At 40.3% G+C, this 57,671-nt stretch carries 47 protein-coding genes (2 of these 47 cut by a window edge); 37 read left to right on the forward strand and 10 right to left on the reverse strand.

Annotation, left to right across the window (positions count from 1 at the left end; genetic code table 11):
* Positions 1-941, reverse strand: partial view of a tRNA lysidine(34) synthetase TilS gene (gene tilS / locus ACPUEN_RS19955; protein WP_425637681.1) — the 5' portion only. Its footprint begins 382 nt before the window's first position; only the first 941 of its 1,323 coding nucleotides appear in the window; its start codon is at positions 939-941; its stop codon lies beyond the left edge, outside the window.
* Between the two features lie 48 nt (positions 942-989).
* Between tilS and ACPUEN_RS19960 the strand changes: the two genes are divergently transcribed.
* The 15 genes from ACPUEN_RS19960 (at position 990) to ACPUEN_RS20030 (ending at position 16,441) form a co-directional block, all read left to right on the forward strand.
* Positions 990-2,639 (forward strand): OstA-like protein, encoded by a 1,650-nt coding sequence (locus tag ACPUEN_RS19960; protein WP_425637682.1) that lies wholly within the window; start codon positions 990-992, stop codon positions 2,637-2,639.
* A 159-nt stretch (positions 2,640-2,798) separates the two neighbouring features.
* Complete coding sequence (locus ACPUEN_RS19965; protein ID WP_425637683.1) at positions 2,799-3,515, forward strand: T9SS type A sorting domain-containing protein; 717 nt, start codon at positions 2,799-2,801, stop codon at positions 3,513-3,515.
* Between the two features lie 67 nt (positions 3,516-3,582).
* Positions 3,583-4,491: an outer membrane protein assembly factor BamD gene (locus tag ACPUEN_RS19970; RefSeq protein WP_425637684.1), complete on the forward strand. Its 909-nt coding sequence runs from the start codon at positions 3,583-3,585 to the stop codon at positions 4,489-4,491.
* Between the two features lie 20 nt (positions 4,492-4,511).
* Positions 4,512-4,826, forward strand: coding sequence for a DNA-directed RNA polymerase subunit omega (locus ACPUEN_RS19975; protein WP_091698232.1), 315 nt, complete (start codon positions 4,512-4,514; stop codon positions 4,824-4,826).
* 4 nt (positions 4,827-4,830) lie between these two features.
* The gene (gene coaBC / locus ACPUEN_RS19980) at positions 4,831-6,039 is read left to right on the forward strand and encodes a bifunctional phosphopantothenoylcysteine decarboxylase/phosphopantothenate--cysteine ligase CoaBC (protein ID WP_425637685.1); all 1,209 of its coding nucleotides are present in this window, start codon (positions 4,831-4,833) and stop codon (positions 6,037-6,039) included.
* A 28-nt stretch (positions 6,040-6,067) separates the two neighbouring features.
* A complete protein-coding gene (locus tag ACPUEN_RS19985; protein ID WP_425637686.1) occupies positions 6,068-6,970 on the forward strand; it encodes a DUF4835 family protein in 903 nt (300 codons plus the stop codon).
* Positions 6,971-7,009: 39 nt separating this feature from the next.
* Positions 7,010-8,662, forward strand: a complete 1,653-nt coding sequence (gene recN, locus ACPUEN_RS19990) for a DNA repair protein RecN (RefSeq protein WP_425637687.1) — start codon at positions 7,010-7,012, stop codon at positions 8,660-8,662.
* An 86-nt stretch (positions 8,663-8,748) separates the two neighbouring features.
* Positions 8,749-9,564: an enoyl-ACP reductase FabI gene (locus tag ACPUEN_RS19995; RefSeq protein WP_111612857.1), complete on the forward strand. Its 816-nt coding sequence runs from the start codon at positions 8,749-8,751 to the stop codon at positions 9,562-9,564.
* A 132-nt stretch (positions 9,565-9,696) separates the two neighbouring features.
* Positions 9,697-11,286, forward strand: a complete 1,590-nt coding sequence (locus tag ACPUEN_RS20000; protein WP_425637688.1) for an amidohydrolase family protein — start codon at positions 9,697-9,699, stop codon at positions 11,284-11,286.
* Positions 11,287-11,361: 75 nt separating this feature from the next.
* Positions 11,362-12,162, forward strand: a complete 801-nt coding sequence (locus tag ACPUEN_RS20005) for an alpha/beta fold hydrolase (protein WP_425637689.1) — start codon at positions 11,362-11,364, stop codon at positions 12,160-12,162.
* A 159-nt stretch (positions 12,163-12,321) separates the two neighbouring features.
* Positions 12,322-12,774, forward strand: a complete 453-nt coding sequence (locus tag ACPUEN_RS20010; protein WP_425637690.1) for a MarR family winged helix-turn-helix transcriptional regulator — start codon at positions 12,322-12,324, stop codon at positions 12,772-12,774.
* 74 nt (positions 12,775-12,848) lie between these two features.
* Positions 12,849-13,403 carry a YceI family protein gene (locus ACPUEN_RS20015; RefSeq protein ID WP_425637691.1) on the forward strand — a complete coding sequence of 185 codons (555 nt, stop codon included), beginning with the start codon at positions 12,849-12,851 and terminating at the stop codon, positions 13,401-13,403.
* A 51-nt stretch (positions 13,404-13,454) separates the two neighbouring features.
* Positions 13,455-14,405: a ring-cleaving dioxygenase gene (locus tag ACPUEN_RS20020; RefSeq protein ID WP_425637692.1), complete on the forward strand. Its 951-nt coding sequence runs from the start codon at positions 13,455-13,457 to the stop codon at positions 14,403-14,405.
* A complete protein-coding gene (locus ACPUEN_RS20025) occupies positions 14,398-15,006 on the forward strand; it encodes an alpha/beta hydrolase (protein ID WP_425637693.1) in 609 nt (202 codons plus the stop codon). Before ACPUEN_RS20020 ends, ACPUEN_RS20025 begins: the two co-directional genes overlap by 8 nt.
* 238 nt (positions 15,007-15,244) lie before the next feature.
* On the forward strand, positions 15,245-16,441 hold the full coding sequence (locus tag ACPUEN_RS20030; RefSeq protein ID WP_425637694.1) for an ATP-binding protein: 1,197 nt from the start codon (positions 15,245-15,247) through the stop codon (positions 16,439-16,441).
* 271 nt (positions 16,442-16,712) lie between these two features.
* Here ACPUEN_RS20030 and ACPUEN_RS20035 read toward each other — a convergent pair whose 3' ends face one another.
* Together ACPUEN_RS20035 and ACPUEN_RS20040 are read right to left on the reverse strand one after the other, a co-directional pair.
* The gene (locus ACPUEN_RS20035; RefSeq protein ID WP_425637695.1) at positions 16,713-19,742 is read right to left on the reverse strand and encodes an SbcC/MukB-like Walker B domain-containing protein; all 3,030 of its coding nucleotides are present in this window, start codon (positions 19,740-19,742) and stop codon (positions 16,713-16,715) included.
* On the reverse strand, positions 19,739-20,968 hold the full coding sequence (locus tag ACPUEN_RS20040) for a metallophosphoesterase family protein (protein WP_425637696.1): 1,230 nt from the start codon (positions 20,966-20,968) through the stop codon (positions 19,739-19,741). The genes ACPUEN_RS20035 and ACPUEN_RS20040 overlap by 4 nt, the downstream gene beginning before the upstream one ends.
* Positions 20,969-21,048: 80 nt before the next feature.
* Between ACPUEN_RS20040 and ACPUEN_RS20045 the strand changes: the two genes are divergently transcribed.
* The 7 genes from ACPUEN_RS20045 (at position 21,049) to ACPUEN_RS20075 (ending at position 32,050) form a co-directional block, all read left to right on the forward strand.
* The gene (locus ACPUEN_RS20045) at positions 21,049-21,585 is read left to right on the forward strand and encodes a septal ring lytic transglycosylase RlpA family protein (RefSeq protein ID WP_425637697.1); all 537 of its coding nucleotides are present in this window, start codon (positions 21,049-21,051) and stop codon (positions 21,583-21,585) included.
* A gap of 82 nt (positions 21,586-21,667) precedes the next feature.
* Positions 21,668-22,870 (forward strand): 6-bladed beta-propeller, encoded by a 1,203-nt coding sequence (locus tag ACPUEN_RS20050; protein WP_425637698.1) that lies wholly within the window; start codon positions 21,668-21,670, stop codon positions 22,868-22,870.
* Between the two features lie 202 nt (positions 22,871-23,072).
* Positions 23,073-24,143: an efflux RND transporter periplasmic adaptor subunit gene (locus ACPUEN_RS20055; protein WP_425637699.1), complete on the forward strand. Its 1,071-nt coding sequence runs from the start codon at positions 23,073-23,075 to the stop codon at positions 24,141-24,143.
* Positions 24,144-24,146: 3 nt separating this feature from the next.
* Positions 24,147-27,191, forward strand: coding sequence for an efflux RND transporter permease subunit (locus ACPUEN_RS20060; RefSeq protein WP_425637700.1), 3,045 nt, complete (start codon positions 24,147-24,149; stop codon positions 27,189-27,191).
* Between the two features lies 1 nt (position 27,192).
* Positions 27,193-30,387 (forward strand): efflux RND transporter permease subunit, encoded by a 3,195-nt coding sequence (locus ACPUEN_RS20065; protein WP_425637701.1) that lies wholly within the window; start codon positions 27,193-27,195, stop codon positions 30,385-30,387.
* Positions 30,388-30,447: 60 nt separating this feature from the next.
* Complete coding sequence (locus tag ACPUEN_RS20070) at positions 30,448-31,554, forward strand: 6-bladed beta-propeller (protein ID WP_425637702.1); 1,107 nt, start codon at positions 30,448-30,450, stop codon at positions 31,552-31,554.
* Positions 31,535-32,050 carry a hypothetical protein gene (locus ACPUEN_RS20075; protein ID WP_425637703.1) on the forward strand — a complete coding sequence of 172 codons (516 nt, stop codon included), beginning with the start codon at positions 31,535-31,537 and terminating at the stop codon, positions 32,048-32,050. Before ACPUEN_RS20070 ends, ACPUEN_RS20075 begins: the two co-directional genes overlap by 20 nt.
* 281 nt (positions 32,051-32,331) lie before the next feature.
* On the opposite strand, the gene ACPUEN_RS20080 is transcribed toward ACPUEN_RS20075, so the two are convergent.
* Entirely contained in the window at positions 32,332-33,483 is a 1,152-nt protein-coding gene (locus tag ACPUEN_RS20080) for an ATP-binding protein (protein ID WP_425637704.1), read from the reverse strand.
* 114 nt (positions 33,484-33,597) lie between these two features.
* Here ACPUEN_RS20080 and ACPUEN_RS20085 point away from each other — a divergent pair, with 114 nt between their 5' ends.
* From ACPUEN_RS20085 to ACPUEN_RS20095, 3 genes are all read left to right on the forward strand, one after another.
* Positions 33,598-34,782, forward strand: a complete 1,185-nt coding sequence (locus tag ACPUEN_RS20085; RefSeq protein WP_425637705.1) for a hypothetical protein — start codon at positions 33,598-33,600, stop codon at positions 34,780-34,782.
* Between the two features lie 526 nt (positions 34,783-35,308).
* Complete coding sequence (locus tag ACPUEN_RS20090) at positions 35,309-36,463, forward strand: hypothetical protein (protein ID WP_425637706.1); 1,155 nt, start codon at positions 35,309-35,311, stop codon at positions 36,461-36,463.
* A complete protein-coding gene (locus ACPUEN_RS20095; protein ID WP_425637707.1) occupies positions 36,463-37,596 on the forward strand; it encodes a carboxypeptidase-like regulatory domain-containing protein in 1,134 nt (377 codons plus the stop codon). Before ACPUEN_RS20090 ends, ACPUEN_RS20095 begins: the two co-directional genes overlap by 1 nt.
* Before the next feature lie 8 nt (positions 37,597-37,604).
* On the opposite strand, the gene ACPUEN_RS20100 is transcribed toward ACPUEN_RS20095, so the two are convergent.
* Complete coding sequence (locus ACPUEN_RS20100; protein ID WP_425637708.1) at positions 37,605-38,300, reverse strand: hypothetical protein; 696 nt, start codon at positions 38,298-38,300, stop codon at positions 37,605-37,607.
* 147 nt (positions 38,301-38,447) lie between these two features.
* Here ACPUEN_RS20100 and ACPUEN_RS20105 point away from each other — a divergent pair, with 147 nt between their 5' ends.
* Positions 38,448-39,608: a glycoside hydrolase family 5 protein gene (locus tag ACPUEN_RS20105; RefSeq protein WP_425637709.1), complete on the forward strand. Its 1,161-nt coding sequence runs from the start codon at positions 38,448-38,450 to the stop codon at positions 39,606-39,608.
* A 136-nt stretch (positions 39,609-39,744) separates the two neighbouring features.
* On the opposite strand, the gene ACPUEN_RS20110 is transcribed toward ACPUEN_RS20105, so the two are convergent.
* Positions 39,745-41,073 (reverse strand): DUF5723 family protein, encoded by a 1,329-nt coding sequence (locus tag ACPUEN_RS20110; RefSeq protein ID WP_425637710.1) that lies wholly within the window; start codon positions 41,071-41,073, stop codon positions 39,745-39,747.
* A 220-nt stretch (positions 41,074-41,293) separates the two neighbouring features.
* The gene (locus ACPUEN_RS20115; protein WP_425637711.1) at positions 41,294-43,303 is read right to left on the reverse strand and encodes an alpha-ketoacid dehydrogenase subunit alpha/beta; all 2,010 of its coding nucleotides are present in this window, start codon (positions 43,301-43,303) and stop codon (positions 41,294-41,296) included.
* Between the two features lie 321 nt (positions 43,304-43,624).
* On the opposite strand from ACPUEN_RS20115, the gene ACPUEN_RS20120 reads away from it, so the two are divergent.
* Positions 43,625-44,719 carry a hypothetical protein gene (locus tag ACPUEN_RS20120; protein ID WP_425637712.1) on the forward strand — a complete coding sequence of 365 codons (1,095 nt, stop codon included), beginning with the start codon at positions 43,625-43,627 and terminating at the stop codon, positions 44,717-44,719.
* 124 nt (positions 44,720-44,843) lie between these two features.
* On the opposite strand, the gene ACPUEN_RS20125 is transcribed toward ACPUEN_RS20120, so the two are convergent.
* A complete protein-coding gene (locus ACPUEN_RS20125) occupies positions 44,844-45,140 on the reverse strand; it encodes a type II toxin-antitoxin system RelE/ParE family toxin (protein ID WP_425637713.1) in 297 nt (98 codons plus the stop codon).
* The gene (locus tag ACPUEN_RS20130; protein WP_425637714.1) at positions 45,127-45,384 is read right to left on the reverse strand and encodes a type II toxin-antitoxin system ParD family antitoxin; all 258 of its coding nucleotides are present in this window, start codon (positions 45,382-45,384) and stop codon (positions 45,127-45,129) included. The genes ACPUEN_RS20125 and ACPUEN_RS20130 overlap by 14 nt, the downstream gene beginning before the upstream one ends.
* 234 nt (positions 45,385-45,618) lie before the next feature.
* On the opposite strand from ACPUEN_RS20130, the gene rimO reads away from it, so the two are divergent.
* The 7 genes from rimO to ACPUEN_RS20165 all read left to right on the forward strand — a co-directional run bounded on the left by rimO (position 45,619) and on the right by ACPUEN_RS20165 (position 54,774).
* Positions 45,619-46,932, forward strand: coding sequence for a 30S ribosomal protein S12 methylthiotransferase RimO (rimO, locus tag ACPUEN_RS20135; protein WP_425637715.1), 1,314 nt, complete (start codon positions 45,619-45,621; stop codon positions 46,930-46,932).
* Between the two features lie 179 nt (positions 46,933-47,111).
* The gene (locus ACPUEN_RS20140; protein WP_425637716.1) at positions 47,112-47,657 is read left to right on the forward strand and encodes an REP-associated tyrosine transposase; all 546 of its coding nucleotides are present in this window, start codon (positions 47,112-47,114) and stop codon (positions 47,655-47,657) included.
* Positions 47,658-48,049: 392 nt separating this feature from the next.
* The gene (locus tag ACPUEN_RS20145) at positions 48,050-49,213 is read left to right on the forward strand and encodes a hypothetical protein (RefSeq protein WP_425637717.1); all 1,164 of its coding nucleotides are present in this window, start codon (positions 48,050-48,052) and stop codon (positions 49,211-49,213) included.
* Positions 49,214-49,443: 230 nt separating this feature from the next.
* Positions 49,444-50,439, forward strand: coding sequence for an adenosine kinase (locus ACPUEN_RS20150; protein WP_425637718.1), 996 nt, complete (start codon positions 49,444-49,446; stop codon positions 50,437-50,439).
* 193 nt (positions 50,440-50,632) lie between these two features.
* Positions 50,633-51,964: a M16 family metallopeptidase gene (locus ACPUEN_RS20155; protein ID WP_425640213.1), complete on the forward strand. Its 1,332-nt coding sequence runs from the start codon at positions 50,633-50,635 to the stop codon at positions 51,962-51,964.
* A 26-nt stretch (positions 51,965-51,990) separates the two neighbouring features.
* Positions 51,991-54,039: a M16 family metallopeptidase gene (locus tag ACPUEN_RS20160; protein WP_425637719.1), complete on the forward strand. Its 2,049-nt coding sequence runs from the start codon at positions 51,991-51,993 to the stop codon at positions 54,037-54,039.
* A 6-nt stretch (positions 54,040-54,045) separates the two neighbouring features.
* On the forward strand, positions 54,046-54,774 hold the full coding sequence (locus tag ACPUEN_RS20165) for a peptidase, M16 family protein (protein WP_425637720.1): 729 nt from the start codon (positions 54,046-54,048) through the stop codon (positions 54,772-54,774).
* A 55-nt stretch (positions 54,775-54,829) separates the two neighbouring features.
* Here ACPUEN_RS20165 and ACPUEN_RS20170 read toward each other — a convergent pair whose 3' ends face one another.
* Positions 54,830-56,470, reverse strand: a complete 1,641-nt coding sequence (locus ACPUEN_RS20170; protein WP_425637721.1) for a M61 family peptidase — start codon at positions 56,468-56,470, stop codon at positions 54,830-54,832.
* Positions 56,471-56,611: 141 nt separating this feature from the next.
* On the opposite strand from ACPUEN_RS20170, the gene rpmH reads away from it, so the two are divergent.
* The 3 genes in view from rpmH to ACPUEN_RS20185 are tightly spaced (at most 48 nt apart) and all read left to right on the forward strand, a layout consistent with a single transcriptional unit that may run on beyond the window.
* The gene (rpmH, locus tag ACPUEN_RS20175) at positions 56,612-56,770 is read left to right on the forward strand and encodes a 50S ribosomal protein L34 (protein ID WP_091698287.1); all 159 of its coding nucleotides are present in this window, start codon (positions 56,612-56,614) and stop codon (positions 56,768-56,770) included.
* 48 nt (positions 56,771-56,818) lie between these two features.
* The gene (rnpA, locus tag ACPUEN_RS20180; RefSeq protein WP_425637722.1) at positions 56,819-57,193 is read left to right on the forward strand and encodes a ribonuclease P protein component; all 375 of its coding nucleotides are present in this window, start codon (positions 56,819-56,821) and stop codon (positions 57,191-57,193) included.
* Between the two features lie 7 nt (positions 57,194-57,200).
* On the forward strand, positions 57,201-57,671 hold the 5' end (the start) of the coding sequence (locus tag ACPUEN_RS20185) for a S41 family peptidase (RefSeq protein WP_425637723.1). Its footprint extends 1,191 nt past the window's final position; 471 of the gene's 1,662 nt are visible here — the first part of the coding sequence; its start codon is at positions 57,201-57,203; its stop codon lies beyond the right edge, outside the window.

Genomic DNA, 57,671 nt, shown 5'->3' on the forward strand with positions numbered 1-57,671 from the left:
GGTATAGGTGCCAAAATCAATTGATCACGATCAATATTTAGCAGATGCGTGCTGCTTTCGAATAATTTTCCAGATTCAGTAGTGGATTGGCTTGTTTCCAAAATATCCTGTGCCTGATCTGAATTGAAGCCATAGGGGCGGAGCCAAAAATACAGTAGGGAAGATGCGCCTGCATGTCGTAGAAGGTTCTGTGATGAAAGAATTTGAAGATCATCAGATTCTTTGATTTTCTCAGATTTCCAATTGTCAAAGAGTGCAGTAAATGCCTTTCCAGTATCTTTTAATCTTTCAAAGCTGTTTAGCAGGTTTGATTTTGCATCATCGCCAACCTCATAAAGTGCAGGTAAACTAATATGGCGAAGTTTGTTTCTCTTATAATCAGTCTTTTCATTTGAGCTATCTTCCCTCCATTCGATTTGGTTTTCCAATATATATTCTTCAATTTCTTTTCGGCTAAATGGAAGTATGGGGCGGATCAACCAACCTCGGCGATCTGCCATTCCATAAATACCTTCTATACCAGTTCCTCGGAGTAAGTTTAGAAATATTGTTTCAATTTGATCGTCTTCGTGATGAGCAGTGATGATCCCGGCTAATTTTCTTTCCGATCTTAACTTTTCAAACCAAGCATACCGAACCTCTCTTGCCGCCATTTGCGTAGAGATATTTCTTTCTGATGCGTAAGCATAGGTGTCAGCATGATGTACATGGAAAGGTATCTCAAGCGTTTTAGCCCAATTTCTTAGAAATTCTTCGTCCTGATCACTTTCCTCACTCCTTAATTGAAAATTAACATGAGCTATTTCAAATGGAATTTCTGCTTTGGTAAGAAGATTGCCTAAGCACATGCTGTCCATTCCACCACTACTAGCTAATAGGTAGGTTTTGGTGGGATCTAAAATTGATTTGTTCCGGATATGCCGGATAAAAGCTTCAACCATTGATCAAAAATATCATTTTCTACTAATTTTGCCCACATTCGTGCAGCTATGACTTCAGCCCTCTTTCGTATTTCCTTTTTCCTTCTGACTTTTTGGGTCATATCATTTTCTTCTCAAGCCCAGGAAACATCGGTTTTGGAGATTAACGGCGCGGGTGAGTTGATCGGCAGTGACGGATATGAAAGGTTAGTAGGAGATGTAAAGATGAAGCATCAAAACTCGCTGATCTATTGCGATTCTGCACATTTCTTTAGATTGGAAAACAAAGCACGTCTATTTGGGAATGTGAGAATAGTAGATACGGAAGATCCTGTGCAGACTACCAGTAGATATGCTGAGTACGATGGGAATACTAAGCTTGCTAAGCTCCGAAATAATGTAGTTTTCACGAATCAAAAAACTACGTTGACCACTGAATACCTTGATTATGACCGTGAGGCGAACATTGCATATTATTTCAATGATGGAAAAGTAGTGGACTCTGTAAATGTTTTGACTAGTCAAAGAGGGACTTATGAAGTAAATATTGAGAAAATCACTTTCAAAAATGATGTGGTTCTAGTCAATCCTGACTACACCATGAAGACCAATGATTTGATTTATTTGACCATCCCTAAGACGGCTGAGACCAAAGGGTTGACCAACCTGATATCAACAGAAGGGAATACGCTGGATGCTCAAAATGGCAGTTTTTATGACACGCAAGGCAAGAAATTCAGGTTTTATGAAGGGGTTGTAGAAACAGAAACAAGCCGGATTAAGGCAAAAGAGCTATTTTACAGTGAGCTTGACGCCTATTATGAAGGCAAAGAAAATGTAAGCGTACTCAATAAAGAACGTCAAGTTGAAGTATTTGGAGATGTAGGAGAGTATTGGGATGAGCGAAAATATAGTTTAGTCCATGGGAATGCACTGGTAAGAAGGTATTTCGAAAAAGATACACTCTACATGGCCTCAGACTCCTTGATATCACAGGATGGAGAGGCTGATTCTATGAAATATTTACTGGCATTTAGGTCAGTTAGATTAGTAAAATCTGACATGTCCGGTGTAGCGGATTCCTTGGTTTATAATTATGCGGATTCTTCCATACAACTATTTAAAAGCCCAGTAATGTGGAATCAAAAAAGCCAAATCACCGCAGATAGTATGGTTTTTTACATTGCAAATGAAGAACTCGAGCGTGTCTTTATGAAAGATAAAGTATTCGTCATCACTCAGGACACCATAATGAACTTCAACCAGATGAAGGGTAGAACCATGGATGGGTATTTTAGAGACGGGCAAATGGAAAGGATTGATATTGAAGGCAACGGAGAATCCCTCTATTTCGCTTTGCAAGCAGATACCATATCTCAGGGGATCAATAAAACGCTGAGTGCTAACATCAAGCTCAGGTTCAAAGATGGTGCGATTCAGCGGGTAACCTATGGAATCAAACCTGATGGCAAGTTCACCCCCTTCCAACTCATTACGGAAGAAAATTCCAGATTAGAGGGTTTCAACTGGAGATTTGAAGAAAGGCCTACACTAGAAGATATTTTTTTGTGGAGAAAGCCTGACGAAATAGATCTAGATGCAGAAAATTTATTCAATGAACCGGATATAGAATTGATTCTGCCTACGGAAGAAGATATCCGAAAATCACTGGAAAAACGTGGTTGGAAACCAGAAAAAAAGATTCCATCACAGTTGTAGGCTTTTCTAGGTTTAAGCTAACGCACAAGTAGCTGAAAAATTTCATTAGGGTTAACAGATTTTAACCGCATTTTTATCTAAATACATAGCCATTGGTATAATTTTGTCCGTATATTGACTACAGTTACTATACTAAAGGCGTATCGATAAAAACTCTACATGAAACGATTACTCATATTTTTTACATGGCTTTGGCTGTTGGCTCCCGTATTTGCGGTGGCCCAACAGGTGCGTGTGTTGAGTGATGGAGTTGAGTTTCGTGGAGATTTAGGTTCGACAAAACGCAAAACTATTATCCTTCAAAACGAGTCCAATCAAGTAAAAACTTACCTTTTGAAAAGCCTACGTGGAAATATAGGGTCCTCCCAGAAGGTTAGTATTTGTATTGGAGATACATGTTACGACCCGAAAAAAGACTTAGCCAAAATCAAATTGAAATTGGAGCCAGGTGAGCTTCTCACAGATTTGTATTTAGTATTTGATATGGGAATAGCTGAAACGAGAGGATCTTTTGATTTATCATTTGTCAATGAGAGCAATTTAAGAGATCTGTTTGTCGTTGAAGCTAGGTATGAGGTTGATGATCCGTCAGATAAAGTTGATGAGTTTGATTATAAGGATATCGTGCTTAGCGATGTCTATCCCAATCCTAGCGTGAGAATTGCTCAGTTTGATTATAACATCAAAAACAAATCGGTTAAGGCGAGAATATCGATAAATAGCTTTATTGGGAACCCAATAGCAGACTATGAACTAGATCCCGAAAGGAGCACGCTTCCAATTAATGTTGCAGACTTCAATCCTGGAATTTATTTCTACACCCTTTTCTTGGACAATAAAAATATTGTGACCAAGAAGCTCGTTGTCAAGAAGTAAGACTTGACTATCCAGCTAACATCCATTTGAATCCGAATTATTATCCCGTATATTTGCGGTCTTGAAAATGAAAATGCGCGTACAATCCATTCTATTACTACTTATTATACTTGCTACAAGTTCTTGTGGCCCATTCAATAAGCTTGAAAAGAGCACGAATTGGGAAGAGCTATATGCAGGTGCCAACAAATATTATCAGGAAGGGGAATACAATAAAGCTATTATCCTGTATGACAAAGTGTTGCCAGTTATCAGAGGTAGTGAGAAAGCTGAGTTAGCAGATTACAACTATGCTAATTGTCATTTCAAGACAAAAAGATACATTGAGGCAGCTGGATATTTCAGTAATTTCTATAGAACATATAATAGGAGCCCTCTTGCTGAAGAAGCGTTATTTATGAATGCTTATTCCCTTTATTTGGATGCTCCGGATGCGAATCTTGATCAACAGAGTTCACAGGAAGCAGTTTCTGCAATACAGCAGTTTGTGACCAAATTTCCAGCGTCTGCAAGCTATGAGCGTGCAATGGAAATGCTAGTTGATTTGCAAGGAAGATTTGAGCAAAAAGCTTACTTGGAGTCATCCATGTATTACAGACTCAAGGACGGTTTGTATCCAGGTGATTATTATAGGGCATGCATTATCAACTTTCAGAATTTCATGAAGGATTATCCAGATAGTAAGCATAATGAAGAACTTGCTTATAAGCTGGTTGAGGTAAGTACAGGCTATGCTGAAAATAGTGCTTTCCTAAAAAAGAAAGATAGATTAGATGATGCTCTAGGGTTTGCAACTTCATTTTACAGAAGATATCCGAATAGCGCTTTTACTGGAAAAGTGAAAGAAATTGAAGAGAAGGCCAAAGAAGAACTAGTCTCTCATTCAGTTCTTTTGGCCGATTACAACGAACGACTGGCTGAGCAAAAAGCTAGAGCACTAGAGAATAAGACAATAGAAGAAGTAGAAATAAAATAGAATTATAATCAAACAAGAATATGGCAATTAATCCATCAATCATTACAAGAGATCTTGATAAAATCGCTGATAAAACAGAAAATATCTACGAGTCTCTTCATATTGTAGGCCAAAGAGCAAAGCAAATTTCAAACACCTTGAAGGAGGAGTTGAATATTAAGCTTTCTGAGTTTGCTTCTACTGTTGATAATTTGGAAGAGGTATTTGAAAATAAAGAGCAAATTGAAATCTCCAAGTTCTACGAAAGAATGCCGAAGCCAAGCACATTAGCTATGGAAGAATTCATGGAAGGCAAAGTGTACAGCAGATTCCCTGAAGAGCCAACGGCTGAATAATTCTATGAGCCTTAAGGGTAAGAAAATTATCTTAGGAGTAACAGGTAGCATTGCTGCTTACAAATCCGCTTTTCTTACTCGATTATTAATTAAAGCAGGAGCAGAAGTGCAAATTATTATGAGCACTTCTGCTTTTGACTTTATTACTCCGCTCACCTTAGCTACGCTTTCCAAGCGACCTGTTTTAAGTCAATTTCAAAAAGATGAAACAGGAGTATGGAATAATCATGTTGAGCTGGGTTTATGGGCGGATTTATTTTTAGTAGCACCTATCAGCGCAAATACCCTCGCGAAGTTCGCCAATGGTATTTGTGACAACTTACTTTCTGTCACCTATTTATCTGCTAGATGCCCTGTCATGGTAGCCCCTGCGATGGATTTGGATATGTTTCAGCATCCTTCGGTAGAATCAAATATTCAGAAATTAGAATCCTTCGGAAATATTATTCTTGATGCAGAAGCAGGAGAATTAGCAAGTGGTTTGTCGGGCAAAGGCAGAATGATGGAGCCTGAGGATATTCTATCTAAAGTTGAAGAATTCTTTGCTGTACAGTCTGATTTCAAAGGAAAAAAAGTGCTTATTACAATGGGGCCTACACAAGAGGCGCTAGATCCAGTACGTTACATCAGTAATCACTCAAGTGGGAAAATGGGGCTTGCATTGGCAAATGGATTTCTTTCCAGAGGAGCGGAGGTTTTTGTTGTATCTGGCCCGATCTCTTTGAAAGTAAACAAAAGTAACTTTCATTGGCAGGATGTGAAATCAGCAAAAGAGATGTTTGAAGTAGCATCAAAAATCCATAATCAAATGGATATTTGCGTTTTTGCTGCTGCCGTCGCTGATTATGCACCAGCAGAAATTGCCCCTGAGAAAATTAAAAAAAGTGATACAAAACTTTCTATATCTCTAGTCAAAAACGTAGATATCGCAGCGAAGCTTGGTTCAGATAAAAAGCAAAATCAAGTTCACATTGGCTTTGCTTTAGAGACGGAAAATGAAACTGAAAATGCTCAGGTGAAGTTAAAAAAGAAAAATTTTGATATGATTGTTCTCAATTCAATGAAAGAATCTGGAGCAGGATTTCAAGTGGATACGAACAAAGTACATATTTTTCATGCTTCTGGATTTGCTGTGCAGTCAGAGGTTGAATCAAAAAATAAAATTGCAGAGCTTATTATTGATCAAATCAAAAATATTCCAGTTTGGGTGTGAGCGTAGATATTTCCTTATTTTTAAGTCTATGAAGAAAGCAATTTTCCTCTTACTCCTGTTTTGCTATTCTTTCATTGGCTTTTCTCAAGAGCTCAATTTTACAGTGATCATTAATAGTGATCGTGCTAGGATTCAAAATACCAATGTTTTCGAGCAGATGAAGACTAGTTTTGAGCAATTTCTTAACGGAAGATCTTGGACAACAGATGAATTTCGCCCTGAAGAGCGTATCAAGGGGAATTTATTGATTACGATCAACGATGTGCCACAGGTTGGAACATATAATGCAACCGTTCAAATTCAGACGGTAAGGCCAGTTTATGGCACGAATTACGAGAGCTTGGTTTTTAATTTTGCGGATAGAAATTGGAGTTTTGACTACATAGAATCCCAGCCGCTTGAGTTCAACCGATTTACCTTTTTAAACAACATAAGTTCACTCCTCGCATTCTATGCTCAGATAGCTTTAGGCTTAGATTATGACACCTTTGAAAGTCGGGGTGGAAGTGAATTCTTTGCGGCAGCAAATGATATAGTAAATAACGCTCAGCAATCAGGAAGGCCTGGCTGGACCCAGAGTACCTCTGACCGTCGAAATCGATATGCTTTAAATAATGATATATATACTTCTTCTGTATTTTCAGTGATACGTGATGCATATTATTTGTATCACCGTCAGGGTTTGGATATTCTGCAGATAAGTCCGGAGGAAGCTTATGAAAATATCTTGGAATCTGTACGAATATTGGCAGAAGCAAACAAAACGCAACCAAATGGGATATTTACTATTTCATTCATGGATGCCAAAAGTGACGAAATTACGTCAATTATGAAAAATGCTTCTTTGGAGGTTAGGACAGAAATTGTCGAATTACTTCTTGAAGTTGATCCGAATAATGCGAGAAAGTATAATGAGCTGCTGAAAAGCTAAGCTCGATTTTTTAGTTTTGCCCAAACGAAATCATTACACATGCTCAAATCTCTCAGCATTTCTAATTATGCTCTGATAGACCAGCTGCATATGCAGCCTAGTTCTGCACTTAGTATGATTACCGGCGAAACTGGCGCAGGTAAATCAATTATGTTGGGTGCGGTTGGCTTACTTTTAGGGAATAGGTCTGATACTAAAGTCCTACTTCATGCAGATAAAAAATGTGTCATTGAGGGAGTTTTTGATGTAGCAAACTATGGGTTGAAGGAATTCTTTGATCTCGCTGAGTTAGATTACGAACCAACTTGTATTATTAGAAGGGAAATCAGCCCGGCTGGTAAATCCCGTTCATTTGTCAATGATACCCCTGTCCTTTTAGATTCATTGAAAACTCTAGGTAGTTATTTGATGGATGTGCATTCCCAGCATGACACACTGCAGCTAGGAGAAGGGAGCTATCAGCTTAGTTTAATTGATGCATTTGCTCAAACTCAGGAAGAGCTTAAAAAATATAAATTCGATTTTAAAGCTTTTCAAAAAGCCCAAAAGTCATTTAATGAACTGAGTAAAAAAGCTGTTGAATTGCAAAAGGAAGCTGATTTCAATCAATTTCAGTTGGAAGAGCTGAGTGTCCTAGGCATGAAAGAAGGAGAACAATCCGAGTTGGAGTCAAGCCAAGAGATCCTAGAGAATGCTGAAGAGATCAAGGTGAAAATCAATGAAATACTGAATCTATTTCAGGATGAGCAATTCGGTATTTTACAGGGAATGTCTCAAATCCAACATGGAATGCAGTCTCTCGAGAGACTTGCGCATGTATTTGCAACGCTGAAAGAACGATTTCAAGCAGTCAATATTGAATTAAAAGATATCGAAGAGACACTTGGTGATGAGGACAGTAAGGTTGAAGTTGATTTTGAAAAACTTGATGAAACTCGTGATAGACTAAGTAAGATCTATCAACTCCAGAAAAAGCATGGAGTAGCTACTGTAGAAGAGCTAATGGAGCTGGAAAGAGAGTTGGCAGATAAGGTCTTTCAGGTTCAAAATTTGGACGATACTATTGCTGCCGCAAAGCAAGAATTGGATCAGGCGAAGATTCATGTTGCCGATTCAGGAAAAGCTCTTCGAAAGAAAAGACAGGGAAGTTTTAGTGATTTTCAAAATTCACTTGAGAAGCTATTGGCTGGGCTCGGAATGGAGAATTCCAAAGTAGTCATGGAGCATAAATCCATTGAACCCACGGTAAATGGATTGGATGAGATTGAATTGCTGTTTTCTGCAAATAAAGGTTCCTCTCCGCAACCGCTTAAAAAGGTGGCATCAGGAGGGGAGTTTTCCAGGTTGCTTTTTGCAATTAAATACTTGATGGCTGATAAAATGGCTATGCCTACATTGATTTTTGATGAGATTGACACAGGGATTTCAGGTGAGGTCGCACTGAAAATGGTGGGGATGATGCAGGATATTTCTAAAAAGCACCAAGTGATTTGCATTACGCATTTGCCGCAGGTTGCTGGGCAAGGAGATCTGCATTATTTTGTTTACAAGGATAATTCCTCCGAGAAAACTGTAAGTAAAATAAAGTTACTAGATCAGGAAGAGCGTGTGCTAGAGCTTGCCAAAATGATCGCTGGTGCATCCCCATCTGCTTCTGCGATAGAAAGTGCTAAGGAATTGCTTCGCCGTTAATTGCCGCCACGGCTCAAATGCAAGGCTTGAATGATTATTTTTTCCTATTTTTGAACAATAATTTTTGAAAATAACCCCCTAGCTATATGCCAGATAATTTGCTAAAAGGAAAACTTGGAATCATCACCGGTGCTCTTGACGAGAACTCAATTGCGTGGAAAACAGCACTTAAAGCGAAAGAGCAAGGAGCAAAATTTGTTTTGACAAATGCTCCAATCGCAATGAGAATGGGTGCCATCAATGACCTTGCAAAGGAATGTGATACCATCGTTATTCCTGCGGATGCTACAAGCACTGAAGATATCGAGAAACTTTACACAGAAGCCAAAGAGTATCTTGGAGGAAATTTTGATTTCCTTTTGCATTCCATTGGCATGTCCCCAAACATTAGAAAAGGGAGATCTTATGGAGACCTTAACTACGATTGGGCCATGAAATCATACGATGTGTCTGCAATCTCTTTCCATAAGATGATGCAAGTGGCTGAGAAGCAAGATGTCATGAATGAGTGGGGATCAATCATCGGTCTTTCCTATATTGCTGCTCAGAAAGTATTTCCTTTCTATACAGACATGGCTGACGCAAAAGCTTTGTTAGAAAGTATTGCTCGAGGTTATGGGTACAGATTTGGTAAGCTTAAGAAAGTGAGAGTAAATACCATTTCTCAGTCTCCAACCAAAACCACAGCAGGAACAGGTATCGGAGGATTTGATTCGTTTTATAATTTTGCAGAGTCTCTTTCTCCTTTGGGAAATGCTTCAGCAGAAGCCTGTGCAGAGTATATCGTGACGATGTTCTCTGACTATACTAGATTAGTAACTATGCAAAACCTCTTCCACGACGGAGGATATTCCTTTACTGGGATTTCTGAAGACATCATGGAAAAGTTTAAGGATTTATAATTTCCACCAACAATCCTCGAAAAAGCCCTTTGGAAACTCCTTAGGGCTTTTTTGTGCTATAATTTTGTCAGTTATTCGCTTTTATCTGATTCTTTTTCACTTAACTTAATGATCTGAATAAGACTTTCTCCTATGAATAAAAGACTTTTACTCCTCGCCATTTTTGGCCTTTTCATTTCCTTCCCTTCTTTTTCCCAAATAGAATCTGCGCCAGATCGTAATGAAGGAGATGGCCAATATGGACGCTTGATCCTAAGAGGAGTAATCTTAATCGATGGTACCGGTGCACCGCCAGTAGGTCCTGTAGATATTGTTGTGGAGAAAAATAGAATAGCCCAAATCCAGGTGGTTGGTTATCCTGGAATGCCAATCAATGAAAATCGCAGGCCAAAAGCTGGCCCCGACGATAAGGTTTATGAGTTGGAAGGGCATTATTTACTGCCCGGATTTATAGATTCTCATGGACATATAGGAGGCAGTGGTCAGGGCACTCCAGCTGAATATGTGTTCAAGCTTTGGATGGCACATGGAATTACTACGATTAGAGACCCTTCAGCTGGCAATGGGTTGGATTGGGTGCTTGATCAAAAGAAGCGATCTGCAGCAAATGAAATCACCGCTCCTAGAATTTTAGCCTATACCAGTTTTGGTCAAGGAGCAAAAGCTCCAATAACTACTGCGGAGCAAGCAAAAGCCTGGGTCAATGAAAATGCCAAGAAAGGAGCGGACGGAATTAAGTTTTTTGGAGCCAATCCAGTAGTAATGGAAGCTGCTATTTCCGAAAATAAGAGAATTGGACTTCGCTCTGCCATGCACCATCAGCAGTTGGACGTAGCTAGGTGGAATGTGTTGAATTCAGCTAGAGCAGGTTTGACATCCATGGAACACTGGTACGGATTGCCGGAAGCGCTCTTTGAAAACCGTACCATTCAGGATTTTCGATTGGACTATAATTACCAAAATGAGCAGCACAGGTTTGCTGAAGCTGGTAAACTTTGGAAGCAAGCCGCACAGCCTGGATCTGAACATTGGAATAAAGTGATAAATGAATTGCTTGAATTAGACTTCACCTTAGATCCGACATTTAATATTTATGAGGCTAATCGTGATATGATGCGTGCTCGAACTGCTGAGTGGCATGAGGTATATACGCTCCCGTCACTTTGGAGATTCTATGCTCCTAGCCGTCAGTCACATGGCTCTTATTGGTTTGATTGGACTACAGAAGAAGAAGTTCAGTGGAAAGAGAATTATCAGCTATGGATGACTTTTGTAAATGAGTATAAGAATAAAGGCGGTAGAGTGACCACAGGATCGGACTCTGGATTTATCTATCAGCTTTATGGATTTGCTTACATCCGTGAACTTGAATTGCTACGAGAAGCGGGTTTTCACCCGCTGGAGGTTCTTCGCTCTGCAACTTTATATGGAGCGGAATTGCTAGGAATGGAAAAGGAGATTGGTTCCGTAGAGGTAGGAAAGTTGGCTGACTTCGTGATTCTAGAAGAAAATCCTCTACTAAATCTGAAAGTCCTTTACGGTACTGGTGCTATCAGGATAAATGATAATAATGAACCTTTCCGAGTGGGTGGAGTAAAGTATACAGTGAAGGATGGGATTGTTTATGACGCTAAAAAACTTTTGGAGGATGTAAAAGTTATAGTAGACGAGCAAAAAAAGTCGGAAGGCTTTACCATTAAGCAGCCCGGATTAGATTGGTAAACTAACATTAGATTAAAATTGAGAATGCTCTGCTTTTCACCTTCTGGATTAGCAGGTTTTAAAACAAATAATAGAATGCCCCAAATCAATGTAAACGGAGTCGATATTTTCTACACGGATCAAGGAATTGGAGAGCAAACTATCATTTTTTCCCATGGGTTACTTTGGAGTCACAAGATGTTTGCTGATCAGATTGATTTTCTTCAGACACGTTTTCGAGTAATTGCCTATGACCATAGAGGGCAGGGCCAGAGTGAGGTAAAGGGGCCTTTTGATATGGATACGCTTTCGGAAGATGCAGCTGCCTTGATTAATAAATTGAAAATTGGTCCAGTTCATTTTGCAGGACTTTCAATGGGAGGGTTTGTAGGCATGAGGCTAGCCTCTCGATATCCAGAATTGATCAAAAGCCTGATTCTACTTGGTACATCTGCCAATGCTGAACCTGTAGAAAATCTCCCCAAATACAAAACACTCAATGGAATCGTGAAATGGCTAGGCGTCGTGCCGCCGGTAGCGAGTAAAGTGATGAAGATTATGTTTGCGGATAGCTGGCTTAACGATCCGCTTAACGCTCAGAAAATTGATTTTTGGAAATCTGAGTTGAAAGCAAATAAAAGAAATGTCACTGGGGCTGTAGAAGGAGTTATTTATAGAAAGGGAATAGAGCACGAGTTAGGAAATGTGACTTGTCCCACCATGGTGATTGTCGGAGATGAAGATGTAGCAACCAAGCCCTTAAAATCAAAGTTTATTCAAATGAGTATTCCTAAGTCTAAACTTCATAGAATCATAGGAGCTGGCCATAGTAGCTCCATAGAAAAGCCAAAAGAAGTAAACCGTTTGATAGGAGACTGGCTGATTGAGAGAAGTTGATTTTCCAGATGGAGATTTACTCCGTCTAAAAAAAATAATTATTTAATTCATCTAAGGCTTCATTTGAGGCCTTTTTTATTTTAAAAAAAAATTTCATTTACTTTTTGAAACCTTTTACTACATTTACATGTATATACATTAAATACAAAAACAAAAGTTATGGGGAGCCTAGAAGAAGCAATTAAGCAGAAGGAGTTTAAAGACCCATATAATAAATTAGTGGTCAACCTTCTGTACACGCATAGTTATTTGGTGTCAGCACAAAACAAGATTTTAAAGCCTTTCGATCTTTCCCCAGAACAATTTAATGTGTTAAGGATTTTGAGAGGTCAAAATGGAGTTCCGACTACTGTGTCTTCTATACAAGATAGAATGCTTAATAAAATGTCGAATGCTAGCCGCCTAGTGGATAAGCTAAAAATAAAGCAATTGGTGGAAAGAAGAGAATGTCCAGCAGATCGTCGTCAAGTTGATATTGTGATCACTGATAAAGGATTAAAACTATTAAGTGACTGCCAGACTTATATGGAAGGGTTTAATTATGAGGTTGTCAAATTATCTGAAGATGAGGCGATTTTGATGAGTAATCTCTTAGATAAATTACGAGGCTAAAAAATTTTAAATTAATACGTGTCTATACAATTAATATCAATACAAATAAAAATTTAACTAAAACAACAAAAATTATGAGCACTACAAAATGGATTATCGACCCTACGCACTCTGAAGTATCTTTCAAAGTTAAACACTTGGTTATCTCTACAGTAACAGGTTATTTCAGGTCATTTGAAGGTTCTGCAGAAAGTACATCTAAGGATTTCGATGGGGCAGCAGTTTCATTCTCTGCAGATATTGATAGCATTGATACTAATCAGAAAGACAGAGATAATCATTTGAAGTCTGTAGATTTCTTTGATGCAGAAAATCATCCTAAATTGACTTTCTCTGGAAAAATCAAGAATGAAGGAGGAGATTATAAACTAGTGGGCGATTTGACTTTGAGAGAAACTACAAAAACTGTAGAATTTGGAGTTGACTTCGGTGGAGTTGCAGGTGACCCTTACGGACAAACCAAAGCAGGCTTTGAAATTGAAGGTAAAATTAATAGAAAAGAATTTGGTCTTACTTGGTCAGCAGTGACTGAGGCAGGAAGTGTAGTAGTGAGCGATCAAGTTCGTCTACACTTAAATGTACAATTAGTACAGCAGCAAGTAGAAGAATCAGTTGAAGTAAACGGATAATCTAAAAGCTGCCTCTTGGCAGCTTTTTTATTTTAAAAGAAAGGAAATTCAATGCAACCATTAATCACTGGTATCCATCACATCACCGCGATTGCTGGAAACCCACAAGCAAATATTGATTTCTACACTGGAATTCTCGGATTGAGACTGGTGAAGAAGACTATCAATTTCGATGCGCCGGGAGTTTACCATTTCTATTTTGGAGATGAGTTGGGTAGACCAGGCACAGTATTTACCACTTTTCCATTCACTGGTGCCCGTAAGGGTTCCAAAGGAGCTGGAGAAGTGACTTACACAGCCTTTTCTATTCCTTCAGGATCTTTAGATTATTGGATAGATCGCTTGAAAAAATACGGCATTGCTGTTTCAGATGTACTAACTCGCTTCGGCGATAAGCTGATTCGCTTTGAGGATCATGACAGCATGGGAATTGAGTTAGTGGCAAATGATCAGGATGAACGAACTGGATGGTCTTATGGGCAAGTGCCAATTGCTCATTCCATTAAAGGTTTCTATGGAGCTACATTAAATCTGCGTGCTAAGGACTTGACTGAAAAGTTACTTACAGAGCATATGGATTATCGATTCATAGGTGAGGAAAATGGCAGATACCGATACGGGACTGCTGGCAAGCCTGGGGATATTGTGGATATTGTCATAGACAAGTCTGGTAGCAGAGGTATGCAAAGTGCCGGTACGGTTCATCACATAGCCTTCCGAACAGAAAATGCAGCTTCGCAGCTTCAAGTGCAGGAAATGTTGATGAGAAATGGCTATCAGGTCACTGAGGTGAAAGACAGGAATTACTTTACTTCTATCTATTTTCGCGAGCCAGGTGGAGTTCTTTTCGAAGTGGCAACAGATGAGCCAGGATTTGCTATTGATGAAGATGAGGCTCACTTAGGAGAATTAATCAAATTGCCAGAATGGGCCGAATCGAATCGTAAAAAACTTGAAGAGAGTTTGACACCTGTTACATTAAATGTAGAGTCATATGCCTAACATAAAAACAGCTGGGATTCCATTGGATCAAGCAACAAGAGCTGCTATCCTAATTCATGGGAGAGGAGCAAATGCTGAAAGTATCCTGTCGTTGTCCAAATATCTCAACCTAGATGATTATGCTCTATTGGCGCCTGAAGCAAATGGTGCGTCTTGGTATCCTTACAGCTTCATGGCTCCGGATGAAGCAAATCAGGAAGCTTTGAAGAAATCTCTGGGTATCATTAAAGATGCTTGGAATCAAATTTCTCAAGCAGGAATCTCCCCTGAGAATGTGGTTCTGATAGGATTTTCTCAGGGAGCTTGTCTAAGCCTAGAGTTTGCTGCGCAAAATGCTCAGAAACTAGGCGGAGTAATTGCCTTTACCGGTGGATTGATCGGGGAAAAGGTTCAGTCTGATAAATATTCTGGTGATTTTGGAAATACTAAGATCTTTATTGGCAGCAGCGAAAAAGATTTTCATGTGCCACTTTCCAGAATAAATGAATCAGAAACCCTACTGAGCAGGATGGGTGCAAATGTGAAATTGTCGATTTTCAAGGATTCCAATCATACTATCCGTCAGGAAGAAATTGATTGGGTAAATGGGAATATATTGTAAATAGGTTTTCTTAATTCGAAAAATCCTCTGGCAGTTTGTCAGAGGATTTTTTTATGACCAAAATTTTATGGTTCAAGTTTAATTTTTTTACTCATCCCTACCATTTTTTAAGACTGAAATGAATGAAAATTGGCTTAATAATTATATCATAAGAGTCTGATATTAAAATAAATAGATGGTATTTTTGAAATTTACTCAATATAATGAGTAAATTTACGCAGGATAAAAAGTAAAGGAGATGAGTTATCAGCGATCAGAAAAAATCCAAATTCAAAAACGTCTTCATGATGAGCCTCGGTTGTTCATTCAGGTGATATATGGCCCTAGGCAGGTAGGAAAAACCACCCTCGTTCGTCAAATCATGAAAGATATCAATTGGCCACATACGCTGGTGGCGGCTGATGCGGTGCCGGCTACAGATAGGCTTTGGATAGCCCAGCAATGGGAAGCTGTGCGTATGAAGCAAAGCTCTGCTCCCGAAGTCCCTTATATTTTGGTTATCGATGAAGTACAGAAAATTGATAACTGGAGCGAGCAAGCCAAAGCCGAATGGGATAGAGATACCGCTGAGGAGCGTGATATTAGAGTTGTGCTGCTTGGTTCATCGCGCTTAATGCTACAGCAGGGTCTGACCGAATCATTGGCAGGTAGGTTTGAGTCCACCTACCTGGGACATTGGTCTTACAAGGAAATGAAAGAGGCTTTCGGGCTTTCTCCTGAAGAATTCATCTGGTATGGCGGTTACCCTGGCGCTATTCTGCTGAAGGAGGATGAAGACCGCTGGAAGAATTATGTCCGTGATGCACTCTTAGAGACAAGTATTTCAAAGGATATACTCATGCTGACTCGTGTAGATAAACCAGCCCTTATGAAGCGTCTCTTTGAGATTGGTTCATCTTATTCAGGTCAGGTGCTGAGTTTCACCAAAATCATGGGGCAGCTGGCAGATGCGGGTAATACCACCACACTCTCCCATTATCTGGAACTTCTGAATGAAGCAGGATTGCTAAGTGGGCTGGAGAAATATAGCCCAAACCTTGTGCGGAAGCGATCCTCAAGTCCCAAGTTCATGGTTCATAATACCGCCATCATGTCAGGAATTTCCAACGAAACTGTGGATACGTTACAAGCTGACCACCGGGCCTGGGGACGTTGGGTGGAATCTGCCGTAGGTGCGCATCTGGTGAATCAATCCTTCAAGGAGCGAAAGCTGCAAATCTATTATTGGCGAGAAGGAAATGATGAGGTGGATTTCATAGTAGAATATAAAAAGCGAATCATTGCCTTGGAAGTAAAGACTGCAAAAGTTGGAGGACTGGCAGGGATGAATGCTTTCTCCAACACCTATCATCCCGAAAAATCCCTGGTCATCGGTACAGATGGTATTCCGTGGGAGGAGTTCTTGCAGATGAATGTGCTAGATTTATACATTTAAAAGACAGCTAATTGACTGTCTTTTTTAGTTTTTCACCGCTGAGTTCACCAAGGTTTTGCAGAGACTGCTGATTTTTAGTAAAACACATATAATAGTTTGCTCTTAGGCATGAAATTCAGAGCTTTCCTTCATTATTTTAGGCTCTAATATGGAATATTTATCCTTAAAAATTATTCTATAAATATCTGATATTCAATACAAATGGGCTGTTTTTATAATTTTACTCAATGTGCTGAGTAAATTTACTCAGTACATTGAGTAAAATCTGAAACTAGAATGAATAGCTCACCTGAGAGCCCAGCACGGGATCGAGTTCCACATTAGCAAATACCCCAATTTCCTGCTGAAGATCTTCCACGTGAGAGATGATTCCGACGATTCGATTCTCATGACGCAGGGATTTCAGTGTTTCAAAAACCACCCGTAGTGCATTTTTGTCCAAGGCTCCGAAACCCTCATCCATAAAGAAGAAGCTCTGGTCTGCCTGATTGAGTGCTTTTACTTTTTCTGCCAAAGCCAAAGCAAGACACAGCGAAGCTTGGAAGGTCTGTCCTCCAGAAAGCGTTTTCAGCAGCCGTTTTTTTCCGCCGTTCAAATAGTCAATCACCCAGAAGGTATTGTTATCATCTATTTCCAAGCTTAGCCTGTTTTTGCATAGCTTCATAAAACGTACATTGGCTGTATTACAAAGCTCCTTCAGGTAAATCGAACTCACAAACTTTACGAATCCACTACCCCGGAACATATTGTCCAGCTCCTTGAGGTAGCTTTCTCTGATCTCAAGTTTGGCGAAGTCAGCCTGCAAACTTCTCTTTTCGGCTAACTTCCCGATGGCTTCCTGTATTTCTTTGTCCAGCAATAAGACTTGGTTTTGGAAGGTTTCAGCGTTGCTTTTTAAGCTTTCGAAGGAAGCAATAAGCTCCTGGAATGCTTGCTCCTGAAATTTAGAAACACCTCTTTCAGCCTCCAATTCCTGTATTCTATTCTCTGCTATATCATGCTTACGGTCAAAGTCAGCAATGTCCCGAGCAACCTTCTCCGCATCAAGGGAATGCTGGAATAGCTGGGTCAATCGTTCCTCATCCAGAAACCCATGCTGGATTTTTAGAGCTTCATAGTCAGTACTGAGAGTATCTAGTCTTTCTGAATTCTGGTTTCGAAGTTTTTTGAAATTTTCAAGATCGGCGTCGTTTTTATCCTTTAAACTTCTCCTTTCACGAAGAAGCTTTTGCTTTCCATCAAGTGCTTCAATAGCTTTTGAAATGTCAGTTTCGACTCCTTCAATTGTGGTAAATATAGCTTGAGAGTCCTTCTGAAAGTAATTCTTACAAAAAGCCATATCTCTGATTTCTTCTTTCTTCGAGGAAATATTGGATAGGACTGACTGTAGCTTCAACTGCGCTTGTTGCAATTCTTTTTCAGATTGTTCAATGGAAATTCGCTCAGTATCCCAGTTTCTGCGAAGGGTTTTCACTTCTTGAAGTAGCTTTTCCCGACTTTGGGAACTGTGCTCTATAGCCTGGATTTTTGACAATAAATCTTTGTGTGAATCAATTCCTTCTTGAGCAAGTGAGGCTTTTACGGAGCTAAGTTTTTCTTTGGTTCCATTTAATTCCTCCTTTTTTGCAACTCCGTTTTTTTGATGATTTTCGAGATGAAAAACCAATTCACGGTTTGAGCTTTTGGAAGCTTGGATTTGATCTAACAGTGACTTGGCTTCTTGTATTTGCAGATCTTTTTGTTTTAAACCATCAGCAGCATCCCCTTCAAGCGGACTTGGATGTTCTACAGCTCCGCAAAGTGGACAGGGCTCCCCGTTATGTAGCAAATGAACATGTGCAGCAAGTCCTTGCTTTTGTATTATGCCATCCCGTTGTTTCTCCAGTTCTTGAATGGTGGATTTCTGGCTCATTTCCCAGCTTTCCAGAGAGCCCAGATTAGCAGGAATTGTGTATTTCAGGTTTTCAATTTTTGCTGTGATCTCCTTTACTTCTTTTGCAATTTCGGTCTCTTCAGCTTGAAGTTTATCCAATTGATTTTCCAGGTTTTTCCATTCTTTAGCCGAGCTAATCAAATTTGCTAATTGCGAACTGTCCGTAGTTTTGATTTTTTCAGCTTCACTTTCCAACTCGGCTATTTTGACTTCCAGTGCCTTTTGAGCTTGTTTTTTAGCTTCAATTGTTGGTTGCAAACTGAGCAGCTTGGTATTTGCTAGTTCTCGCTGTGACTCTAGGGACTGGATTTCTATGACTTTTTTCAAATCACGGATTTTGCTTTCCCGCTGTGGTCTCTCCTGATTTTTCTGTTTTAGCTCTGCTTCCTGCGCTTCCAGTTCTTCAATTTCTTTAGCAAACTCCAGTTTGAAGCGTTCACAATCAATCACGCTGACTTTGTACTTTTCTAGGTCAGCTCTGGTATCTCGAATATTCTCCCAAACTGGCCTTAAGTGCGTTTTCGCTTTGATGAATTCAGCATGGAGCTGACGTTGTTTCTCTATTTCTGGACGTTGAGTGTTCAGGCTTTCTTGCTCTGCCTTGAACTTCGATAATTGCTGGTTTTTAATTCGTATGTTTTCCTGAAGACGAACGTCAATTTCAGCATTTTTTAGCTTTTGCGTAGCGTCAGTTGCCTGGGTTTTCAGCTCAGAAAATTGACTTTGTTTTTCGGCCAGACCTTCTTCAGAGAATGCTTCCAGCCCTTGCAGCTGAGTCTCCAGACGGATTTTTTGTTCTTTAACAGCTTTGAGAAGCGTACCTGTTTTGAAGGAAAGATCGAAGCGTTCCAGTCCAAAAAGCTCCTTCATCATCTTAGCCTGATCAAGTGGCTTTTGATCGATAAATTCCCGGAACTTTCCCTGAGGAATAATCACCGTCTGCTTGAAATGCTCCTTTTTCATGCCGACGATCTCTTCTGCTCGTGCAGTTATTGGCTCCCAAACACCTTCTGCCTTTTCATAAAACGTATGCTCCGCGGGCTTGATATCATCAAAATTCTTTGAGTTTCTTTTTGCTGAATAACGCGCCAAATAGGTTTTAGCATTGTTTTTTCCTGAGCTGAATTCAAAATTTAAAAGCAACAGATCACTTTGGAGATTGACCATGCTGTTCTTTTCTCCACGATCAGAAAGTCGCTCTGTACTTCCATAGAGTGCTAATAGAATAGCTTCTAAAATCGATGACTTTCCAGATCCTACAGCTCCGAAAATACCGAACAAGCCCGCTGCGGTTAGTTTATCAAATTCAATCGTCTGCTTCTCCTTGTAGGAATACAATCCCTGAATTTCAAGTTTGATAGGAATCATGCTTCGTCGTTTTGGCTGATGACTTCTTTAAAAATCGTAAGTAATTCCTCATTGGGCTCCTGCCCTTTGTCACTTTGGTAGAAAAGTTTGAAGAGACTTTCCATGTCTTTGCCGAGGTCTTCCACTTGCAGGTTTTGGTGTTCTCTTCCCAAAGGATTTTTAATCTGAGGAATCAGATTCACAATTCCATCGTGCGCTTTCATAATTGCTTTCCGGGTTGCTGCTTCGATAGAACTTTCGGTGATAAAAGTCAATTCCACAAAGCAATAAGGGTTTTCTTCAAGCCATATTAATGTTTCTGGCAGATTATCAAAGGTTTTGCGATAAAGCGGTCTTCCTTCTTTTAAGCCAATTGGTGAGTAAATAACAGGCTTTCCAGGTTCAGCTTCGATGATCACGACCTGCTTTTGCTGGTCTGCTTCGCTGAAAGAGTAGGCGAGAGGCGAACTGGAATATACCACAGGGCAATGCTGGTGACCCACCGAATGATAGCGATGTAAATGTCCTAAAGCGGCATATTGGATTTGTGCCGGGATATTCCTGGTGAAAAGTGCCTGCGTTCCACCTACATGAAGAATTGGTCGCTCAGATTCTGGTTCGGCTTCCGGTTTTTCTCCTTCGTTCATAAAGAAAAAGTGCCCAGCAAAGAGATTTACTCCTTTTTCATCGCAGTACTGCTCTGCAATCTCGTTCCACTTTGCACCCATCAGATTGCGGAATTCTTCCTCTCGATCCCCTTCGCCTAGATAAGTTTTCATAGAAACCTCATTTGCATAAGGAGCTAAAATGATCCGAATTTGAAAATTAATTTCAGGTAGTTTCATCTCCACAAAACCTGCAGCAGACTGTGTGATTTCTATTCCATTATCGAGTTTTCCTAGAGGAATGATGGTATCGTATTTTCCATAGAAAAATATTCCCATCTCCCGCGCCAGTGGATCAGGAGCTTCGACAAACTGTGTGCTGTCATGATTACCGGAGATGGCAATAATCGGGCGTTTTCCATCTTTGGAGAGCCTTCTAAGAGATTTGTATAATAACTCCACAGCTTCGTGACTGGGGTTGAAGGTGTCAAAAATATCACCAGCCAATAGAATGAGATCCACATTTTCTTGATCTGCTATTTCCTGAATTTCTGCCAAAACCAATTTTTGTTCTTCCAGTCTGGAGAATTCCTGAAGTCTTTTTCCCAAATGCCAATCTGCTGTATGGAGGATTTTGATCATATCGTATCTAAAAATGAATGAAGAACTAAGTTACTTCCATGAAAGAGTTACTGCAAGCCATTTGATACAATTGACATTAATTGGCATCTTTATTGGAAATGCTGGCGAAATTCAGATTACGTATGTGGAATTGGCTTCTTATTTTGGTGGCTTCGCTTATTTCCGAGCCAAATCAGCCCGAGCTGCCGCCTGATGCTTTGCTTATCCAAGAGGGGGTAGCCAGTTTCTATGGTCGTCGATTTCATTTGAAAAAGACATCCAATGGAGAGATTTTTCATATGGATAGTCTGACTGCAGCACATAAAACTCTTCCTTTCAATACTCTTGTCAAAGTGACTCGAGAAGACTCGGGTGAATTTGTTTGGGTCAGAATCAACGATAGACTTCCAAGAACTTCAAGGCGTGTTATTGACTTGTCCAGGGCAGCAGGCACCCAAATAGGCTTGCTTGATGACGGAATCACTAAAGTGCGATTGGAAGTGGCAACTATTGAGGAGATCGAAAGGCTAATAGAATACTTTGGAGATGACCAACCAGCTACCATGCGCTTGAGACCTGTGAACCTTGCTATTAGTCCACCGTCCAAAGAAATTGACACCTCCTTGCCGGATTTTTAGAATCATTAACAGCCAATTGTTACGTGAAATTTTGAGATTGAAGATATAGTTAGTTTTTTTAATACTTCAAACTATTTCCTCCATGAAAATCTCTGCGCTAGTATTTTTTAGTTTTTTGACTCTGCTATTTTCTTCCTGTGGAGAAAATGCTATTCAGGAAGAAATGGTTGAGCAAAAAGTAATCGATTTTGGGAAAGTTGTAGAAACTGATTCCTTGATTTCACCTAGAGAGTTGTTTTCGGACGCAGCGTATATTTTGCTTAAAACTCCCGATTCCCTTAAAATTACCATTGCAAGTAAAATACGAGAAATAGGCGATAAGCTATTTATTCTTGATCAGAAGAGAGAAGTTGTTTTTGCGTTCGACAAGGCAGGAAACTTTCAGGGAATAGTAGGTAGCCAAGGCGAGGGGCCCGGAGAATTCAGTGAGGTTTCTGATTTCGATGTATATGATAATCAGGTCTATATTTATTCCAGAGGAGATTTTTCAGTTTACATTTTTGATTCATCAACTCTCGAATTCATCCGCACAATAAAATTCACAGACTGGGGTAGCCAAATAAGTGTATTGGCTTCAGGGAATTTGGCTTTGTACTCTTACTTGATTGAGGGAGAGGATAATTATAACATTAACATATATGGCGCTGAAGGTGAGTTGGTTGATAAAAGGATGGCTTATAATAAAAATGGGAGCTATGAGGCTATGAATTATACAGGTTTTATTAATGGTAATTATTATACATATCCACTATCCTCTATTATTTATAAAATAGGAGAAGGGACAGAGGAGGATTCTGTTAAATATGAAATTAATTTTCCAGATAGATTTCCAGAGTCTTCCACTTCAAATTACATGGCATTTAAGGAGAGTGAGAGAAATAAAAATAATGAGAATATATTGACCAAGTTCGAGTTGGGTGGTAAGGATGAATTTATATGTTATTATCATTTTAGAGAAGGCTCATCTAATGGCTTCACGTTTGGTGTAAGATTGGCAAGTGGTGAAACGTTTGGACATTTGAATTTGAAACATGCCGCAAAAGGAAAGGCTGATATTTATGTTAGAATGTTTTTCAAAGGCCCATATAATTCTCCATTTTATTCGAAGCAGTCAAAGAGTTTTTTAATCGCTTCGAACGTAGAAAGTATTGGTCAAGCCTCAGATGAAATTATGGGATATATGGAATCTGGTTCTGTTTATGATGAGGAGTTGTTAAACCTATTAAGTCAGACCGATTTAGAAGAAACCATCGTCATGAAGTTTAAGCTAAAAGATAGTCTGTAAGGGATTTGGATTTTTTGTTTCTTAAGTGAGTATTCTGATTGGGTTGATGATATTTTCAAAATCAATTACGGAGCACAGATGACTTAACAGACTTTTTTACTTTATTTTTAATGCTTTTACGTTTTTTAACATCCTTTCAGCAATAAAGATTTTGACATTGAAGAATTAGTTAGTTTCTTATTCATTGAAACTACTTATTTCAATGAAAAACTCTACTCAACTACTTTTCGGTTTTTTAATTGTCCTGTTTTCTGCTTGCAAAGAAGATAAGGAAAAGGTCGAAGAAGCTCCCACAGAATCCTTTCGAAACGAAGTTGCTGCCACTGAGGTAAATGTTGCCACGGCAGAGCGAAAAAGCTTCGATTATCTGATCAATGCCACTGGTAAACTTGAAGCCGGCGCTGAAGTCCTCGCTGTCATAGAACAGGCTGGGTACCTACTTGAAGTGAATGTCCGCGAAGGACAGTACGTAAAGAAAGGTGATGTTATCGCTACACTTGATCCAACCGAGGCAGAATTCAGACTGGAGAAGGCAAAGATTTCTTTGCGCAATGCTAATGCAGAATATGAGTCCCAGAAGATGGGGTTTGAGACCTTATTTGCCTCAGATAATACCGAGCAAAAAGCAATAGTCGATGAGCAGCTTAGGGCTAAATCTGGTGTTTTTCTAAGCGAGGTAGAGCTCAAAGAAGCTCAAATGGCATTTGATCGAAGTGTGGTGAAAGCGCCTATTTCCGGTCAGGTGGCGGATCTCAAATACAAAGCAGGAAGTTTGGTGGGAGCAAGTACTGAGCTTTGCCAGATTTTAGGAACCAATGAATTCATTCTGAAAGTCAAAGTGCTGGAATCGGAGATTAGCTTAATTTCCATCAACCAAAAAGCAGAGGTCTATCCGATCTCAAATACCCAAACTGCCCTCAGCGGCCGAGTGACTGGAATTAACCCCAAAGTAGATGAGAGTGGTCTGGTGCAGGTTTCCATTACTTTGGCAGCAAATAAAAATCTCCTGCCAGGGATGAATGCAAGAGCAATAATACGTGCTCCGCAAAGCAACTCTTTAGTAGTTCCGAAAGATGCGCTGGTCTACAGATCAGGAAGAGCAGTAGTCTTCACTATTGAAAATAAAGAGTCCAAATGGAACTATGTGGAAGTAGGCAAAGACAATGGAGAGGAAGTGGAGATTCTAGAAGGTGTCGAAGAAAATAGCACTGTAATCACTTCCAACAACCTTCAACTTGCGCATCAAGCTCCGGTTCAAATCGTAAAAGAATAAGCCATGGTTAGATTTTTACTGGCCCGGCCGATTGCAGTTTTTATGACTTTTATGGCGCTGATGGTTTTTGCCTTCATCGTCCTACGCACACTGCCAATTTCGCTTTTGCCACCGATCGACGTACCGCAAATCGTGGTGAAGGTCAGTTATCCAAATGCTTCTCCCGAAGCTATCGAACAAAATGTCCTGAATCCAATTCGCGAGGGCTTGATCACGCTGAACGGTTTGGAGGAAATGGATTCCAAAGCTGGTTCTGAAGTTGGAACGATACGATTGACTTTTGATTACAGCACTCAGATGGAGCTGGCTTACATAGATGTTAATGAGAAAATAGACCGATTGACAAATGGGCTTCCCCAGGATCTTGGACGTCCCGAAGTCATCAGAATCAATACCTCAGATATTCCCGTCGCTCGTGTTCAGGTGGTGCCAAAAGAAGGAGCAGATGAAGTGGAGGTAAGTTTGCTTGCTGAGAATGTCCTGAAGAAAAGAATCGAGCAGCTTCCGGGAGTTTCTCTGGTGGATATCAATGGTAAGAAGGATAGAATCATTACCGTAAAGCCAAATGAGGAGGCTTTGTCCGCACTCGGAATGACGCAGCAAAATGTGATTTCTGCCATCCAATCCGGTAACTCGGAGCTTCCGGGTATTTCAGTGAAAGACGGACAGTTCAGATATTACCTTCGCTTGGCCACGCGAGTTGACACACCAAAAGACATAGAAAGCCTACCGGTAGCAGCCTCTTCAGGTGTGATTATTCCATTGGGTAAACTTGCCGAGGTAAATTATGAGACGCAGGAAACACTGGGGTATCACCTTTTTGGTACTCAGGAAAGTCTGGTGATTACCGTTCACAAGCAGGCTTCTGCCAAAATGAATGAGTTGATTCCTGCACTCAAAGAGGCTATCGAGTTATTTAAAGAGGATTATCCACAGGTGGATTTTGAGATCACTCAGGATCAGTCAAATCTCCTGAATGCTGCCATTTCCAACTTAGAAACTTCCTTGCTTTTTGGTGGAGTTTTCGCTTTCGCAGTGCTTTTCCTCTTTATGAAGGATTACCGACTACCACTGATTATTGGGGTGAGTCTGCCATCTTCCTTGCTGATTTCTTTCCTTATCTTCTACTTTTTTGATCTTTCGATCAATATCATTTCCCTCTCAGGTTTGGCACTTGGTATCGGGATGCTGATTGATAATGCGATCATCGTTTTGGATAATATTACCCGGAAGCGAGAGGCTGGTTTGTCTATATTCGAAGCCTGTGTGGAAGGTGTGGATGAGGTGATGGGAGCGCTGATTAGTTCTGTATTGACTACGCTGGCCGTATTTGTGCCGTTGGTGTTTTTAAGCGGGATCTCTGGTGCTCTGTTTTTTGATCAGGCAGTGGCGGTGACGGCGATTCTTTCGGTTTCGCTAGCAGTGGCTTTTATCCTGCTACCTATGCTGTATTTCCTGATGTTTTCACGAAGCAAAAGGGCCTTTGACGATGGGGAAGGGAGATTTTTCAGCAAAGTTCTAGGCTTGTATGAATTTGGCTATCGCAAAATAAGTGGAAGTAGAAAAATCGCAATGCTGGTGTTTTTATTACTAATTCCACTTGGTTTGGCAGTGAGCCTAATGCTAAAAACGACAGGACTTCCTGAGATAGAAAAGCTGGATGCGACGCTTGATGTGGATTGGTCTGAGCCAATTTCAGCTTCTGAAAATAGAGATCGGGTAGTGACTCTTTTGAAAAGTCTGGAAGGAACCTATTCTCAGGCCGAGGCAGATGTAGGGGTAAAACAATTTTTACTTTTCGATGGGGAAAACTCCATTCAGCAATCCTTACTGTACTTTCTTTTCCCTAGTGTAGAAGAAAAAGAAGCAGCGATCAAGGAACTCGAAGCGAATCTGAAAAAGAATTACCCGGAAGCATCCTTTACACTGGGCGATGCGCCAAATGCTTTTGATCAGTTGTTCAGTTCTGATATGCCTTTCTACGAAGTGAGATGGAAAGATCTGGCATCCAAGGAGCCAGTTCCCGAGGAGAAAATGGATCCTTGGCTTAGTCAATTCCCAACGCAAGAGTGGGAGCGAGGACCAGGGTTGATGAAAGAAGCTTCGGTGGTCTTTAAGCTTCGTGCAGATAAGATGGCTACCTATCAAATACCAGTTGATGCTATTCAAACTCAGATTTCCAGATTATTTGGAAGTTATACGATTACCGATATACGACGCTTTGGAGAGATCACGCCTATCCGCTTGAAGGAGCCAAATGCGCGATTTGAAGATATCCTTCGCAATACCAGGGTGGTGGCCTCGGATACAACTTCCTACATTCTTGGCGAATTTGTAGAATATGATTACGAAGATCATTACAAATATGTGACGGCAGATAAAGGAGGTATTTATCAATCTCTGAATGTGACCGCTGAGAATCCTGATGCCTATCTAAGACAATATACCCGCTGGGGACAGGATAAAAATCTTGGAGTAACTGTCGTAGGTCAGTACTTTAAAGACAAGGAAAATATCCGTCAGTTGATTGGTATTTTGTTGATATCTGTGTTGCTACTTTACTTTATTTTGGCAGCTCAGTTTGAGAGTTTTATCCAGCCATTGATTGTGGTGTTTACGCTTCCTTTGGGGATCGGTGGAGCATTTTTGATCCTATGGATTTTCGGAGCTTCGCTGAATGTGATGTCTGCTATTGGTCTGGTGGTAATGCTGGGAATCATGGTAAATGATGCGATTTTGAAGATCGATACCATTAATAGACTTCGAACAACTTATGTGGAGTCGGATGATATTTCTGCAGCACAAGCGTTGGAAATGGCACTTCATAAAGCTGGTCAGATTCGTCTCAAGCCTATCTTGATGACTTCAATTACGACTATTTTGGCATTGATTCCAATCGTGTTTAGCAGCGGTTTGGGAGCTGATTTGCAGCGTCCTTTAGTCTTTGCAGTGATCGGTGGTTTGACTATCGGTACACTCACGGCCCTTTATTTTGTGCCATTGGCTTACTGGTTTACAGTTTCAAAGAAATCACTGAAAACGGCATAATATGACTCCATTCAGAATACTGATAGTCTTCGTAGTCGTTTCCATCCTTGGGTTTGCAGTGATCCCTATGCTTTCTGTAGATCTCAATCCCAGAGCTAGATCACCAATATTGTCGGTGAGATATAGCATACCAAATGCTTCACCGGAAATCGTGGAGAAACTGGCGACATCTCCCTTAGAAGGTGCTTTCTCCAGATTGACTGAGCTGAAGGAAATCACTTCAAGTTCCAATTATAATAGTGGTTCCATTACGCTGACTTTTGACAAGAAGGCTGATATGGAAATGAAGAAGTTTGAGATCTCCGCCATGATTAGGCAGATTTATCCACAGATGGATCAGCGGGTAGGGTATCCTTCCGTGTCACAATCGTCCCAGACTAGTTCGCAGGAGAAATCCCCGATTTTGACCTATAGTGTGAATGGGCCATTTGCTTCTTTTGAAATCAAGAAGATAACAGAGGATATCCTCAAACCTGCCCTGACGCGCTACGAAGAGGTGGAGTTAGTCGAGGTGCTTGGCGCAAATAATTTGCAGCTTTATGTCACTTACGATATTCAAAAGATGCAGTCTTTTGGTGTCACTAGAAATCAGTTAGCCAATAGCATTCAGAGTGCATTTGGGCTGACATTTCCGGGTTCAGTGATGAATAGTGTGGGTCAAACGCTCTTCGTTCAGGTGGACCGCTCACTTCAGGATAAGGATCAGCTGGAAAATCTGGTCATCAGTGAAATTGGTGGGAAGGAAGTCCGGCTTCGTGATGTGGCAAGCATGACCTTAGAAGAAGCGGAAGCGACCAGATATTACAGGATTAATGGGAATAATTCGGTGACACTTACCGTGTACAACCGCGATGGAGTCAATAAAGTCCTGCTGGCGCAACAGCTCAAAGTAGCAATTGAGGAGGCTGGTAAATCACTTCCAGCTGGGTTTGAGGTGCGTTTGGAAAACGACGATACTGAATACTTAGAGAAGGAACTCAATAAAATCTACAAGCGGTCAGGACTTTCCATCCTGATTTTGGTGGTTTTCATTTTTCTCATCAATAGAAATATCAAATACCTGAGTATCTTGTTTTTGGGGATTTTGGCAAATCTGAGCCTTTGTGCAATTGTGCTTTATTTTCTCAAAGTGGATATTCACATGTATTCCTTGGCAGGATTGACGATTAGTTTTGGTTTGATCGTTGATAATGCGATCATCATGATTGATCACTTGCACAAGCACAAAAACCGTCGGGTGTTTCTTGCGCTTTTAGCAGCTTCTCTCACGACTATTGCTGCATTGATGATCGTCTTTTTCCTGCCAGAGGAAGACCGCAAAAACCTTACGGAATTTTCCATTGTGGTTTCGGTGATGCTCGGTATTTCTCTTTTGATTGCCTTGGTATTTACCCCAGCTTTCTATCAGGTGATGTTCAAAGAATCGGTGAAGCAAGGCAGAAAATTGACAGTTCCTAAGTTGCGGAAACGCGTCAAGTATTTGAGAAACTATGAAAGAAGTATAGCCTGGACGGCCAAATACAGAAAGGCATTTATCACCTTCCTCATTTTACTATTTGGAACTCCTATATTTTTTCTCCCTGCCAAATGGGACGAGCATGAGTGGTATAACAAAACCGTGGGGAATACTTTCTATCAGGAGGAAATCAGACCCTATGTAGATAAAGCTCTTGGAGGTTCCATGCGGATGTTTGTGCGGGGAGTTTATGAAAAAAGCGGCTATCGTGAGGCGGCCAAGACGAAACTTTATGTGTATTGTCGTCTGCCTTTTGGCAATACCTTGGAGCAGATGGATTTTATCATGCGGGAGTTTGAATCCTATCTGGATGATGTGCAAGGCATAGATCAATTCGTGACTTCAGTGTATAGTGGACAGCAGGGAAGTATAGAAATTACCTTTGATGAAGCCTATGAAAATGGTGCTTTGCCTTATCAGCTGAAGGGGAAACTCTCTGTGAAATCAACAGATTGGTCTGGAGCTCAGTGGAATATCTATGGGGTAGGACAAGGGTTTTATACCGGAGGTTCCAGCGACCAGATTCCTAGCTACCGTGTAAAAATGAAAGGCTACAATTTTGATGAATTGGAGCGGCAAGCCAATGTTTTGGCAGAAAAGCTTTTGCTTCACAAGAGAATTCAGGAAGTAAAGACAAACGAGCGGGCTGGATATGGCGAGCAGAAAACGGAGGAATATGTGCTTCGCTTGGATCAGAATAGAATGGCGCTGGGGCAAACGAATCAGTATGAAGTACTTACCGCTTTGCAAGATATGTCGAAGCCACAGGGAGCCTCGACTATTCTGACGCTGGAGGAGAAAAACTACGGTTTGATGATTAGAGAACGTAGAGCTGCCGACTTCAGTAAGTTTGACATGGAGCAAAAAGGACTAATCGGAGGAGAAAATAAAATATACAAAGTCTCCGATTATGGTACCCTGACCAAGGAAACGACCACAAATTCACTCCACAAGGAAAATAGGCAATACATCCGGATTGTTGCTTTCGAGTACATGGGTTCGAGGAAGTTTGGGGATGAATATCTGGATGAGGTGCTAGAGGAAATGAAAGTGACCATGCCAATCGGTTATGAGGCCAAGAAGGATTCGTATAGCTGGAATTATGATCAGCAGAAGCGTCAGTATGGTTTGCTGGGGTTATTGATCATTGGGATATTTATGATTTGCTCGGTATTGTTTGAGAACCTCAAGCAGCCGGTATATATCATCGCGATTATTCCAATCAGTTTCATTGGGTTGTTTCTGATCTTTTCTTTATTTGATTTTTATTTTGATCAGGGAGGATATGCAGCTTTTGTGATGCTAGGAGGCTTGGCTGTGAATGCCGGGATCTTTATCGTCAATGATCTGAATAATCGAAGTCAAGGACTTTACAACCGAAATGTCCTCAAATCTGTAGCTGGAAAAGCGATTCCTATTTTGCTCACGATTCTGTCTACCTGTTTTGGTTTGATTCCATTTATTATTGAAGGGCAAAATGAGATTTTCTGGTTCTCACTTGCTATAGGAACTATTGGTGGATTGATTTTTAGTATGGTTGGGGTGTTTTGGGTCTTGCCGGTGTTGTTGTGGAAGAAACCTATCATGGAAAAGATAGCTCCCGCCAAGGCGCCAAGGCGAAAGAGGAAATGGTTTTTCTCGCGGCGAGGCAGCGACTCAGCAGAGTTGGATAACCTTTGAGGTTTTTTTGAACCTCGAAGGTTTTATCCAAGAGTATTTAGTTTTATTTAAATTTTAACAATGAAAAAAATACTAGCATTTACATTTTTAGTCCTGATTGGATGTAGCGAGAAAGAGCCTGAAGCGGTAAAATTGATTGATTTTGGAGCAGTGAAATCTATTTCTGCGGCTTTGCTGATTGAAAAGGCTATTCCTCTGGAGACTGACACTACTGCTTTGCTCAGTGAATTCTTGATGGTGAAATACGATAAGGACGGATTCTTTGTGATGAATTATGATCGTCCAACAGGAATCCAACATTTTTCGAAAGAGGGAAAATACTTGGGGATGGTGGCTGAAATCGGAGAGGCTCCAGGACAGGTTTTGAGAATTAAGAATTTCAGGCTATTCGAAGATGTAGTGCAAGTGAGTTCTGGAATGGGAAACTCCCTTGAAATTTATTCCTTTGATAAATCTGGTGAGTTATTAAATACTATTCCTTATCCCATTAATGCTTTCGCTTTTTATCAGGTGAGTGAGGAAGAAGTGTGGTTTTACAGTAGTTATAATATGGTGGCAGGGGATCATCGACTTTTTGTTGCTGATGGGGAAGGTGAAGTGAAAAAGAAGCTGCTTCCGAATGATTTCAATGAGAAAATGCTTCCATTTGATGAACAAGCTTTTTTTGAGGGAGATGATGCGGTGCTTTTTAGAGAGTCTTTTAAAACCAGCGTGTATGAGTTGAGTGAAGGAGATTCTTTGAAGGAGGTATACAAATTTGATTTTGGGTCGACCACGGTTCCTGATAGATACTGGGAAATGGAAGGCTTTCCAGGGTTTGAGATGATCTCCAAACAAGGGTTTTCAAATCTTAATTTTTTGCAGGAAACGGAGAAGTATTTATTGGCAGATGTAGTCACTCAGCAGGAAAGGGTTAGGAAAAGGGAATTGTATATCTGGAATAAAGAAAGTGGGAAAGAGTTTAAACTTGAGATTGATGAAGAGGAACAAGGATATTTTGAGTCTCCTATTGGGATCGAAGGAGATCAGCTTGTATTTATAGCCTATGCACCTTATTTGGTGAGAAATAGCGAAACCCTAAATCTAAGTCCAGATGCAAAATCAGCCTTAACTTCAGTCACCGAGGATTCCAACCCAGTTATTATTTATGCGAAAATACCTGAGTAGTATCATCCTATTTCTGGTTTTAGGAATAGGTGCTTTATTGTTTTATATGAATCAAAAGGAGACTGAAACTCCAGAAGTAAAGTTGATTCAGCATTTCAGAGAAGCAGATATAATCAATCCAGCTAAAGGCCCAGAATTTCAGTCAGAATCATTTGATGCGAAATATCAGGTGATAGCCTACTCCGAGTCGGTTAAAGGGATGTCGATTATTACGTTTGACTGGAAACAGTATTTTGAAAATAATCCTGAGATAGTTTTTATCTTTTATTATTCTGGAAAAGATAAGCAGGAGCTAGTGAACTGGATGGAAGAAACGAACTTTCAACACCCAGTTTTATATGATCCAGAGAAAATTTTTTACAAGAATAATGTGATAGGTGATACCAAATCAATTGTATTTAACACGAAAGATGGGATCAAACACTCTTTAGAAAATCCGTCTTTTCCAAACTATCAGGATTCCTTGGATGAGCTGGTTGGGAAGGGAAAGGATTGATGGAGTGGTGATTTATCTCCCTCAAAAACGCAAGGTCAAAAATGGTTTTTCTCGCGGCGACGCTCTCGAACGGGAGGCGCAGCGTTGGATAACCGTTGAGTTGTCACCCTGAGCGAAGTCGAATGGTTTCATTGAAGGCTTTGCATTGAATAATTAATCTCCCGCTCCCGACAGCTGCACGGGAGGCGCCATGGCAAATTGTTAGATAACCTTTGATATGTCACCCTAAGCAGCATGCCCTTAGCGAGAAATTGAAGGGTTTTTCATATTTACAAAGATTGTTACCCAGAAATCATTTGGATGAAATGAGTAAGCCCCACCACCTGAATGTTTTTTGCCATCGGGTAATTTTCTTCTCTGGGAATTACGACTTGTAATTTCTCTATCCCCAAATCTTCCATTGCTAGATAATTTCCTTTAGTGAGCTTGGGGCTAAGGCTGAATTTGATTTCTGCGGCTGCTAGCCATTGGTTATTACGCCTGATCAAGAGGTCAATTTCTGAACCGTCTTGCGTGCGATAGAAGTACATTTCGTCATCGGATTTTAGAACTATCGCAACTTGATTAATGACAAATGCTTCCCATGAACTGCCCAATACGACATTTCCAAAGATGCTATCCATATTCTTGATCCCTAACAGATAGTGTAGCATTCCCGTATCGCGAAAATATAGTTTGGGGGATTTGACGAGGCGCTTCTTTGTATTGACTGACCAAGAGGGTAACTCTCTCAATAGAAATGCATCTAGCAGAAAGCTAAGGTAAGTTTTGATCGTGGGCGCGGTCAATCCTAATGATTTGGCAAAAGTCGCATAGCTGAGCACCCCTCCATGTACAGAGGCAATCATCATCAAAAATTGCCTTGTTACCCTTGGATCTGCGGGTAATCCATACTGAGGTAAGTCTCGCTGAATGTAACTTGTAGTGAAGCTGCGGTACCAATCTTGGACGAAGTCCGAATCCTGTGACAAGGCAGGTTCAGGAAATCCCCCATAAATCCAGAGATCTTGGCTCGTTATTATTTCATTAGTTTCCAAAATAGAAAACGGCATCATTTCCAGGTAGTTGATGCGACCGGCCAAACTTTCGGAGCTTTGGTGAAGTAAGGAAGGTGAAGCAGAGCCCAGGATTACAAATCGGCCAGGTTTTCTATTTTCGTCGATGACAGCTCTGAGCAAAGGAAAAATTGATGGCTGATGTTGGATTTCATCCAGGATGATGGTTTTGTCTTGATTCTGCGAGAAAAATAACTCAGGCTCTTTGAGCTTGTTGATGTCTGAATTCTTTTCGAGATCAAGATAAATGGCGTTTGCATCAAGCAATAGCTGTTTTGCGACAGTGGTTTTACCTACCTGCCTAAGCCCAACTATTCCAGTCACCGGAAATTGTGATATAGATTTTAAGAATGGTTTCTCGATTACTCTATGTATCATCCCTGCAAATCTAAAAATTATTTTTAGATTTGCAGGGATGATTTCATTTATATTAGATCTCTTGTCCTATAATTCACCCCTTTCCCGACTAATTTAGAACCTAAACTAATAGCTATGAATAAATCCCCTTTTATTGTCCTTACCGCACTTTTTGCTACTGTATTTTTTTCCTGCGCCGAAAAAGAAACGACTTCAACTTCAACTAGCCCAATTCAAGAGCTTCAATTTGAGGTAGTAGATTCTATTATGGTGGATTTGCTGGAGCAGGTGACCATCTTGGATTATCTGCCTTCAAAGGATCAGTACCTGATGAAAAATAATAGAGAAGGAAGGGTGTTTCTGGTCAGTGGCAACGGAGAAATCCAAGAAACGCATGAACTAGGCGGCGAAGGACCAAATCAGATTATGGGATTTATGGAAGGGAGATTTTACGGAGAATCCGGATATGTTTTTAAGGAGCTTTCCATGGAGATGCCTTATCATATTTACGATGCTGATTTCCAAAAAATAAGAAAAACAAAGGGTACAGTGAAGGATATGATGTCACTTAATATCACTTACAATAAGCAGAGTTTTGCCGTGTATGAAGATAATGGGGAATATAAGATTGTAGGTGAAGAACCGAACTCCTTCTCAGCAGCTGATATTAATTTCGAAACTATAGGCGCAGATTATTATAATCGGGTGAATACGGGATTTATTCTTGATGTGGAGCAAGACTCTGTTTACTACCTAAATGTATTTCCGGATGATTGGAGTTTTAAAAAAGAGCAAAAATGGGTTGGATCCAGTGATGCTACTTTATCATTTGACCCCGCAACCAACACACTTTCTTCTTTACCAAAAATGGGCAGTCAATTTGGGATTTATAAGCTGGAAGGCAATACCGCAGTGTATCAAAAAACTGTTAGCGTGAGCCATCCTGAGCGGGACGACTACGAGGCAGCACTTGGTTTGAATGGGTTAGTATATCCTGGCTTTAGTGATATCAAAGCTTTTGGTTCTTACCAGATATTAACATTTTTCACCCCGATGCCAGAGGATATTTTTAATGGATTCAGAGCAAAATCTGAAGAGTATTTCAGAGATCCGGAATTTAATGAAGCAGTAGCTAAGTATGTGCAGCGCCGCTATATCATTGTTAAGGGAGATCAGCAAATCGGAATCCTCAATGAGCTTCCAGTTGCAGGTGTTGTAAATCTTGGTTTGCCAGATGGAACGCTACTTATCAAAGCGGCTGATGGGGAAGTAGAGCGGGATTACAATCTGTTTTATAAAGTGAGGCTGGTGGAGGATTGAGACCAATTCTAGTTTGATTATCAATTGATTAAATTTTAAACTAATTATTTTATTTTTTTTATAAAAAATAGTTCAATTTACTTGCATTTTTAGTCGGTGGGGGGGGGTAAATTAAAAATGAAATTTCAAGGTTACCTGTAAATGTGATTTTTTAGGGTTATTTTTTCCTGCCCTGCGTGGTGCGAACAGGAGAAATTTTAACAATTAATATTTATGAAGAAGATAATTGGATTTATTTCGTGTATGGCATTATTCTATTTTATAGGTATGCCGCAAGATAGTTATGCATTTGAAGAGGGTGAAACATGCTCAAATGCTAGATGTCATACTGTGGGTGAAGGTTACTGCTTGCCTGGAAACGCTATTAGTTTTCGATCTAGGTGCCCAGAGTTTAATTGTTTAGTAGGTGAGGATTGTACATGGGAACCGGGGTTTGATCCAGAGTAAAGATCTGACTTATTAATATATAGCTCGCTAATTCTTATAGCGAGCTATTACTCTTCAACCATAAAAGGTTAAATTAAAAATGACTCGTTCTAATATTTTTGTATTATTAATAGTTTTTGGATGTAACTCACCAAAAACTGAAAAACTTTCAGAGAATTCCATCTCTCAACTGCCAAAAAATATTGTTATCACAAACTTAGAATTGGAGCAAGTCCAGTTTAACTATGAAGGTTTTGTTGGTAAAGGATCTGTAGAGCTAGAGGAGGATAAGCTAATTTTTTTGGATCGGCTTTCCATGCAGGTTATTGAATTTGATAAAAACGGTGAGTTTTTAGGGATTCCCATAACGAGAGGTGATGGACCCTCTGAAATACCAGAATTTCAGATCTATACCAGCTCTGATGACAAGAAATTTTTTATGAATGGATGGACTTTGTTTGAATTCAATGAATCAAACAGTCTTTTGAATAGAACACTATTGGACTTCAGTCATTCAAGTAATTTAAAAGAAGTTGAATCAAATCCTAAAGTAGATGATATTGGGATATATGAGGTGAAATATTGGGCAAATCAACTGGAAGTCAGAGATGGATTTCTATATACAAAAATAGAGTCCTCAAACCCAGGATTCAATTTTGTGATGCACAAGGAGTATTATGAAAAAGCCCCGCTTTATGGCAAGGTAGATCTAAATACAGGCAAGGTGATAGAGTTGTTGGGTAAAAGGCCGGGGATTTATCAGAAGTATAATCATATCCCACATTTTGATTATTACTTCCATGATTTTTTGGAAGAGGAAATTTATATCAGCTTCGAGCCGGATTCGCTTATCTATATTCTGGATGAGGATTTTGAAGTGCAAGAGGCTTTTGGAAACAAGGGAGTCGGTATGGATCAAAGTTACCGTGAATTAAGTACCGTAGAAGATTGGGAGGATTACTGGAGAATAAATCAAACTCAAAAAGGGTTTTACAAATACATCAAAGTGATCCCGGAAGACGAATTGGTCTTCAGAACCTACACCACTGGAAATCCTGACCCCAATTCCTTCGAGCTGGGAACAAATCCCCAACGCATGCAGATTTATCACCAAAAGCGTCTGATAGGAGACGTGGAAGTTCCTAATTTCTTTAGCGTAATCGGTAAAATTGGAGACTATTACTATGCGGATGGCTCTCTGGACAATCCTGATAATGAGGAAATAGTGGTTTATAAGTTTAAACTTAATTACTAATGCGTGAGAGTTGTATATGGCTATTTCTGATTGGCCTCTTCGTAAGCCCAGAGATCTTTGGGCAATCTTTTTCATTTAATATACTTTCTAACGGCACAAATAATCCTATCGCCTATGCTCATGTGCAGGTAGAGGGAACGCTGAATGGAGCAGTTTCAGGTGTAGATGGTCGTTGTGAAATCCGGATCCAACCAGAGAATTCAGGTGGTCGATTGATTATTTCCTTCATAGGATTTCAGTCAGCAATTATTCCAATATCTGAGCTTAATTCTAATCAGACTAATCAAATTCTTCTCAAAGAGTCTGAAATACAGTTGTATGAGTTTAATGTGATTGATATCGGTATCTCTCCACAAGAGTTTTTGCGGAATACGATCGACCTTGCCGATATAACTTTCTATACCAAAGATTACATTGGGCTCGCTACCTACGAGGAAGAAGTCATTGAGGATGAAGAGGCTACTTTTGCGTATGCGATGGATATTTTGATGGAAGCACAGGGTTTTCGAAGTGCCAAGGGAAAAAATAAGCACATAGGGAATGATAAAGCTTATTTGATCAAAGTAAATGAGCTGAAAGGAAACCAAAAATATTCACTTATCACCGTAGCTGAAATGGTGCGCTTTACTTTTCCATTTGGCAAGCCTGAAGGGGATGATACTTACTTTACACAATTTCTTACATTAAAAAACACCTTTGAGAAAGCATTGTTTATCGATTCCAAGATGGTTTTTACAGGCGATTGGTTCTTTGAGGATTTATATTCTATCGGTGAAGAAACCTTTGTAAAGGTTACCAAAGAGTCTGATGGCTATAAGGTGTCTTTCGATATTGATCGAAATACCAATCACATCAGAAGTATAGAAGTGGTTTCTCCCTATAAGGAAGAGGGGAATTTAATGCAATCCTACACAAGGGGTAATGTGAGTTTCCGAGTAGATTATTTTAAAATTGAAGGAAGATCCTACCTTAAATCAGTAGAAATAATCAAGCAAAGCAGCATAAAAAGTGACGCAGTAAATCTTACCAAGCAAAACCGGGGAAAATTAGTTTTCCATCGTTTAGTAGACGAGAAGCCAGATAAAAAGATGGAAATCGATGAGCAGTTTATACGAGAGAGGATATATAATTGATTGCTTTTTCACCTAAACGCATCATACACCACTATCCCCAGCGAAGCTGTAATCAACTGAAGTGGGCTTTGGCGTGGATTGTAATCAAATTCTCCATCGCCTTTATTAGGCAAATAATTGGTATCTCCTCTGGTTAGAAATCGCATAGTCCCTCCATCTTGGTAATTTACTCTCAGCTCCAGTTTTCCCCCATCTATTCCCAGAAGTGGAAATTGAACTCCTCCACCGATTTTATACGCAAATGCCCAGTCCTGCATGTCTTTTCCTGCTTCCACTACTTCTTCAAAAATAGATGGGCGAATTTTAAATCGGGAATAGAGGTAGTTAGCACCCGCTTGGATCTCTATGAAAGGAGTGACTTTGCTCGTGAGAGAAGGCAAGTATCTAAAAACCGCCATTCCTGAGGTGTAATTGTTGTTTCTTCTCAGGCGAAATTCATCTGTATACCCTGGATACAGGTCGTTCCGCTTTTCTACTTTGGTTCCGTAAATGCCATACGCAACTTCCAATCCCAGTTGTATTGGCTGATTATAGAGTTCATAGAGTAAAATCCCACTGAGAGTTGGGAAGAATGTTTTGTCCACTTCTTTCTTCAGTTTCGAAACAGGCAAGCCTCCATTGAGATGTCCACCAGCTATAAAGAATTGAGCATGCAAGCTTGTTGTGCTGATCAGAAGTAAAAGAATGATTAGGGATTTTCGCATAAGTAGAGAGTTAGTTATGCATACGTGAAAAAGAGGTGGTTTTGTTTTCTGAATCCCTGTAAAATAAAGCAGAAACCATCTATGTATTGTCTTCTTTTGGTTTGACTGACTTTAGTATCTTAATGGTATCAAACCTACAACTAACCCATGAACACCTCAGATTCCCGCAGGGATTTTCTCAAAAAATCAGCTTTGATTGGCACAGGGCTTAGCTTAGCCGCTGGCACTTCGCTTCAGGCTTACGCTGAAGAAGCAAAATCCAAAAACAAACTTCCTGCCTGGAAAGGCTTTAACCTACTCGACTTTTTCTCAGATCATCCTGATCGTGGTAGGCCGACCAAGCCAGAATACGTGAAATGGATAGCCGATTGGGGATTTGATTTTGCCCGAATTCCTATTTCTTATCCTAGCTACTTGGATATAGATCGCTCTCTTCCGATTCGTCCTGATGAGGTATTAAATTTTGACGAAAGCCGTCTGGAGAAGGTGGATGAGCTCGTTGAGCGCTGTATTTCTCAGGGATTGCATGTGAGTTTGAATCTCCATCGAGCACCGGGGTTTTGCATCAATGCGGGTTTCGTAGAACCCTATAATCTCTGGAAAGATCAGGAAGCTCAAGATGCATTCTGTGCGCACTGGGAAATGTGGGCAACCCGATACAAAGGAATCTCAAAGAAGAAATTAAGCTTTGATCTGGTCAATGAGCCTTATCAGCGTGAAGATCCCAATGATCAGCATAGCCCTGGAGGTCCAGTAGATGTAGTGGATTATCATCGGGTCGCCAAAGCTGCATTGGACACTATCAAATCAGTGAAAAAATCCAGAATAGTCATTGCAGATGGAAATGGGGGTGGAGGTACGGCAATGCCTGAGTTGGCGGATATGGAGCTGGCGCAAAGCTGCCGTGGGTATCATCCTTTTCCGATATCACATTATAAAGCGGGTTGGGTGTATAAAGACCCAGAAAGTGTTCCACCCGTGGATTGGCCATTGACTCAGGGAGAAAGGATGTTGGATATTGAGGAGATCAGAAGGTATTATGCGCCCTGGAAAGCGCTAGTGGATCAGGGGGTTGGTGTGCATTGCGGAGAATGTGGCTGCTACAATGAAACCCCACATGACGTATTCCTAAGCTGGTTTGGTGATGTGTTGACAGTATTGAAGGAAAATGGAATAGGATTCGGAATCTGGGAGTTTTCTGGGACTTTTGGAGTTTTGAATTCTGGTAGAAAAGACGTGGAATACGAAGATTGGTATGGGGAAAAGCTGGATCGGAAGTTCTTGCAACTGCTTAGAGCTCAGATTTGATTTTCCGTATGCCCCGACTAGGTGAGTGTCTCACTCACCGAAATAACATTGGGACTATCTGCTATTACCGTTAGTGAGACACTAACAGCGGTATAAGAAAAAAGGTCTGGAGTCATAAATTCCCAGACCTTTTGTATCAATAGCCTGTTACCTTATAAAGCGGAATTTTTAAACCTACATACACATCTGCACTTTTGGAGGAACTAGAAATCAGATTTGTTAGAATAGATCCAGAACCTATGGTTACTGGACCAGCCCGGAAACCAAATCCCCAAGCAACGCTGGAATCGTATTGTCTTAAACTGATCGGGCTATAGACGCTGATCCATCTCATTTCAAATCGAGGAGTGACTGAGAATGCATTGATAATATTGCTTACAGGAATATCAGACACTTTTTTGACAGAAATAGCTCCTTGAGCACTTACAAAAAAACGGTTGGTAATGCTGTAATCTGCAAAAACCTGAATCGCAGTTGGAAGTCCAAACTTTGTTTTTTCAATCGTTTCTGAACCTTCATAATTGTCCGCAAGAACTTCCTCTAAGTCTTTTTCTTCAAATTCATTTGCATTGATGGTTGCATTCATATCGTAGCGAAAGTTGCTTGTGCCACTATAGTTGATTGCTCCAATATCAGTCACAGAAAGTCCCACTCTGAGTTTGTAGGGATTTTCATCCCATTCGTCCGAAGCTCTGAATTCGTACACCACTCCTAAGTCAGCCCCAAAACCTGCAGTGACATCGGAAAAGTTGATTTCTTCAGAATCAAACCCTGAGGTATAGCCATAATTTAGATTTCCTCCCGTAGTGAGTGCGTCGCTGGTTGAATTGTAGTTAGCCGATAAGTTTGGGCTAAATCCAAATACTCCACCTGCCCCAGCTAGGTATTTAAGCGTAGCACCTGCTTTTAAGAAATGCTTATCCTGCTCCCAAACTACCCTGCCGTAGGTTAATCCAAATTCTGCCCAAGCATGAACAACACCAGACAAGTTATTCATTGATAGATTAAAATTATCTACATCAACACCACTATTTGCTACTTCGTAAAGTTCTCCACCAATATTATGAAGATTGAAAAATCCCCGAGCCCTCGTGGTCAGTGCGATGCTGCTTTTTTCATTGAGATTGAAAAGGGCAGAAGGACCGAGGATGTCCACGTTTCCAAAAAAATTGTTGTTGTCCATTGGATTTTTTTCCGCATCAGTATCAAAGTCGAAACCATCAGTAAAGTTTTTAAGATTACTTAAATCCACACTGATGAAATCGTTTCCAACAAAAGCACTGGCAGAAAATAGGTTGATGTCGAGCTTCATTCTAGAGTCCGCGGAATTGGCAGGATTGACTAGCACGGATTGAATTCCCGCATAATTATCAACAGTACTTCCAACAAAAGATTGTGCTTTGGAAGTTGATATAGAAAAGGTGAACAGTGCGGGAAGTAGAACTATAAAGTAGTTTTTTCTCATAGGAAATGGTGGTTAAAAAGGATTATTGAAATGAAAAGGATTAGAGAAAGTTGTAATCTGAAAAACAGGATAAACCTGTGGTTTATGGAATTCAGTGAAAATTACAAGTAATCTGCTTTATGCCAAAGAGAGAGGTAGATTTTGGTGTATTTGGATTAGAAAACGGTATTTAGTTTACACTTCTTGTGAGTTAACTAAAAATTCTAATCCTAGAGTTAGCTTAAAACTCAATTAATCGATTGAGTTTTTCTTTAAATCGCTCCACCGGCAGAAACTGTTTTTCCAAACTTGGCGCAAAAGGAACCGGCGTATCCAGACTTCCTTCCCGCATTACAGGAGCGTCCAGAAATTCAAAACAATGCTCAGAAATCCAGGCACAAATCTCTGCGCCGATTCCTCCTGTCAAGCAATCCTCCTGGAGAAAAATCACTTTTCCTGTTTTCTTGACAGTAGCTTTCACAGCTTCCTGATCCCAAGGCAAAAGAGTTCTTAAATCCAAAATATCAGCTGACAAATTCAGTTCTTCACTTGCTTTCATCGCCCAGTGAACGCCCATTCCATAGGTGATGATAGAGACTTGGCTTCCTCCTTTCGCCAGTCTCGCCTTGCCAATTTCCACGGTATAATATTCATCTGGAATTTCCGCCGATATCGAGCGGTACATTCCCTTATGCTCAAAATAGAGGTAGGGATTTGGATCTTCCAAAGCTGCATTGAGCAGGCCTTTCGCATCGTAAGGGTTGGATGGATAGATGATTTTAAGTCCTGGAGTATGGAAAAACCAAGCTTCGTTGGACTGGGAATGGAAAGGTCCGGCAGCCATTCCAGCGCCAGTTGGCATGCGAATTACCACATCAGCTTGCTGTCCCCAGCGGTAATGGATTTTTGCTAGGTTATTGACTATTTGATTAAAGCCTACAGAAACAAAATCAGCGAATTGCATTTCTACCAAAGCTTTGTAGCCTTTGATGGAAAGTCCCAGTCCAGCACCAATAATCGCACTTTCGCACAGCGGCGTATTACGAACTCGGTCGGCTCCGAATAGGGTTTTGAAGCCATCAGTGATTTTGAAAACTCCTCCATATTCACCGATATCCTGACCCATGAGAATCAGATTCGGGTACTTTTCCATGGATTGACGGAGTCCATCAGAAATCGCATCTACCAGTCGTTTTTCGGATTTTTGCGAGTTTAGAGTAGGAGAGATCACTTCCTGCGAAAAGGGAGCATATACATCTTCTAGTTCAGTTTCTAGGTTTGGGGAAATGGCTTCCTCAGCGAAGGCAATATCCAGCCCATCATTGATCGCTTTTTTGATTCGCTTATTGATTTTCTCCTTTGTCTTTTCATCCAACACTCCAATCTCTTCTAAATATCTCTCGTAGTTTTCTACTGGATCTAGTTTCGCCCAATCCTCCATCAATTGCTTTGGAACGTACTTGGTGCCAGATGCTTCCTCGTGGCCTCTCATCCGAAAAGTGATTGCTTCTACGAGAATTGGCCGCGGGTTTTGACGCACATCTTCAGCCAGTGTTTTGATCTGATCATAGACTTCGAGCACATTGTTTCCCTGAACGCGGATGGCTTCCATTCCATATCCAGGGCCTTTTTCAGTAAAATATTTGAAAGCAAATTGCTCCTCGCTAGGAGTGGAAAGCCCGTAACCATTATGCTCTACAACAAAAATCACAGGCAATTTCCAGACTGCAGCCACATTCAAACCTTCGTGAAAATCTCCTTCCGAACTTGCCCCATCTCCAGAGAATACAACGGTCACTTTCTTTTCCTTCGAAAGTTTATCTGCCAACCCAATACCATCTGCGATAGCCAACTGAGGACCGAGATGAGAGATCATTCCTACGATATGATGCTCGATTGAGCCAAAGTGAAAAGAGCGGTCACGACCTTTGGTGAAGCCGGATAGTTTACCTTGAAACTGTGCAAAAAGTCGCTCCAATGGCATATTTCTCCCAGTGAAAATCCCCAGATTTCTATGCATAGGGAGTATGAATTCATCTGCTTGAAGTGCGTTTACCACTCCAATAGAAATCGCTTCCTGTCCCCAGCCACTAAACCATTTTGATATTTTGCCTTGGCGCAGGAGAATCAGCATTTTCTCCTCAATCCGCCTTGGCATAAGTAAAGACTCGTAAAGCTCCAGCAGGATTTTATCGCTGTAGTTTTTTCTATCAAAAGTCATTTTTTGGGAAGTCAGGTCAGTAGTTTCCATAAATTCAGGATTTCCTACCTAAGGTACAGTAAGGAAGTAAATTGCCAAAAAATAAATCTTGGCGCCTCGCAAGGGGCCCCGACATAAATCGGGGCGAAAAATAAATGCAAGGAGTTAAAAAGTTTGCTGTACGTCTCAAAAGTAGAAAAAAGGTGTTGGTCCAACTTATAAAGCGAGTTAAGCTTAGTTTAACATTATGTTGTGGGAAGTGATCTTTAGATAATATTGGGTTTTAACAAAAAAAATGTCAGCAGATAAGCTGTTGATGTCCAAAAGAAACTGGAAATTGAGGACTAAACGTTGACCCAAAATCCATCACTTATGAAACTCAAGTCACTCGGCTTTTTAACCTGTATTTATTTTTTTTCAGCAATTACAGCTTTTACCCAAACTCCTCGAAAGACGGTTGTTAGCATCTCTTCTGATAAATTTCTCATCAATGAGGAGTTGACATACGCAGGCAGAAATTGGAATGGACATCAGATAGAAGGTTTGCTGATGAATTCCAGAATGGTGCAAGGAGTATTCGATGATCTAAATGCGGAAACTGTTAAAAATTGGGAATATCCAGACACTAAAAAATGGGATGCAGATCGGAATACGGACGAGTTTGTAAGCCATATGGCTAAATGGAAGTCTTACGGCTTGTTATCCTTTACGATTAACCTGCAGGGTGGAAGTCCGTACGGCTATTCTCAAAGTCAGCCTTGGATCAATTCTGCTTACACCGAAAGTGGAGAGCTACGACCTGCTTATTTCAATCGTTTGGAGCGGATATTGGATAAAGCAGATGAATTGGGAATGGCACCTATGCTCGGACTGTTTTATTTTGGGCAGGATGAAAACCTTGCTGATGAAAAATCAGTGGTAAATGCTGTGAGCAATGTAATTGACTGGTTGCACAGCAAAGATTACAAGCATGTGCTGATAGAAGTGAATAATGAATGTAATATTCGCTACGACCATCCAATTCTTCAGCCTGAGCGAGTTCATGAATTGATAGATCTGGTGAAAAGCAAGGAGAAAAATGGCTATAGATTTCTTGTCAGCACTAGCTATGGTGGAGGAGAGGTGCCAAAGGAAAATGTCGTTCGAGCTTCCGATTTTATTCTGCTTCATGGAAATGGGGTAAAAGATCCTAACAAAATTACCGAGCAAGTAGAGGCAACCAGAAGAGTAAATGGATACAAAAACCAACCCATTGTCTATAATGAAGACGATCACTTTGACTTCGATCAGGAACTGAATAATTTCACCGCAGCTATCTCAGCCTATGCTTCTTGGGGATATTTTGATTACCGAATGAAGGATGAGGGATTTGAGGCAGGTTATCAAAGTGTACCAGTTGACTGGGGAATTAACTCTGAGCGGAAGAAGGGATTTTTTGAATTGATGAAGGAGATAACGGGGTATTGAAGAATTTAAAATGAAGAATTTAAAATTCTGAAACTCGCACGACCTCGTTTGGAAGGATAACCTTTGAGGTTTCTCGAGCTTCGAAGGTTTAATTAATTGGGTAAATACACCATTTCCCTGATGATCATTTTAAAATGTGTCTTTGATAATCCATACTTTGATGTAGGACTCGGACGATTAAGGCGCCATAATCTGTGGTGAAGTAAAAAATCATGTGAGACTTGAAAGTCAGCCTGCGTAGCTCGGGAATTAATTCACTTGCATCTAAACCCATGAAACTTTGTTTTGCAAGAGATTCAAAGGACCCATTTAGCCCCTGAATGTATTCTTTGGCCTGTTTATGGCCAAATTGTTCTATGCCATACTCATAAATACCACCGATATCCTTATCACAAAGTTCAGATAATTTATAAGCGCCCATCAGCTTTCATTCGCTCTTCTATTTCCTTCATAATTTCTGAAACAGTTCTTTCGCTGACACCTGAATCTATGCCGGCTTGAATAGCGGACTTTAATTCTATGAATTTGCTGTTACGTGCTTGATCTGAGCGGATAAGATGCCGTACATATTCTGATTCGTTGGTGAATTCACCAGCTTCAATCTGAGATTTTATCCATTTATCCTGCTGCTCTGTGAATGTGAGTGTTTTTCGTATTGTCCCCATAATAAATTCTATTTACACCAATCATCATACTATTGGTGAAATATAGTGGTAATTGTAATTTTTGTCAATTCCAATCTTTATTAAATGCTATGATATATAGGAGATACAATTTATAGAGGTAGTAATTATGTTCTTTAGAGTGCATTTTAAATTTCAAATTCTCAAATTTTAAATTCAAAAAAGTGCGAAGCTACTTTTTTGTCTACCTTTGCAGCCTCAAAAAGTAGGAAAACTGTGAAAGCGAGAACGTTAAAAAAAGACAAAGTCAATATTGTAACCATGGGTTGCTCCAAGAATCTTGTTGATTCGGAGGTGCTACTTACCCAGCTTCGAGGCAATGGCATCAACGCTACCCACGAGTCGGGCACGGATGACAATAACATCATCATTATCAATACCTGCGGGTTTATCGACAATGCAAAGCAGGAGTCTATCGACACCATTTTGCAGTACGTGGATGCCAAAGAGCAAGGTTTGGTAGACAAAGTCTATGTGACAGGATGTCTGTCGCAGCGTTACAAAGATGATCTGGAGAAGGAAATTCCTCAGGTCGATGCATTTTTTGGGACAAGAGATTTACCTGCGATTCTGAAGAAATTTAAAGCAGATTACAAGCATGAGTTGGTAGGTGAGAGATTATTGACACATTCTTCGCACTATGCCTACATGAAAATTTCTGAAGGTTGTGATAGACCTTGCTCTTTTTGTGCAATTCCTATTATGCGTGGTGGACACATTTCCCGTCCGATTGAAGAATTGGTGAAGGAAGCTGAGCACAAAGCTGCTGGTGGAACTAAGGAATTGCTTTTGATCGCTCAGGATTCTACCTATTACGGACTTGATATTTACAAGAAGCGTAACCTCGCTGAGTTGATGCTTAGGCTATCAGATGTGAATGGGATTGACTGGATTCGCTTGCATTATGCTTATCCAACGGGTTTCCCAATGGACGTAATCGAAGTGATGAAAGAGCGGGAGAATATTTGTAATTACCTGGATATTCCATTACAGCACGGATCTACAGATGTTCTGAAAGCGATGCGTCGCGGAACAACCCGTGAAAAGCAAGAAAATCTAATTCATAACATCCGTGATATTTTGCCGGATATCGCGATTCGTACCACCCTGATTGCTGGTCATCCAGGAGAAGGAGAGAAGGAATATCAAGAGATGGTGGACTTTGTGGAACGAATGAAATTTGAGCGCCTGGGTGTGTTTACTTATTCTCATGAGGAAAACACGCATGCTTATTCTATGGAAGATAATATTCCACAGGAAGTGAAGCAAGAGCGGGCGAATAACTTGATGGAGATTCAAGAGCAGATTTCCTTTGAGCTAAATCAAAAGAAAATTGGCAAGTCTTTCAAAGTGTTGATTGATAAAAAAGAAGGTGGTCACTTCGTAGGACGTACTGAGTATGATTCTGTGGAAGTTGATAACGAGGTTTTGATTGATGCTTCCAAATACTACTGCCGAGTTGGAGACTTTGTCAATGTAAAAGTGACTGAAGCTACAGAATTTGATCTGTATGGAGAGGTTGAGGAATAGAATCGTTTAGGTCCTGCTTCTGGAAAAGCAGGACAACGATACTAGATGACGTTATGCTGCTTCTCCATAAGCAGCATTTCAGTGTTTTAGATTTAAATTATAGCGTTAGAAGCATCTCTTCATTATTTTTAGATTACTGTTTTAAAAGTATTATTCAGGTTGCATTTAAGTAAATTTTCATGAGACCTTTCCAAGTTTCAGACCAACACGCCATTTATTTTTTGACATTAACAATTGTAGATTGGATTGATGTTTTTACGAGAAAAGAATACAAACTAGAAGTTGTTGATAGTCTAAATTTCTGCGTTGAAAGGAAAGGGTTAGAAATTTTTGCATGGTGCCTAATGTCTAATCATCTTCATTTACTATGCAGGTCAAAAGAAGCTTTTCGGCTAAGTGATACCCTTCATGATTTTAAGAAATTTACAGCCAGGAAAATTTTGACTAGTTTAGAAAAGGAATCAGTTGAATCCCGTGCATCTTGGATTTTGAAAGCATTTAGAGAAAAAGGATCATCTCAAAATAGAATTACTATTTATAAGTTTTGGATCGATGGATTGCATGCTGTGGCGATAGAATCAAATCAATTTTTGGAACAGAAACTTTATTATATCCACCAAAACCCTGTTGAGGCTTTGATTGTAGATGACCCAGAAGAGTATTTATTCAGCTCTGCGAGGGATTATGCTGGAAGAAAAGGTTTAGTAAAGATTGAATTATACTAGTTAAATGAGTACTGCTTCTGGAGAAGCAGCACAACGGTGGATTGCTATGCTGCTTTTATATAGCCAGTATTTAAAAACATTAAAAGATGTTGATTTTAGTTGGTTTAATCCTATTTGGATTGGGTATTTATTTATACCGAAAGGTTATTCTACCTGACAAAGTGGGCTATCACAAGTTTAATTATCTAGACAAATTCCGGAGAAATGCTTTTGACTACGCTTAGTTAATGGTGGGTGCCATTACGGTTGTGAGAGAGTTGATCATTTGGATTTGGTTTTAGGTTTCTTTAGTCCTGCTTCTGGAGAAGCAGGACAACTGTGAGAAGCAGCAAAGCAATTGATTTTTGCCCTTTCACGCCTTCTGTCTAATTTAGCATTCTAAAATCACCCGAATGCAATTGATCGAAGTCAGCACTCCTGCCCATCAAAAAGAGTTTATTGAGATGGCTGTGAGCTTATATAAAAATGAAAAGAATTGGATCCGGCCTCTTGACGCAGATATCGAGGGGCTTTTTCATACCAAAACCAACAAACTTTTTCGCAGTGGAGCCAAAGCTAAGCGCTGGCTTTTGCAAAATGACAAAGACGAAACCATTGGACGTGTCGCTGCTTTCATCAATCCAAAGATGAAGGAAAAGCAACCGACTGGAGGTTTGGGATTCTTTGAATGCATCGACGATCAAGATGCTGCATTTTTACTTTTTGATACTGCCAAGGCTTGGCTGGAAAGCGAAGGAATGGAAGCTATGGACGGTCCAATTAACTTTGGTGAGCGCGACAAATGGTGGGGATTGCTCGTGGATGGATTCACTGAGCCGAACTATAATATGCCCTGGAACTTCGGCTATTATCAGAAGTTTTTTGAGGATTACGGCTTTCAGATTTATTTCAAGCAATTCACCTACGCCAGAAATGTACAAGGTTTAGGCTTCGATGATAAAATGATTGCCCGAGCAAAGGTCGTCATGGATAATCCTGACTATGAATTCCATTACCTGAAGGGAAAGGAGCTGAAGGAAAAAGCACCTGAATACTTTATGACGGTGTATAATAAAGCTTGGGCAAGGCACATGGGGAAATCACTGGCGCTAAAGGAAGCCCAGCTGATGTTTGCCAAGATGAAACCGATTATTGACGAAAAGCTGATTTATTTTGGTTTTTATAAAGGAGAGCCAGTTTCTTTCTTTATTCAGATCCCGGAAATCAACCAGATCTTTAAGCATGTGAATGGCAAAATGGACTTAATTGGTAAGCTCAAATTCCTTTGGTACAAAACATTTTCACCGCCCAACAAAATGCTAGGTTTGGTGTTTGGAGTAGTGCCGGAGCATCAGGGGAAAGGAGTGGAAAGTGCCATGATAATCACCTACGATAAGATGAGCGGCAAACCCGATTTCCAATACAAAACAATTGAAATGAACTGGATCGGCGATTTCAATCCGAAGATGATGCGGGTATGCGAACAGCTTTTGGCAGATATTTACAAAACGCATCATACCTATCGATATTTATTTGATAGGACAAAGCCTTTTGAAAGACACCGGATTTTTGATTGACGAAGTACACCCCGATAGCTCGGGGTACGAGATTGATAGTAGTGTGTATCTTAATTTTCTATTTCTAAAATCTCGAATGAAGAATGCTGAGCATGATGCGATTTGACTGGTGTCAGTCTGAGCGAAGCCGAAGACCTACTGGTATAGACTTCGACTTCGCTCAGTCTGACAAGCCCACCTTACAACTCCTAAACCCAATATTTCAATTTTAAAATTTTACAATATATTTCATGAAAAAATACGACGTAACGGGCATAGGAAACGCCTTAGTAGATATTGAGTTCAAAGTAAAAGATCAGTTTTTTACTGACAATGGCGTGGAGAAAGGGCTCATGACTTTGGTGGATGAGGATCGTCAAAATGCTCTCATGGCGGTGATCAACACCGAAGAAGCAAAGAAGCAATGTGGAGGTTCAGCAGGAAATACAGTAATCGCTATTTCTCAGTTTGGCGGTAAATCCTACTATTCTTGTAAGGTTGCCAATGACGAACTAGGTCATTTCTACATGAATGACATGAAGGATGCGGGTGTCTCTCATAATCTGAACGAAAGCAATTTGGCTGAGGGAATTACCGGGAAATGTCTGGTAATGGTAACTGAAGACGCTGAACGTACGATGAATACTTACCTGGGAATTACGGAGACCTATTCCACAGCTGATGTAGATGAAGCAGCCATCAAAGATTCGCAGTATTTGTATATAGAGGGCTACTTGATTACTTCTGAGAATGGCAAGCAGGCGATGAAGCATGCAAAGAAAGTAGCAGAGGAGAATGGAGTGAAAGTGGCAATGACTTTTTCTGATCCGGCGATGGTAAAGTATTTCGGTGAGCCAATGACTGAGGTGATCGGAGCAAGCGTTGATTTACTTTTTGCCAATGAGGAAGAAGCGATGATTTTCACTGGCAAAGATAATTTGCTGGAAGCTCGTGAAGAATTGAAGAAAGTAGCAAAGCACTTTGTGATCACTCAAGGAAAAAATGGTGCGATGATCTTTGATGGAGATACCTTCATCGATATCGAGCCTTACGCGACCACTGCGATTGATTCAAACGGAGCTGGTGATATGTTTGCCGGTGCGTTTATGTATGGAATTACGAATGGACATAGCTATGCATCCAGCGGCAAGTTAGCATCTATGGCAAGCTCCAAGATCGTCAGTCAATTTGGGCCTAGGCTTCAATGGCATGAAGCAAAGGATCTTTTGGCTAAGCTAAATCCATAATATAAGGGGCTGAAAATTCAATTTTCAGCCCCTTATTTTTTATTAATATTTTATCCTAAATTTTTAGATTACAGTTAATTGTTATTTTTTTAGGAAAATTTAGGATGAATGGTAAACAAGAGGTTTTGATTTTGTGTCTTTTGAAGTACCATTTAAAGATTTTATTTACGAGAATATAATCCAACATACTATGATGAGAAAACTTACTGTTTTTGGGTTGGTGGCAGGAATGCTAAGCGCTCCAGCTTTTTCCCAAACTAAAATTGAGTTCAAGGAATTTGACTTGGACAACGGACTGCATGTGATCATGCATCAGGATAATACCACGCCAATCGTGGTGACATCTGTGCTGTATCATGTAGGATCAAAGAATGAGCAACCTGACAGAACTGGTTTTGCCCACTTCTTTGAGCACTTGATGTTTGAAGGTACTGAGAATATCGATCGTGGAGAATACATGAATATTATCCAGTCGCATGGAGGTACGCTAAATGCCTACACTTCTAATGACATCACGTATTATTACGAATCACTTCCTTCAAACGAATTGGAACTGGCGCTTTATATGGAAAGTGAACGTATGCTGCATTCCAAAGTAGATCAGACAGGTGTAGAAACACAAAGAGAAGTAGTAAAAGAGGAGAAGCGTCAAAGTTATGATAACAGACCATATGGTAGCATTTTGATCGAAACGTTGAAAAGAGCCTATTCTGTTCACCCGTATCGCTGGGCACCTATTGGTTCGCTGGATGATTTGAATGCAGCGTCAATCGAAGAATTTCAGCAATTCTACAAGGATTTCTATGTTCCAAACAATGCGACTTTAACCATCGCTGGAGATATAGATTATGCGCAGACAGAAGAATGGGTAAGGAAATATTTCTCCGAAATCCCAAAAGGCACCAAGGACATCTACAGACCGGATGTTCAAGAACCTAGAAAGACCACTGAAATCAGAGATATCATCTATGATAATATTCAGATTCCGGCGGTTATTCAGGCGTACAATCTTCCTCCAAAAACGGATAAGGATTCTTATGCTATGTCTATGCTTTCTACTTACCTCACGGGCGGCAATTCTTCCTTGATGACCAAAGAGCTGGTAGATAAGCAGCAGAAAGCGCTAGCACTAGCAGCTATACCACTAGATCTCGAAGACGGAGGGATTTTTATTATGTATGGCATTACCAATATGGGTGTTGAGCCACAAGACTTAGAAACAGAAATAGATAAGCTTGTGAAGCAGGTTCAGAATGAAGGGATTTCGGACAAGGATTTTGAGAAACTTCAGAATATAATGGAGAATAACATAGTAAGTGGAAATTCATCTATGGCTGGTGTGGCAGAAAATTTAGCTGAGGCACATGTGATCTATGATGATACTAATTATGTGAATAAGGTAATGGATGCCTACAGTCAAGTGACTAAAGCGGATATCCAAAGAGTAGCTAAGGAGTATTTGACTCTTGATGGAAGGGTAGTATTGTACTATTTACCAAAACCAGCAGCTGAACCAGCTCAGTAATTGATCCATCTTTAAATCGAAATGACATGTTAAAAATAACAATATCTTTTGTATTAAGCCTTTTGGTGTCTGTCGTGAGCTTTGCTCAGGTGGACAGAAGTCAATTTCCAAAAGCCGGTCCAGCGCCCGTAATTAAAATTGGCGAAGCAGAAACCTTTACCCTAGACAATGGGCTAAAAGTGTTTTTGGTAGAAAATGACAAGCTTCCACGTGTTTCTTTCACCTTAGTCCTGGAAAGAGATCCTCTTTTCGAAGGAGATAAGGCGGGGTTGACTGGTTTTGTAGGTCAAATGATGATGGCTGGTACCTCAAGCCGAACTAAAGATCAGATAGACGAGGAGATTGACTTTATCGGTGCAAACCTAGGAGTATCATCTACCTCTGTATCTGCCTCTTCCCTGAAAAAGCATCAGGGAAAAATACTTGACCTTATGGCAGACGTGCTATATAACCCGGTTTTTCCTGAGGAGGAATTGGAAAAATTAAAGAAGCAGTCACTAACTGGGTTGGCCACTAGTAAGGATGATCCCAATTCTATTTCAGGACGACTTTCCAGCGCAATGGTGTATGGCAAGGATCACCCTTATGGCGAGTCAACTACTGAGGAATCCATAGGTAATATCACACTAGAAGACGTGAAATCTTACTACGATACTTTCTTCAAACCTAACATCGCCTACCTTGCTATTGTAGGTGATATGAGTAAAGCGGAAGCAGAAGAAGTGGTTGAAAAATACTTTAGCGATTGGGAGCCGGGCGATGTGCCAAAATTCACTTATGACGATCCAGCTCCAGCTACCAGTACAATGGTAGGGTTAGTAGATCGTAGCTCTTCAGTGCAAACGGTCATTGATATCGCTCAGCCAATTGATTTGACACTTGGAGATGAGGATTATATTTCAAGTAGAGTATTGAATCAAATATTCGGTGGAGGATCTTCGTCCCGCTTATTTATGAATCTGCGAGAGGATAAAGGTTATACATACGGTGCCTATTCTTCTTTCTCTGCAGATAAACTTATTGGTGAATTCTCAGCCGGAGCTTCAGTCCGTACGGAGGTGACCGACTCTGCGGTGGTAGAATTTATCTATGAAATCAACCGGTTAGTAGACGAAGGAGTTACTCAGGAAGAACTGGATAAGGCCAAAGCCAACCTTGCTGGATCATTTGGTAGGTCACTTGAAAGTCCTAGCACGATAGCAAACTTTGCGCTGAACATCGAGCGATATGATCTTCCAGCCGATTATTATGAGACCTATTTGCAAAAAATGAATGCCTTGACTGTCGCTGATATAAACAAAACTGCGAACGATCTAATCGATCCAAGTAAACTGTATATCACAGCTGTAGGAAACGGTACCGAGATTAAGGATAAATTGTCGCAGTTTGGTGAAGTGAAGCTGTATGATAATATGGGCTTCCCTGCCAAAGAAATGGCTGCTGTAGATGCAGATATGACATCTGAAAAAGTCATCGAAAACTACATCGCCGCAATTGGTGGTAAGGCCAAGGCAAGCGCCATTAAAGCTGCAAAATTAGAGATGGTAGCAGAAGTCATGGGTACACAGCTCACTATTGAATTGATCCATGATGATGCAAATATGAGATTTGCGCAAAAGACCCTTGTAGGTGGGAATGTGATGCAAACCTCTGTGATAAAAGACGGGAAAGGTACAACAAGCGTACAGGGTCAATCAATGGCTATGACAGATGAGCAAATAGATGCCGCTAAACTTGGAACTTATTTTTTGCCAGAGTTACATTTTGGAGCAATGGGGTATACGTTAACGCTTGATGGAATTAAAGATGTGGAGGGGACTCCGGCTTACAAAGTAATCGTAGCTACTCCATTAGGGTCTACTGTGACTAATTACTACTCAGTAGAATCTGGATTGAAAATCAAAAATGAAAACCCAATTTCCGGTGATACTTTTTATAGTGATTACCAGGAGAAAAATGGCGTCTTGATTCCAATGACTCAGACCATCAAATCTGCAATGATACCTGTGCCTCTTGAGGCGAAAATCACAAATATTGAAATCAATCCGGAATTGACTGAAACGGATTTTAATTAAGCAATTATGAAGAAAAATACATTTATAGTAGCGTTAGCGCTACTTCTGGCTCCAATTGCAGTGCAAGCTAGCACTGGTGGAAAAGAACTTCCATCCAAAATCAGTAAAGATAATTCTGTCAAGGAAGTGATAGATAGTTACGTGAAAGCGATAGGTGGTGAATCCAAGATGAAGGCTGTTCACAACGTGGAAATGAATATGGAAGCCGAAATCCAGGGTATGAAATTGATCATCTCAGGTGTAACGGATCAAGAAAATGAACGCCTACTGAATGTCACTGAAGTGAATGGCAATGTGATGTCAAAGACAGTAGTGAAAGATGGAGTAGGCACAGTAACTGCAATGGGGCAGGAACAAGTCTTGACAAAAGAGCAAGTGTCTGCGGTATTGAAAAATCAGGTTTATGCTTTTCGTGAATTGTATTTAGATGAATTAGGAATCGCCGTGACTTTTGAGGGAACTGAGGAAGTAGGAGGAGAGCAAGCTTATAAACTTTCTTTTGAAGCCGGAGGTGACGCTAATACCATCGAATATTACAGCGTGGAAACTGGTCTTAAGATTCAGACAGTGTCTGAAATTGCTGGAACTATCCAGTACAAAGACTATCAGGAAGTGGATGGACTTATGATGCCTATGAAAATGGTGATCACCAATAGCATGATGCCAATGCCACTGGAAGCAAAGATTACTTCGATTAAGTTTAACCAGGACTTGGACGATTCCGTGTTTAATTAGTAGCTAAGCAAATAAAGCAAGAAGGACTGTCTGAAAAGGCAGTCCTTTTGTTTTATTAGCTAATCCAGGCAGTTCGCTTCTGGTTACTTTTTTTATCTATCAAGAAAAAGTCTTTAAATAGATTGGATGCAGAGGAAGTCAATTCGATCTCTAGCTTTCGCCCAAACCGAATGATTGATATGCTCAAAATTCCATCCTTTATTTCTTCTGATTTGATCACATCTTCAACCATTAGTTTTTGGTAAGCTTCACCGTCGGGATGGATTTTAGTGATTTTACCATCTTTTGATTTGATAATACCGAAGGTGGAGGCTAAATGGTCTTCCTTAGGCTTGCTGCCAAGCTCAATGCCTAAAGAACTCAGGTGCTTTTCCACCACAGGGAAAATATCTTCGTTTCCTGCAATAAAATCTTCATAGAACTGATTAAAGTATATAGAGTGCTCGGTTTGAGAAAGTATTACCTCCCAGACTTCTTCCAGCGTGTATCCAATTTTTGGTTTCCCGAATTTCCTCCAAAGGATCTTCATCACCTGATGGAGTGATGAATTCTCATCCAATAGCATCGCGTCCAGACAAAAAGCTATCAACGCCCCATGGGTGTAAATGCTCACTTTTTTATCAGGAATCCCCGCGACATATCCATCTATCCATAGGTCAAAGCTGGATTCCAAAATGGATTGATTTTTCCAACCGAAGTTCACAGATTCTCTATTGAGTACCTTTTCAAATGTTTCGGAATATTCCTCAAGTGAGAAGTACCCAGATCTCAATAAGAAAATATCACCCATATAGGTAGTGATCCCTTCTACTATCCATCCCGCCTGGTGATAGGCTTCTTTGGAAAAATCATAGGGCATTATTTCCTGCGGCCTGATCTGGCAAACGTTCCAAGCATGATACAGCTCGTGACAACTCACGCCCATAAGCTCATTTAAGTGGTTACGTTCAGATAAATTTTCTGCTGGCCCAAAAGTTATTACCGTTCCCCGCTGATGCTCGACACCATGGTAATGGGCATAGGGTAGGAGTTGGTAGATGAAATGGTATTCATCAACTGGAAATTCACCAAACGCCTCAATTTGTTTCTCAGCGAACGATTGGACGTTGGCTTTAAACTCTGCTAAATCAAAGTGAATCTCGCCATTAAACCATAAATGGAAGTTGACATCTCCAACTTTAAAAGATTCATGTGCTAAGCTTTGCGAAGCTAAAAAGCTACTGTCAGCCAATTGCTGAAAGTTTGAAGCAAAGAACTCACCGTTTTCTGTCAACAAAGTAGTGCAATAATTAAAGTTGTCAGGGTGGTTTATTTCCACTTGAATCCGCTCTTCAGATCGGCCTTCAACTTCAAAACAACAGTTGACAAAATTCAAATAAAGTTGCTCCTCATCCACCCAACAAGAACCGGCATCCATCTTAGCGCAGTAATATTCATAACGAACCTTGTACTCACCCACATGGTCGGGACTGAATTCCCATAGATCTTTCGTCAACTTGGAATGAGAAATTGGGTCTCCATTTGGTGAGATAACTTGGAGATTTCGAATATTTTGAACGTAATTTGTGAGCTGATAACGTCCTGCTCTCCAAGTGGGAAGCTGCAGCCGCACCTGTGAAAGATGCCTTACAGGAATGTATAGCGTGATTTGGATGAATTGAGATACTGGATTTTGGGATTTTATTAGGAATTTCATTAGGAGTAAGTTGAATGAATTCAAACAAATGTTATTTGGCTTATTTGCATTTAAGGAAATGGTACTTATCTTTGCATTCCTTTTTGGGAGGCAAACCAAGGAGACTTAATCAAGCAAGCAATTAGATAAAGATATTCGATCATGAAAAGAACATTTCAACCTTCTCGTAGAAAAAGAAAAAATAAGCACGGCTTTAAGGAAAGAATGTCTTCTGCTAACGGTAGAAGAGTACTGAAAGCTAGAAGAGCAAAAGGAAGACACAAGTTGACTGTTTCTTCTGAAAAGACATTGAAGAAGTAATTCTTAGCACTGATTTTCGTATGTTCACGTACGATTATAGTCCTTGTGATGAATTACAGACTCCCAAAAAGTGAGCGGCTTCATGCCGACAAACTTATCAAGGAACTTTTTAACGAAGGTTCCTCTTTTTTTTTATACCCATTTAAAGTCCAATTTTTTGTTAAAAAGGATCAGGGTAGTGGAACCTCTCAGGTGCTTTTCTCCGTTTCGAAGAAGAAGATCAAAAAGGCGGTCGGGCGTAACTTTGTAAAAAGGAGAATGCGAGAGGCCTACCGTCTCAATAAAGCGCTGATCCCGCCTTCTGCACCAGTTATGTCTATTGGCTTAATTTATGTAAGTTCCGATCTGATGGAATTTTCAGAAATTGAGACCAAAATTATTATGGCTTTGAAAAAATTAGCCAGTATCGTAAGCGAAAACTAACAACAGCATGCATAAATCATTAAAAAAATCCCTTCTGGTTTTCCTATTGGGAGCAATTGTACTTACAGGATTTTTTGCCTTCAACCCTAAGAACGACAAGCTATTTGCGATAGCTAAGAACATTGACATTTTCGCGACTCTTATCCGTGAGCTTGATTCTTATTATGTGGATGATATTGATCCAGATGAATTGGTGACCATAGGTATCAATGCGATGTTGGAGGAGCTTGATCCATACACAACTTATGTTCCTGAGGAAGATTCTGACGATTATCGAATGATGACGACTGGGGAATATGCCGGGATTGGAGCTTTGATAGGAAATAGGGGTGAAGGAAGCATGGTGATCATGCCTTACACTGGTTTTCCTGCGCAGACAGTTGGGTTGAAGATTGCTGATTATATTTTGAAGATAGACTCTACCGACGTGACGACCTTGGGAACATCAGATGTGTCAACCTTGCTAAAAGGTCCTGCA

The organism is Algoriphagus yeomjeoni, assembly GCF_049821175.1.
Lineage (GTDB): Bacteria > Bacteroidota > Bacteroidia > Cytophagales > Cyclobacteriaceae > Algoriphagus > Algoriphagus yeomjeoni_A.

Excerpts from the sequence above, each read along its gene's own strand:
- ACPUEN_RS20030 (WP_425637694.1), top strand. The coding sequence starts at position 15,245 with ATGAGTTATCAGCGATCAGAAAAAATCCAAATTCAAAAACGTCTTCAT.
- ACPUEN_RS20095 (WP_425637707.1), top strand. The coding sequence starts at position 36,463 with ATGCGTGAGAGTTGTATATGGCTATTTCTGATTGGCCTCTTCGTAAGC.
- ACPUEN_RS19975 (WP_091698232.1), top strand. The coding sequence starts at position 4,512 with ATGGCAATTAATCCATCAATCATTACAAGAGATCTTGATAAAATCGCT.
- ACPUEN_RS20110 (WP_425637710.1), bottom strand. The coding sequence starts at position 41,073 with ATGAGAAAAAACTACTTTATAGTTCTACTTCCCGCACTGTTCACCTTT.
- ACPUEN_RS20055 (WP_425637699.1), top strand. The coding sequence starts at position 23,073 with ATGAAAAACTCTACTCAACTACTTTTCGGTTTTTTAATTGTCCTGTTT.
- ACPUEN_RS20090 (WP_425637706.1), top strand. The coding sequence starts at position 35,309 with ATGACTCGTTCTAATATTTTTGTATTATTAATAGTTTTTGGATGTAAC.
- recN (WP_425637687.1), top strand. The coding sequence starts at position 7,010 with ATGCTCAAATCTCTCAGCATTTCTAATTATGCTCTGATAGACCAGCTG.
- ACPUEN_RS20100 (WP_425637708.1), bottom strand. The coding sequence starts at position 38,300 with ATGCGAAAATCCCTAATCATTCTTTTACTTCTGATCAGCACAACAAGC.
- ACPUEN_RS20085 (WP_425637705.1), top strand. The coding sequence starts at position 33,598 with ATGAATAAATCCCCTTTTATTGTCCTTACCGCACTTTTTGCTACTGTA.
- ACPUEN_RS20000 (WP_425637688.1), top strand. The coding sequence starts at position 9,697 with ATGAATAAAAGACTTTTACTCCTCGCCATTTTTGGCCTTTTCATTTCC.
- ACPUEN_RS19965 (WP_425637683.1), top strand. The coding sequence starts at position 2,799 with ATGAAACGATTACTCATATTTTTTACATGGCTTTGGCTGTTGGCTCCC.
- ACPUEN_RS20065 (WP_425637701.1), top strand. The coding sequence starts at position 27,193 with ATGACTCCATTCAGAATACTGATAGTCTTCGTAGTCGTTTCCATCCTT.
- ACPUEN_RS20020 (WP_425637692.1), top strand. The coding sequence starts at position 13,455 with ATGCAACCATTAATCACTGGTATCCATCACATCACCGCGATTGCTGGA.
- ACPUEN_RS20155 (WP_425640213.1), top strand. The coding sequence starts at position 50,633 with ATGAGAAAACTTACTGTTTTTGGGTTGGTGGCAGGAATGCTAAGCGCT.
- coaBC (WP_425637685.1), top strand. The coding sequence starts at position 4,831 with ATGAGCCTTAAGGGTAAGAAAATTATCTTAGGAGTAACAGGTAGCATT.
- ACPUEN_RS20075 (WP_425637703.1), top strand. The coding sequence starts at position 31,535 with ATGCGAAAATACCTGAGTAGTATCATCCTATTTCTGGTTTTAGGAATA.
- ACPUEN_RS20130 (WP_425637714.1), bottom strand. The coding sequence starts at position 45,384 with ATGGGGACAATACGAAAAACACTCACATTCACAGAGCAGCAGGATAAA.
- ACPUEN_RS20070 (WP_425637702.1), top strand. The coding sequence starts at position 30,448 with ATGAAAAAAATACTAGCATTTACATTTTTAGTCCTGATTGGATGTAGC.
- rnpA (WP_425637722.1), top strand. The coding sequence starts at position 56,819 with ATGAATTACAGACTCCCAAAAAGTGAGCGGCTTCATGCCGACAAACTT.
- ACPUEN_RS20105 (WP_425637709.1), top strand. The coding sequence starts at position 38,448 with ATGAACACCTCAGATTCCCGCAGGGATTTTCTCAAAAAATCAGCTTTG.
- ACPUEN_RS19985 (WP_425637686.1), top strand. The coding sequence starts at position 6,068 with ATGAAGAAAGCAATTTTCCTCTTACTCCTGTTTTGCTATTCTTTCATT.
- ACPUEN_RS19960 (WP_425637682.1), top strand. The coding sequence starts at position 990 with ATGACTTCAGCCCTCTTTCGTATTTCCTTTTTCCTTCTGACTTTTTGG.
- rpmH (WP_091698287.1), top strand. The coding sequence starts at position 56,612 with ATGAAAAGAACATTTCAACCTTCTCGTAGAAAAAGAAAAAATAAGCAC.
- ACPUEN_RS20140 (WP_425637716.1), top strand. The coding sequence starts at position 47,112 with ATGAGACCTTTCCAAGTTTCAGACCAACACGCCATTTATTTTTTGACA.
- ACPUEN_RS20025 (WP_425637693.1), top strand. The coding sequence starts at position 14,398 with ATGCCTAACATAAAAACAGCTGGGATTCCATTGGATCAAGCAACAAGA.
- ACPUEN_RS20080 (WP_425637704.1), bottom strand. The coding sequence starts at position 33,483 with ATGATACATAGAGTAATCGAGAAACCATTCTTAAAATCTATATCACAA.
- ACPUEN_RS20160 (WP_425637719.1), top strand. The coding sequence starts at position 51,991 with ATGTTAAAAATAACAATATCTTTTGTATTAAGCCTTTTGGTGTCTGTC.
- ACPUEN_RS19970 (WP_425637684.1), top strand. The coding sequence starts at position 3,583 with ATGAAAATGCGCGTACAATCCATTCTATTACTACTTATTATACTTGCT.
- ACPUEN_RS20150 (WP_425637718.1), top strand. The coding sequence starts at position 49,444 with ATGAAAAAATACGACGTAACGGGCATAGGAAACGCCTTAGTAGATATT.
- ACPUEN_RS20050 (WP_425637698.1), top strand. The coding sequence starts at position 21,668 with ATGAAAATCTCTGCGCTAGTATTTTTTAGTTTTTTGACTCTGCTATTT.
- ACPUEN_RS20040 (WP_425637696.1), bottom strand. The coding sequence starts at position 20,968 with ATGATCAAAATCCTCCATACAGCAGATTGGCATTTGGGAAAAAGACTT.
- ACPUEN_RS20120 (WP_425637712.1), top strand. The coding sequence starts at position 43,625 with ATGAAACTCAAGTCACTCGGCTTTTTAACCTGTATTTATTTTTTTTCA.
- ACPUEN_RS19995 (WP_111612857.1), top strand. The coding sequence starts at position 8,749 with ATGCCAGATAATTTGCTAAAAGGAAAACTTGGAATCATCACCGGTGCT.
- ACPUEN_RS20035 (WP_425637695.1), bottom strand. The coding sequence starts at position 19,742 with ATGATTCCTATCAAACTTGAAATTCAGGGATTGTATTCCTACAAGGAG.
- ACPUEN_RS20060 (WP_425637700.1), top strand. The coding sequence starts at position 24,147 with ATGGTTAGATTTTTACTGGCCCGGCCGATTGCAGTTTTTATGACTTTT.
- ACPUEN_RS20015 (WP_425637691.1), top strand. The coding sequence starts at position 12,849 with ATGAGCACTACAAAATGGATTATCGACCCTACGCACTCTGAAGTATCT.
- ACPUEN_RS20125 (WP_425637713.1), bottom strand. The coding sequence starts at position 45,140 with ATGGGCGCTTATAAATTATCTGAACTTTGTGATAAGGATATCGGTGGT.
- ACPUEN_RS20115 (WP_425637711.1), bottom strand. The coding sequence starts at position 43,303 with ATGGAAACTACTGACCTGACTTCCCAAAAAATGACTTTTGATAGAAAA.
- ACPUEN_RS20145 (WP_425637717.1), top strand. The coding sequence starts at position 48,050 with ATGCAATTGATCGAAGTCAGCACTCCTGCCCATCAAAAAGAGTTTATT.
- ACPUEN_RS20165 (WP_425637720.1), top strand. The coding sequence starts at position 54,046 with ATGAAGAAAAATACATTTATAGTAGCGTTAGCGCTACTTCTGGCTCCA.
- ACPUEN_RS20005 (WP_425637689.1), top strand. The coding sequence starts at position 11,362 with ATGCCCCAAATCAATGTAAACGGAGTCGATATTTTCTACACGGATCAA.
- ACPUEN_RS20010 (WP_425637690.1), top strand. The coding sequence starts at position 12,322 with ATGGGGAGCCTAGAAGAAGCAATTAAGCAGAAGGAGTTTAAAGACCCA.
- ACPUEN_RS20170 (WP_425637721.1), bottom strand. The coding sequence starts at position 56,470 with ATGAAATTCCTAATAAAATCCCAAAATCCAGTATCTCAATTCATCCAA.